The 43,402-nt window shown below is 32.5% G+C and carries 41 protein-coding genes (1 of these 41 running past the window's edge); 1 reads left to right on the top strand and 40 read right to left on the bottom strand.

Going from position 1 to position 43,402, the window contains the following annotated elements; translation table 11 throughout:
* The 40 genes from HNR33_RS16880 to purR form a co-directional block, all read right to left on the bottom strand.
* A partial coding sequence (locus tag HNR33_RS16880) for an FAD binding domain-containing protein (protein WP_429085456.1) occupies positions 1-206 on the bottom strand: 206 nt, incomplete at its 3' end.
* A gap of 302 nt (positions 207-508) precedes the next feature.
* Positions 509-2,149: a methyl-accepting chemotaxis protein gene (locus tag HNR33_RS16875; protein WP_429085454.1), complete on the bottom strand. Its 1,641-nt coding sequence runs from the start codon at positions 2,147-2,149 to the stop codon at positions 509-511.
* Positions 2,150-2,429: 280 nt separating this feature from the next.
* Positions 2,430-3,368, bottom strand: a complete 939-nt coding sequence (gene arcC, locus HNR33_RS16870; protein ID WP_429085452.1) for a carbamate kinase — start codon at positions 3,366-3,368, stop codon at positions 2,430-2,432.
* Positions 3,369-3,419: 51 nt separating this feature from the next.
* The gene (locus HNR33_RS16865) at positions 3,420-4,607 is read right to left on the bottom strand and encodes a CaiB/BaiF CoA transferase family protein (RefSeq protein ID WP_429085450.1); all 1,188 of its coding nucleotides are present in this window, start codon (positions 4,605-4,607) and stop codon (positions 3,420-3,422) included.
* A 65-nt stretch (positions 4,608-4,672) separates the two neighbouring features.
* Positions 4,673-5,473, bottom strand: coding sequence for a cyclase family protein (locus HNR33_RS16860; RefSeq protein WP_429085448.1), 801 nt, complete (start codon positions 5,471-5,473; stop codon positions 4,673-4,675).
* 38 nt (positions 5,474-5,511) lie between these two features.
* Entirely contained in the window at positions 5,512-6,774 is a 1,263-nt protein-coding gene (locus tag HNR33_RS16855; RefSeq protein WP_429085447.1) for a YlbE family protein, read from the bottom strand.
* A 58-nt stretch (positions 6,775-6,832) separates the two neighbouring features.
* Positions 6,833-7,003 (bottom strand): hypothetical protein, encoded by a 171-nt coding sequence (locus tag HNR33_RS16850; protein ID WP_429085445.1) that lies wholly within the window; start codon positions 7,001-7,003, stop codon positions 6,833-6,835.
* 17 nt (positions 7,004-7,020) lie between these two features.
* Positions 7,021-8,580: an acyl-CoA synthetase FdrA gene (fdrA, locus tag HNR33_RS16845; protein ID WP_429085443.1), complete on the bottom strand. Its 1,560-nt coding sequence runs from the start codon at positions 8,578-8,580 to the stop codon at positions 7,021-7,023.
* A gap of 7 nt (positions 8,581-8,587) precedes the next feature.
* A complete protein-coding gene (locus HNR33_RS16840) occupies positions 8,588-9,532 on the bottom strand; it encodes an oxamate carbamoyltransferase subunit AllH family protein (protein WP_429085441.1) in 945 nt (314 codons plus the stop codon).
* A gap of 189 nt (positions 9,533-9,721) precedes the next feature.
* A complete protein-coding gene (locus HNR33_RS16835; protein ID WP_429085439.1) occupies positions 9,722-11,416 on the bottom strand; it encodes a PucR family transcriptional regulator in 1,695 nt (564 codons plus the stop codon).
* 35 nt (positions 11,417-11,451) lie between these two features.
* On the bottom strand, positions 11,452-12,567 hold the full coding sequence (locus tag HNR33_RS16830) for a 4Fe-4S binding protein (RefSeq protein WP_429085437.1): 1,116 nt from the start codon (positions 12,565-12,567) through the stop codon (positions 11,452-11,454).
* Between the two features lie 11 nt (positions 12,568-12,578).
* Complete coding sequence (locus HNR33_RS16825) at positions 12,579-13,607, bottom strand: LacI family DNA-binding transcriptional regulator (protein WP_429085435.1); 1,029 nt, start codon at positions 13,605-13,607, stop codon at positions 12,579-12,581.
* Between the two features lie 188 nt (positions 13,608-13,795).
* Positions 13,796-15,067, bottom strand: a complete 1,272-nt coding sequence (gene codA, locus HNR33_RS16820; RefSeq protein ID WP_429085433.1) for a cytosine deaminase — start codon at positions 15,065-15,067, stop codon at positions 13,796-13,798.
* Positions 15,068-15,096: 29 nt separating this feature from the next.
* Entirely contained in the window at positions 15,097-16,362 is a 1,266-nt protein-coding gene (gene codB / locus HNR33_RS16815; RefSeq protein ID WP_429085431.1) for a cytosine permease, read from the bottom strand.
* Positions 16,363-16,658: 296 nt separating this feature from the next.
* Positions 16,659-16,757 carry a hypothetical protein gene (locus tag HNR33_RS16810; RefSeq protein WP_429085429.1) on the bottom strand — a complete coding sequence of 33 codons (99 nt, stop codon included), beginning with the start codon at positions 16,755-16,757 and terminating at the stop codon, positions 16,659-16,661.
* A 60-nt stretch (positions 16,758-16,817) separates the two neighbouring features.
* Complete coding sequence (locus HNR33_RS16805; protein WP_429085428.1) at positions 16,818-16,940, bottom strand: hypothetical protein; 123 nt, start codon at positions 16,938-16,940, stop codon at positions 16,818-16,820.
* 161 nt (positions 16,941-17,101) lie between these two features.
* Positions 17,102-17,332, bottom strand: coding sequence for a hypothetical protein (locus HNR33_RS16800; protein WP_429085426.1), 231 nt, complete (start codon positions 17,330-17,332; stop codon positions 17,102-17,104).
* Positions 17,332-18,474 carry an MFS transporter gene (locus tag HNR33_RS16795; protein ID WP_429085424.1) on the bottom strand — a complete coding sequence of 381 codons (1,143 nt, stop codon included), beginning with the start codon at positions 18,472-18,474 and terminating at the stop codon, positions 17,332-17,334. Before HNR33_RS16795 ends, HNR33_RS16800 begins: the two co-directional genes overlap by 1 nt.
* 213 nt (positions 18,475-18,687) lie before the next feature.
* Positions 18,688-20,499, bottom strand: coding sequence for an ATP-dependent zinc metalloprotease FtsH (ftsH, locus tag HNR33_RS16790; protein ID WP_429085422.1), 1,812 nt, complete (start codon positions 20,497-20,499; stop codon positions 18,688-18,690).
* Between the two features lie 99 nt (positions 20,500-20,598).
* On the bottom strand, positions 20,599-21,135 hold the full coding sequence (gene hpt, locus HNR33_RS16785; protein WP_429085421.1) for a hypoxanthine phosphoribosyltransferase: 537 nt from the start codon (positions 21,133-21,135) through the stop codon (positions 20,599-20,601).
* 44 nt (positions 21,136-21,179) lie between these two features.
* On the bottom strand, positions 21,180-22,571 hold the full coding sequence (tilS, locus tag HNR33_RS16780) for a tRNA lysidine(34) synthetase TilS (RefSeq protein WP_429085419.1): 1,392 nt from the start codon (positions 22,569-22,571) through the stop codon (positions 21,180-21,182).
* A 37-nt stretch (positions 22,572-22,608) separates the two neighbouring features.
* A complete protein-coding gene (locus HNR33_RS16775; protein ID WP_429085417.1) occupies positions 22,609-23,511 on the bottom strand; it encodes a protein kinase domain-containing protein in 903 nt (300 codons plus the stop codon).
* Between the two features lie 60 nt (positions 23,512-23,571).
* On the bottom strand, positions 23,572-24,303 hold the full coding sequence (locus HNR33_RS16770) for a vWA domain-containing protein (RefSeq protein ID WP_429085415.1): 732 nt from the start codon (positions 24,301-24,303) through the stop codon (positions 23,572-23,574).
* A 105-nt stretch (positions 24,304-24,408) separates the two neighbouring features.
* Positions 24,409-26,802: a stage II sporulation protein E gene (spoIIE, locus tag HNR33_RS16765; protein ID WP_429085413.1), complete on the bottom strand. Its 2,394-nt coding sequence runs from the start codon at positions 26,800-26,802 to the stop codon at positions 24,409-24,411.
* Positions 26,803-27,422: 620 nt separating this feature from the next.
* Positions 27,423-27,833 (bottom strand): S1 RNA-binding domain-containing protein, encoded by a 411-nt coding sequence (locus HNR33_RS16760; RefSeq protein WP_429085411.1) that lies wholly within the window; start codon positions 27,831-27,833, stop codon positions 27,423-27,425.
* An 87-nt stretch (positions 27,834-27,920) separates the two neighbouring features.
* Positions 27,921-28,238, bottom strand: a complete 318-nt coding sequence (locus HNR33_RS16755) for an FtsB family cell division protein (protein ID WP_429085409.1) — start codon at positions 28,236-28,238, stop codon at positions 27,921-27,923.
* A 100-nt stretch (positions 28,239-28,338) separates the two neighbouring features.
* Positions 28,339-28,848 (bottom strand): spore cortex biosynthesis protein YabQ, encoded by a 510-nt coding sequence (gene yabQ / locus HNR33_RS16750; protein ID WP_429085407.1) that lies wholly within the window; start codon positions 28,846-28,848, stop codon positions 28,339-28,341.
* A gap of 61 nt (positions 28,849-28,909) precedes the next feature.
* Complete coding sequence (gene yabP / locus HNR33_RS16745) at positions 28,910-29,197, bottom strand: sporulation protein YabP (RefSeq protein WP_429085405.1); 288 nt, start codon at positions 29,195-29,197, stop codon at positions 28,910-28,912.
* A gap of 146 nt (positions 29,198-29,343) precedes the next feature.
* Positions 29,344-29,583, bottom strand: coding sequence for an RNA-binding S4 domain-containing protein (locus HNR33_RS16740; RefSeq protein WP_429085403.1), 240 nt, complete (start codon positions 29,581-29,583; stop codon positions 29,344-29,346).
* Positions 29,584-29,671: 88 nt separating this feature from the next.
* The gene (locus HNR33_RS16735; RefSeq protein WP_074351213.1) at positions 29,672-29,950 is read right to left on the bottom strand and encodes an HU family DNA-binding protein; all 279 of its coding nucleotides are present in this window, start codon (positions 29,948-29,950) and stop codon (positions 29,672-29,674) included.
* A gap of 89 nt (positions 29,951-30,039) precedes the next feature.
* The gene (gene yabN, locus HNR33_RS16730) at positions 30,040-31,524 is read right to left on the bottom strand and encodes a bifunctional methyltransferase/pyrophosphohydrolase YabN (RefSeq protein WP_429085400.1); all 1,485 of its coding nucleotides are present in this window, start codon (positions 31,522-31,524) and stop codon (positions 30,040-30,042) included.
* Positions 31,525-31,586: 62 nt separating this feature from the next.
* Positions 31,587-33,197: a putative polysaccharide biosynthesis protein gene (locus tag HNR33_RS16725; RefSeq protein WP_429085398.1), complete on the bottom strand. Its 1,611-nt coding sequence runs from the start codon at positions 33,195-33,197 to the stop codon at positions 31,587-31,589.
* Positions 33,198-33,325: 128 nt separating this feature from the next.
* Complete coding sequence (spoVT, locus tag HNR33_RS16720; RefSeq protein WP_429085396.1) at positions 33,326-33,877, bottom strand: stage V sporulation protein T; 552 nt, start codon at positions 33,875-33,877, stop codon at positions 33,326-33,328.
* 160 nt (positions 33,878-34,037) lie between these two features.
* Positions 34,038-34,979 carry a peptidylprolyl isomerase gene (locus HNR33_RS16715; RefSeq protein ID WP_429085394.1) on the bottom strand — a complete coding sequence of 314 codons (942 nt, stop codon included), beginning with the start codon at positions 34,977-34,979 and terminating at the stop codon, positions 34,038-34,040.
* Between the two features lie 38 nt (positions 34,980-35,017).
* Entirely contained in the window at positions 35,018-38,554 is a 3,537-nt protein-coding gene (mfd, locus tag HNR33_RS16710) for a transcription-repair coupling factor (RefSeq protein WP_429085392.1), read from the bottom strand.
* A gap of 61 nt (positions 38,555-38,615) precedes the next feature.
* Positions 38,616-39,176 (bottom strand): aminoacyl-tRNA hydrolase, encoded by a 561-nt coding sequence (pth, locus tag HNR33_RS16705; protein ID WP_429085390.1) that lies wholly within the window; start codon positions 39,174-39,176, stop codon positions 38,616-38,618.
* 36 nt (positions 39,177-39,212) lie between these two features.
* On the bottom strand, positions 39,213-40,160 hold the full coding sequence (locus tag HNR33_RS16700) for a ribose-phosphate pyrophosphokinase (protein ID WP_429085388.1): 948 nt from the start codon (positions 40,158-40,160) through the stop codon (positions 39,213-39,215).
* Positions 40,161-40,182: 22 nt separating this feature from the next.
* Entirely contained in the window at positions 40,183-41,562 is a 1,380-nt protein-coding gene (gene glmU, locus HNR33_RS16695) for a bifunctional UDP-N-acetylglucosamine diphosphorylase/glucosamine-1-phosphate N-acetyltransferase GlmU (protein WP_429085386.1), read from the bottom strand.
* A gap of 224 nt (positions 41,563-41,786) precedes the next feature.
* Positions 41,787-42,047 carry a septation regulator SpoVG gene (gene spoVG, locus HNR33_RS16690; RefSeq protein WP_429085384.1) on the bottom strand — a complete coding sequence of 87 codons (261 nt, stop codon included), beginning with the start codon at positions 42,045-42,047 and terminating at the stop codon, positions 41,787-41,789.
* Between the two features lie 117 nt (positions 42,048-42,164).
* The gene (gene purR, locus HNR33_RS16685) at positions 42,165-42,986 is read right to left on the bottom strand and encodes a pur operon repressor (RefSeq protein ID WP_429085382.1); all 822 of its coding nucleotides are present in this window, start codon (positions 42,984-42,986) and stop codon (positions 42,165-42,167) included.
* 220 nt (positions 42,987-43,206) lie between these two features.
* Between purR and murC the strand changes: the two genes are divergently transcribed.
* On the top strand, positions 43,207-43,402 hold the beginning of the coding sequence (gene murC / locus HNR33_RS16680; protein WP_429085380.1) for a UDP-N-acetylmuramate--L-alanine ligase. The gene runs 1,202 nt beyond the window's last position; only the first 196 of its 1,398 coding nucleotides appear in the window; it begins with the start codon at positions 43,207-43,209; the stop codon falls past the right edge of the window.

Here is a 43,402-nt window from a genome sequence, read left to right as displayed (position 1 = left end):
AGCCCTTCTTTTTCATCATAGCTTAGTCTATGAAGCTCTTTTATTCCTTTTATATCTATTACTGCCTTTGGTGTTGTTAATTTTTCTCTCATCCTAACAATTAGGTCTGTACCACCGTTTAATATGTGAGCATTTTCACCATTTGATATTAAAAGCTCACTTGCTTCTTTTAATGACTCTGGTTTGTAGTAATCAAAATACTTCATTATTCCACCTCCAAATATCAATTCAATTATTTGTTTTTATTTATATAATCCGTCAATGTTTTAATATTTTTAATGTTTTGAATATTTTGGTGATTATTTTAGTAGCATCGATTTATGTTATCTGTCATATACGAGAAAACGTATTCCCGCACTTGTAAAAAAATATTACCTTCACACTAAATTATATCAAAAACCCTTTTGTCATAATTTTATAAATTTTACTACAATAAATATGATGTTTTAGTAACTATTAATAAAATCGTTATATGCTGTAAAAACTAACGCTTAAGACAATAATTTTATTATATATCCATAGCGTATTGTCCCCTAAATCCATGTAAATCTTCTAGATCTAACCCGGCTTGAATAATACCCTTCGAGCCTTTTTTAGAAACTGCAGCAAACTTGAAATACTTTCCATCAATATCTCTAACCTTCATTTCCTGACAGACTTTTTTGCTTGAATCTGTTAGTATTTCATAAAATTCATATGCTTGAGTGGTTTTATCATCAGTAAATTTAAAGCCTATACCCATTGGATTGTTTGAATATACAGTTTCTCCATCAGAATTAGCGATATAAAATTCTGAAATACCAGTCTTTTCAGATATTTCTTTTAAGAACTGATTATTTATAAGCCCTTTCTCATCATACTGTGCAAGCTTTTCACAAACTGCCAATAATTCTTTGTCTATTTCATCTTCAAAAGTCTTTGTAAATTCACTAAACCTCTTGGATATGTCAATAATATTGTCTGATACAATCATATTTGCCTTTTCTTTTTCCAGTTGTTCAAATATGTTTGCTTTAATCTCCTCTATCGTACCGTTTAGTTCTGATATAAAAGCAGACGTTCCCTCAATATTCTTTGCCAGAGACTCAGTAGCTCTGTTGTGTTCATTAATATTTTCAGCAAGTCCATCGATGAACACAGATATCTCTCTAATTCTTTCATTAATATCATGAAGATTTCTGATGGCTTCATTGCTTTTTTCTTTTATCGTAGTAGATTTATCTACTCCATGGTCTATTTCACTCACTACTTTATCTATACTTGAATCAATTTGAGAGATTCTTCCTTTAATCTCAATAGACGTTTCTCTACTTTCATCAGCAAGCTTTTTAATTTCACTTGCTACAACCGAAAAGCTTTTTCCAGCATCACCTGCTTTAGCTGCTTCAATAGCTGCATTTAAGGAGAGTAAATTTGTCTGTTCAGCAATCTCAGATATAACATCACTCATAGAGAAAATAGAGTTTAAATGTTCTTTTAGAAAATCAATTTCTTCAGCTATTTTCTTCATAATAACTTCTACTTCAGCTGCATCTTCTAAAGTTCTATCTATATCCTTACTGTCTTTATCTATTTTTTTCACAGACTCTTGAGCGAAGCTTCTAAAATTCATAGCATTTTCTGCAATTTCAGTATTAGAACTTAAAAGCTCTTCTGCTATAGCTGCATTTTCTGAAGTAAACTCTGCAGCTTTTGAAGAGTTTTCGTCGATATCATCTATAGCCTGTGAAATTGTATCAATATTAAGCAGTGAAGCCTTAATGTTATCATGAAGTAAATTTGTATATTCATCAATTTTAAGCTTAGAATATAATAAATTGTAAAGCCATTCTTGCATCTGTTTCTTTAAGCTTTTTAATATTGTGTTTAATCGTGAGTTGTTTTCAAGAGTCTTTCCTGCATTCATATCAGCCAGAAAATTTCCTAATGAATATTGATGGAGTACACCTTCAACGTTCTTTAATAATAGAGCCATTTTTCTTTTGTTAATTATTACATATATACCCAGTACTAGAAAAACTATCGTGATAATTAACATTATTTTGTTTAATGTGAACATATTACCAGAGCCAGCTCCAAAATCTATCTTTGGATTCACATAATAGCTAAACACTTTAGACTCAGTAAGTCGTTGAAAAAACAATGCCACAAATATCACTCCTTATTTATTATAGATGCAACTACTTAAGTTATAATCTGCTTTGTTACCAGCTTATAACATGAAGTTAACGTACAGTATTCTATATCAATTTTGATAATACCTTTGTGCTAATCATATAAAAGAAATTTATTTTTTTCATAGTTTAATGTGATAAGTTAACAAATGCAAAAAAGAGCCACTCATTTTGCATTAATATTTTGATATAATGACACTTTGAGTGACTCTCGGTATTTAGCTATGCAACTATAGCAATAATCATATATTAGTACTATAACTGAACAATAGTGCCGCTTTCTCTTCTTAACGCTTCTTTAGCTTTATCAAGGGACGCAATTACTGCTTTTCTGCCTGGTTTTGACTCAGCAAATTTAATTGCAGCCATTACTTTAGGGAACATGCTGCCTGGTGCAAAATGTCCTTCGTCAGCATAATTCTTCATTTCGTCCACAGTTACTATATCTAGATTTTTTTGATCTGGTTTTCCAAAATTTATTGCAACTCTTTCCACAGCGGTCAATATAACTAACGTATCTGCATCTATATCCTCAGCTAGTTTTTCTGAAGCTAAATCTTTATCAATAACTGCAGCTGTACCATGAAGTTTGCCGTTTTTTTCAATTACAGGGATTCCTCCGCCTCCTACAGTTATTACTATGTTATCGTTTTCTATAAGTGTTTTTACTGTTTCAATCTCTACTATTTTTTTAGGTTGTGGTGATGCTACAACTCTTCTATATCCTCTTCCTGAATCTTCTACAATATCATAACCTTTTTCATCTCTTAACTTTTCTGCTTCTTCTTTTGTGTAGAAAGGTCCAATAGGTTTAGTAGGATTTTCAAACGCACCGTCTTCTTTGTCAACTACTACTTGAGTAACAATTGATACGACTGGTTTTTGTATATTTCTACTTCTTAATTCATCACCTAATGCTTGCTGCATATGATATCCAATCATACCTTGGCTCATTGCTCCACAAACATCTAGAGGCATAGCAGGAGTAACAGCTCTTGCAGTTTCATTTTGAATTACTATTCTTCCTACTTGTGGTCCATTACCATGAGCAATAATAACATTGTATCCGTCTTGAATGATATCTGCTAGGTATTCGGTTGTCTTCTTCACAACCTGTAATTGTGCTTCTGCCGTAGCAGCACTACCTGAATCTTGAAGGGCATTTCCCCCTAAGGCAACAACAACTTTCTCCATATATAATCCTCCCGAAAATAGAATGGTCTTTTTTTATATTAATTGCATGTACTATAAAACTCCCTCTTCAGTTAACTTCTGAACTGCTTCTTTATCATATTCTAAGAACTCTTTTAGTATTTCTTCTGTATGCTGTCCTAGAGTTGGAGCTGGAGTTCTTACACTACCTGGAGTATCACTTAGCTTTATAGGTACTCCTGGAACTTTTAGCTTCCCTGCAACTGGATGCTCTATTTCTACTATCATTTCTCTTGCTAATACTTGTGGGTCTTCAAGTACTTTATCTACAGTGTTTATTGGTCCATTTGGCACCCCTGCTTTATCTAATATGTCTTGCCATTCTTTTGTAGTGTTCTTTACGAATGCCTCAGCTAACAATGGTCTTAGTTCTTCATAGTTTTCGTTTCTTAGTGGGTTTTCATTGAATCTTTCATCATTTGTTAGCTCTGGTTTTTCGATAGCTTCACATAGCTTTGCCCATAGAGAGTTATTTCCTGCTGCTACCATTATTTCTCCATCTTCTGTCTCAAAGGTTTCAAATGGTACTATTGATGGATGTCTGTTTCCTCCTGGTTTTGGCGCTTCTCCTGTGACTACGTAACGTGCTATTGCATTTTCTAACATTGCTACTTGACAGTCTAGCATTGCTACATCTACTTTTTGTCCTTTGCCTGTTGTATCTCTATTTACTAATGCTGCTAATATACCAGTTGCTGTAAACATACCTGCTGCTATATCTCCTATAGATGTTCCTACTCTTGTTGGTTTGCCGTCTTTTTGTCCTGTTATACTCATTATTCCGCCCATAGCTTGCACTACTGCATCATATGCTGCTCTTTTGCTATAAGGCCCTGAATGTCCAAATCCTGATGATGCCGCATATATGAGCTTTGGATTAATTGTTGATAAATAGTCATAGCCTAGTCCTAGCTTTTCCATTGTACCTGGTCTAAAGTTTTCTACTACTACATCTACTTTCTTAATCATTTCTAAAAATATCTCTTTACCTTTTTCTGACTTCAAGTTCAATGTCATACTTCTTTTGTTTCTATTAAGACTCATGAAATATGCACTTTCATCATTAACATAAGGTCCAAAATGTCTAGAATCATCTCCTGTTTTTGGCATCTCAATTTTTACTACTTCTGCTCCTAAATCTGCTAATATCATTGTCGCATATGGTCCAGCTAATACTCTAGTTAAATCAAGGACTTTTATATTGTCTAAGGCTTGTCTCATCGATATCCTCCTGATTACATATCTACCCGCCTAAAAGGCGGGCAGGTATATGTTTTTATATTCTATTATTCAGCTTCGAAAGCTACTATACGACAGATTGAAGACTCTCCACCTTCAAATCTCCATGGGAAACAACCAATGATCATACGTTTGTTAAGTATTTGATCGATATCTCCTCCAAGATTCTCAGCATGGATAATTTCATGTGGTCTTGGGAATACTTGAATATGCATTGCTTGATATACATCTGGCCATGGATAAATGTCATTTAATCCTTTTCCATATTTTCCTTGTAAGTATCTATCAGCTGCTTCAGCTTCTCTTGGCTCCCAGTCACGAATCTTAGTGTTCATTGGATGGTCTGCAGAACCGCAGTCAACACCAATCCACTTAATTTCCATTTCTTTTACCCAATCAACGAAATCCATTGATGGTCCAGGATGTCTTAACATATATCTTCTTTCATCTGCTTCTGGTTGGTCCCAACCATATTTATGGTATCCAGTGTTTATTATAAGGATATCTCCTTTTTTAACTTCTACTCTGTCCATGATATCTTGTGGAGTGTAAATACCATAGTCTTCAGCCACATCTGACAAGTCAACTATTACTCCAGGTCCTACTAATTTGTCTAATGGTAATGATGCTATGTCTCTTCCTGATGTATCAAAGTGCATAGGACCGTCTAAGTGTGTTCCTACGTGGTTTGAAGTTGTTATTAGCTGTCCATTGGCGCCGTTTGGTGACAATCTTTTGAAAAACTTGATTTGTAATGGCTCATAAGTAGGCCATGGTGGTGTTAAGTGACTTAATTTTTGAGTTAAATCATACATTTTAACATTGTTCCAGTTGTTTAATAAATTCATGAGTATTCCTCCCTTTTTTTATTAAATATTTGAAATTATTATAATTCACCTTGACTCTCAAGCATTTCTACAAAAGCTTCTAGAGCATCTTCAAAACATTTCATTGGTGGTCTTACAAGTCCCGCACCTACTTGACCTACTCCTGGGTCCTTATGTGCAATACCTGTGTTGATTATTGGACGAATTCCAGTTTCAACAACCTTTTGTATATCTATACCTGTTGCACTTCCTCTGAAATCAAGAACTGGTATTTTATATGCATTATTTTCTGCTTCTGTTATTTCATACATTGATTTAGAGTAATTTATAGCATCTTGTGGAACTCCACCAACAAATTGAACTATTGGTATAGCAGAAGCCATAGCAAATCCTCCAATACCTGTTGTCTCAGTTATACAGCTGTCACCTATATCTGGGTTAGCATCTTCCTTTGTAAATCCTGGGAAGTATAATCCATCTATTATTTCAGCTGGAGCTGTAAACCATCTGTTACCTATACCTGCAACTCTAATACCAAATTCAGTACCATTTCTAGCCATTGTATAAACTATCGTACTGTACTTAGTTCCTTCAGCCGGCTCCATAGTACATTTACAAGCTGGCATAGTTAAGTTAAGGAAGAAGTGGTCATTGCTATTCATAAACTTGAGTACGTCTACTTTGTCCTTTTCAGGGAACTTAGTCATTACAATATATGGAGCTAATTCTCTTATTAGTAGTGAAGTGCCTGCTTTATTTCTATTATGACCTTCATCACCCATTTGAAGAACTTGAGCTATCAAAGTTTTAAGATCTATTTCCCCCGAAAGTGCTAACGCTTCTTTTAGTACAGGAGCTAATGTGTTTTCCATCCATTTAAGTCTTTCAATAACTTCTTCTCCAAATGATCCAAAACGTAAAACTTTTCCTAATCCTTCATTTAGTGTACAGTAAGCATAATTTCCAAAAGTTTTATTTTGAACTATCCAAACTGGCATTGAATAAGTTACTACACCTGCCATTGGACCTACTGCACTATGATGATGACATGAATCAAATGTTATTTCTCCTGATGCAGCTAATGCTTTTGCTTCTTCTTCATTAGCAGCAAGTCCTTCATAGATTAGTCCTCCAATAATAGCACCTCTAAGTGGTCCACTCATTCTATCCCAAGTGATAGGTGGTCCTGCATGAAGAATAGTTTTTTTAGTCATGCCTGGGATATCATCTCCCGCTTTTCCTATACCAACAATCGCAGGCTGTGCACTCAATATTTTATCAAGAGCTTCTTTGTTGGCTTGAGCAATTTTTTCTGCTATCATTTATCTCACTCCTTATAAGATTATTAAGTTTTTAAATATTTATAACAGTACAAAACAATTACTTAAGTCTTGATAAAAGGGAAGAAAGTTTTTTATTCCCTCCAGCAGCAGGTCTCCAATCAACATGTGTCACCACGACCTTTTGTCCTTTCAGGTCTTTATAGAATGATTCAAGTCCTACATTAATAACCTTAAGCTCTTTGTTGAAAAGCTCGTTAACTTTTGACATCTGAAAAACCTCCAAACTTATCTAATTTTATTAAGGATTAATCCTGTAAGTCTTACAGCTTGAGCATTTGAAGGCATAACTATGACTCCAGCCTCTTCTAATCTCTTTTGAGATTCTTTTAGGTTTTGTGGATCATTTTCAGTACCACATATTGAGCCAACCATACAAAGATGTTTTCCTCTACTAGCCATTTTCGCCTTAGCTTCTTTAATAGCTGGAAGCATTTCTCCTACAGGGTCTTCATGAGAGCCATATCCTAATACAAAGTCCATTAACACTACGGCTATCTCATCGTCGTCTCCTTCTTTAATAAGTCTTTCAACTCTAGATATTGGATCTATCATTGGATGTGGTCTACCTACTGTGAATTCATCATCACCAAAATCTATACAAGTGTTTCCTTTGCTCAGTTTTATGTCTTGCATCTTATATTCAGGGGATAGAGGTATGTTAGAATATATTTCTTTAATGTCCTTACCTAAAAGCTTCATAGCCTCATCTGCAAGTGTTCCACCTGTATAAAATCCTCTAAAATATTTCTGTTCTGAAGAAAGCTTACTTACTTCTTCATCTACTATTTTGCTTATTTCATTTTCTGATAAGCTAAATCCTTCAAAATCTTTTACTTCTTCATTTCTTAATAGTGCAACAGCTTTCCTAGCAGCATCTTCTAATGAACAGCATGCATGTGCGCCATATTTTTCGATAAGCGCTTTATCTCCACCAATAAAATCTACTACTACTGGTTTTGGAGAATCTTTTATTGCTTTAAGTACTTTTTCTGCAACTTCTTCTGCAGGTGGTTTAGAAACTAGTACTATTACTTTAGTCTGAGGATCATTCATGAGGGCATCAATTCCTAAAAGCATCATGATACCACCTATTTCTTTCTTAAGATCTCTTCCACCAGTTCCTATTACTTGAGAAACTCCTTCACCTAGCTTATCTATTAAAACTGTTACTTCTTGAGTTCCTGTTCCTGAAGCACCTACAACACCAATGTGTCCTTTTCTAATAACATTAGCAAAAGCTAACGGAACATTGTTAATTATAGCTGTACCACAGTCTGGACCCATCATTAAAAGTTCTTTTCCACTAGCTAACTCTTTTAATTCCTTCTCTTCTTCTATGGTTACGTTATCACTAAATAGCATAACATTTAAGCCATTGTTCAATGCTTTTTTTGCTTCATCAGCTGCATATTTTCCTGGAACTGATATAACTACCATATTAGATTCAGGTTCATGCTTAATTGCTGAATCTAAAGTTGGCGGCATATAGTCAGCATCACTTCCCTTTTTCTTTTGGCTAAGAAGTTTATCAACTTCACCGACTATCGTCTCAATCTGAACTTGATCCTCTGCAAGAACACTAACAAAGAAGTCATTTGGAGTCAGCTCTTCTATTTCAGGGCTAGTTATAGCTAGATTCCTAGTAAGTTCCTTGTTTAAGTCAGTTCCCATTCCCACTAATGCTTCTTTTACACCTTCGATTTTCTTAATTTCTTTTGATATAAGCATTAATGTAACAGAATCATAATAAGTATTTTTTCTAATCTCAAACTTTACACTACTCATTTATAATCTACCTCCTAGAGTATTGATTAAACAATATTTTGCTTCCAATATATATTCCAGAAATAATATCTGTACCTGAAGTTTCACCAAATTTAGCCACTGTCTTTAAACTATTGATGAACTCATCAAATGCTGTATCTGATATAAGAGTTAACATTAGATTTCGTATATTTTCATTTACTTCTCCTTTAGACGAAAACTTTAACATCTCTTCACTTACTGTTGTTGTTTTTCCATCTATTTTCATGATCAATTGCTCATTAAACTTTAAAGCATTTTTTACATCCTTACTCATATAATCAAATAAATATATTCTAGAAATCATCAATCCTGAAATAAAATCATCTGTAGATGGAGTAAGACCTGCTCCAAAACCAACTATATTTTTTGTAGTATCTGCAATAAGTTCAATAGACTCATTTATATATGACTCTATGAAATTTAAGAACCTCTTTTTTATAAACTGTTCCTTTTTATCTATGTCCTGACCATCAGCTAAAATCAGTTCAAATCCTCTATATTTTTCGTTTAATGTCGTTAGTAATGATAAGATACCTTCTGTTTTTCCTTCATTTATTAAGAATTCTTTTATAATGTTTATTTTTTTAAAAACGTTTTCCTTTTTGTCTTTAGAATAAATAAAATTTGGACTTTTATTCCATCTTGAAGCCATGTCATATATAATAGTCATATTAATACTTTCTATCCATGCATATTCATCATGAAAGTACACCTTCATTCCAGGCTCAATTCCTAGCTCTAGCAAAGAAACACTTTCAGATAGTTTTATAGCATTTGGAGACATAGGCTTATTAAATGCCAAAATCGCAATAAATTGATTATCAGAAGTAATCACATTAAATGCACTATCAAATACAGAGTGAACTATTCCTATTAAATTTTTCTGTTGTATATTTTCCTGTAATTGTTTGCATATGCTCACTGCATTCATAGGATCAAATCCCTTGATTTACAATTTGAAATATCTTGTTACTGTCTTTACTAATATAATACCTTATTTAAGAGCCTATTTCTTTATGTAATATTCCAAAAAATGTACTTACTCTTTGTTAGTAGTTAATAAAGCATTCTATAATTAATAAAAAAATGGCATCCCTTGGCTTTAAGGGACGCCATTTTTTTAATCTTTTCCGCTTTCCATCATTTCATGAATCTTTAATGATATTTGAAGGTTTAGCCTCTCATTGTAATCTTCAAGATCTATACCTGTAATTTCTTTTATTCTCTGTATTCTATAGATAACAGTATTATAATGTGTGTACATTTCTTCAGATACTTTCTTTAGATTTCCTGCATATTTAAAATATTTATTTAAGGTTTCAATAAAATCAGTACCCTTTTCTCTATCGTATTTCACTAAGGTTTCTAGCAGCTCTGTATAAAACTGCTGAAGTTCTGGCTGGAGTTCTTCATAAGATAGTATTCTATAGATACCTAACTCATCATAATGCACTATCTTTTTGCTATTAAATTTGTTTAGGTACTCTATTACCCTATTAGCTTCTCTATAGCTTTTCCATAAATCTTGAGTCTCTTTATAATTTCTTCCTATGCCAATACAAATATCATCACTAATAGATTCATAATCTGCATACCTTATTATTTCATTGCAGAATAAGTTTATATCCTGCTTTACCTTTTTTATCTTTTCAATATTTTCAGTTCCAAATAGGATTATTATTTTATTGCTTTTATTTCCATACACTATTCTTTCATATCTGTTCTTAGTGATTCTCTTTATTATGCTAAACATCTTCATATTAATTTGGTGAAGATAGTCAGTTGTTGTAGGATCGTATTTATTGTATTTTTTACTATCATTAATAGCTATTACTACAACAGAATAGCTAAGTGCAGGATCAAAATCAAAGTAAGGTGCTATTTCTAATGCTTTTTTATGCCTACTTTCTTCATTCGATAGAAGGTCTTCAAAAAATTCAATTTTATGCTTACTTTGAATTTCAAAAATTGAAATCTTTTTATATAAATCTAATGCAACTATTGGAGTCGATGCTTCAATAACTGTCAATTCAACCGGTGTAATAGGTTTCTTATCCTCCCATATATATATGCAGCCATAGTCTTTATCGCTTGTATATATAGGAATTATTATCCTATTCACCTTCTCTTCGCCGAAAACATCAATTGCTCTTTTACTTAGTGAAGGCTCTATGGCTTTATCTTTATCCTTCCTTCTCCTATTGGTCTCTTCATCAAGAATTCTTTCAATGTATTCCTTTTTACAATCCTCACACATTATAACATTAGTCTCAAATAAATAATCTCTTATTGCCATTGAATTTTTATCTATACTATCATATAAAGCTTCGGCTATTTCCTTTAAACCCCCATTATTAAGCATAACATTCAAAAGTTTATTATGGATATTATCAATTTTATAAAGAATATTTGTTTGATTATTAATAATTTCAGTAAGAGCATGTGCAATCAAAGTTGAATATGAAATTTCATATGGTATTTCAATTAACGGAAACCCTAATTCATTTGCAATTTCCAAAACATTTTCTGGTATATCTTTAATGTATCTCTTAGTCTTTATACCAAGTCCAGCTAATCCTTTTTCATTCAACTTTACTATTAGTTCACTAAGTTCCTTTAGATTATCCTTCATAGAATATGCAGTAGTAAGTAAAAATTCTCCTGCTTCAACCCAATTCACGATATCAGGTACTTCCATTACATTCATTTTCGTTATTTTATTTTCTATCCCATCTTTGCCTGCTAATACCTTAGCTTCTTTCATTACATCTAGTTCTAAAAGTTCTCTTACAGTAATACCTGAAGATTTATACACGTAATCACCTCTCACTTCATTGTGTAATTCAATTGCTACCAATCTAGATATATATTTAATTTTTTACAAACGCTAACGCACAATCCACAACCAGTACACTTTTCATGGTTTATAATGATACCATCATGATGATTAATACTGATAGCATCATATATACATGACTTAATACAACTTTTACACTTCTCCCCATTACAAATTCCATTAATTTTAGCTATAAAAGGCTCAGCTGGTATTTCTTCAAAGGATTTAAGTGATTTTAATGCACTTCCTCTAAAGTCTTCTATACATGAGTAACGCTTACTTGACATCCAATTCTCCACATCATTAAGTATTTCATCTATTTTTCCATATCCATTTAGCATGAGAGCAGTGCATAGCTGTACAGTACTAGCACCTAACATGATATACTCTAATACATTTACATAATTACTTATTCCACCTATGCCCGAAACAGGTATATTGACGGCTTGACTAATACTTGCTACAGCCGCCAAACCTATTGGTCTAATACCTTCGCCTGAATAGCCTCCATAGGTTGGAAGAAGTGCTCTTCCTTTTTCTATATCTACACCCATTATTGATCTGACAGTATCTATAGCACTTATTGCGCTTGCACCAGCCAGCTTTACAATCTTAGCTAATAGAGCCATATTATTTACATTGGCAGAAAATTTCACCATAACAGGTATTTTTACTGAGTCTACTGCACTTTTTGTTAAAGAATAAAGTCTTTTGGGGTCAGTAATGAGAACTTCTATTCCTTCTCCATGAGGTATTGATATCCCAAGTTCAATGGCGTCAACTCCAAATTTTTCAACTTTTTTTGCTAAATAAGCCATTTCCGAAGGGGTATGAGCTAGAATATTTGCTATTATTACACCTTTTTTCTCTTTTGCATAGTATATTTCTCTTTCCCATTCTTCAAGAGTATAATCACTATAAAGCTCAATGTTTTGCATACCTAGACTATTTGCAACTATCCTAGGTCTAACATTAGATCTTACTTCGTTAGCAATAGTCTTAGTAACAACAGCCCCTGCCCCTGCTTCTATGGCTTTTCTCATCATATCACCACTTCCCGCAAGAGGACCTGCTGCAACAATGATAGGGTTATTGAGCTTTATTCCCATAAAGTTGACTGACAAACCCATATAATCACCCTTTAACTAAATATTTCTTTAATCCTGTTTTCATGCCCACAAGATTTTCTGATTTTAAGCGTAGGCTGGATAAAAATCTTCTGCTTAAAATTTTCTTCACAACTACTTTCTATCTCATCTATAAGTAGCCTTGCTGCTGTTAATCCCATTCTATACACCGGATGGGTAACAGTTGTAAGCTTAGGTTCAATAAGCGATGACATACTTATATCATCAAATCCTACTACTGCAAAGTTATCAGGAACACTATATCCCAAATCCTTTATAGCATCTATTACACCAAATGCCATTAGGTCATTAGCTGTGAATATAGCTTCAGGTTTAATATCTAATCTCAGTAGCTTTTTAAAGGCTAAATATCCTGACTCTATGTCGCATTTTGCTTCTAAAATATATTCTGACTTGAGTTCAATACCTGATTCATTCATGGCCTTTTTATATCCTTTAAGCTTTTCTATATTTTCTCTTTTATTCATGGTCCCACCTATATACGCTATCTTTCTATATCCTGTGTTTATTAGGTGATTTATTGCAAGGTATGCTCCTAACAAATAATCGGTATAAACTATATTCAAGCCATTATCCTCAATAAGTCCTCCGAGAAAAACTATGGGTGTGTCTTGCTTTTTAATCTTATCTATATCTTCTTGTTCCAGTAAACTAGAACAAATAATAAGCCCGTCCACTTTTTTTCCTAAAAGCATCTCAATTGATTCTTTTTCTCGTGAAATATCATACTCTGTATTACTAAGCAGAATATTATATCCTTTTTTATAAACTACATCTTCTACTCCCTTTGCAATCTTTGGGTACAATGGATTCAGAATATTCGGAATAACGAGTCCAATTGTACTTGTCTTATTCATCGCTAAGCTTCTTGCAACACTGTTCGGTACAAAGTCTAATTCTCTCATAGCTTCTAGTACCTTTTTCCTCGTGTCCTCTGAAACTAGTTCTGGGTGGTTTAGAACCCTTGAAACTGTAGCAACAGAAACTCCTACCTTTTGAGATACTTTTCTGATATTTGACATAATTTCACTCCAAAACTCTACTTTTATTATATCTTTATTATATCACTTTTGAGCTTTTAGACAATTAAAACAAAAAAGTTAGGAGTACTAGCTATTAAAATGTCTAGTACCTCTAACTTTTTTGTTTTAGAACTATACCTCATGTGTATTATATTATTATCATTTAATTTTACTGACAATAATCTATATTAAAGCTTAAAATCTATATTTCTTACTGCTCCATCTAGTGTTAGCTCTCTTATTGAAGGAGTGGTACTGCATACAATTTTTCCTTTTCTAATTACATATAAACACTCGCTCATAATTCTTATAGCATCCATTTCAGTTTTTGCATCCAATACAATTAAATCTGCATTCTTCCCTACCTCTATACCATAACTATCACTTATATTAAGAGTTTTAGCGGAGTTTAAAGTTACCATGTCAAATAGCTGAGGTATTTGGTCGTATCCACTCATATGCGCTGTGTGCATTAACAGATTAGCAGCTTGAAGCATGCTTCCCTTGCCCATTGGATACCAAGGATCCATGATTGAATCATGTCCTATACTTACATTTACACCTCTTTCTGTTAGTTCATCTACTCTCGTATGACCTCTTCTCCTAGGATATCCATCTGTTCTATTCTGAAGAACAGAGTTATCAAATGGGTTGGTTATCATATTCATTTCTGCTCTTTTTAAAATTCCAATTAATTTAAATGCATAATCGTTGTTATAGTTATGCATCGCTGTAGTGTGGCTAGCAGATACTAATCCCTGCATTCCATTTAAAATTGTGTATTTTGCCATAACTTCAACAAATCTTGATTGATCATCCCCAGTTTCATCAACGTGTAAATCAATTAATGCATTATATTTTTTTGCAAGCTCGAAAGCAAATTCTACATCCCTAACTCCATCCTCTCTTGTGAGCTCGTTGTGAGGAATACCACCTACAACGTCTGCTCCCATTTCCATAGCTTTTTCCATCAGTCTATCTCCATTAGGTACAGCGAAGATTCCATCCTGAGGAAATGCAACAATTTGAATATCAACATAATCCTTCATTTCTTCCTTAACTTCTACTAATGCCTCTACAGTTGTTAGCTTAGGATCAGTTGTATCTGCATGCGTTCTTATTCTTAATGTTCCATTTGCAATTTCCCATTTAATTGCTTCGATAGCATTCTTTTTTATAACTTCTTTTGTTAGCGTTTTCTTGCGCTCACCCCAAATTTCTATTCCTTCTAGTAAAGTTCCTGACATATTATAGCTTGGATCTCCAACACTTAAAACAGCATCTAGATGAAGATGTGGATCAATAAAAGGTGGAGAAACTAAGTTACCCTTAGCATCTATTTCCTGTTTTCCTTTGACTTCTATTTTATTTTCTATTGCTTTAAATACACCATTTTCAATACCAATATCAAAAAATTCTTTTTTTCCTCTTAATTTCGCATTTCTAATAATAAGTTCCATTGTTATCCTCCTTTTAAGTCTTTATATGTCTACTTAGTTGCTTTCTTCTTATGCATAGCCTTGTCAATGACTGCATATCCTACAGCTGCCGCTATTATAGAGTTTAATGGAGCAATACTTAGTACACCACTCTTCGGTGATATAACAGATACTGCTATAGCTATAACCCAAGCAATTATAGCAGACCAATTAATATCTTTAAATTCATGATCTTTAGGCTGTTTATATTCTGTTTTATGTCTTAAGAAGAAATCTCCTATTATAATACCTCCTATTGGTGGTAGAGAAACACTCAAGAATGTTAGCCAATTCACAAAATTATTGTAAAGAAATACAGAGAATATGGTTCCAATTGTTCCTGCAAAAATTGTTAAGTGCTTTCTTTTTAATCCAGTTATATTAGCAAGACCTAATCCTGATGCGTATAAAGCATTATCATTTGTAGTCCAAACATTTAATGCTAGTAATGCAATGCCTGCACCTAAAAGTCCTTGAGCAGCAAGAACATCTGAAATATCAGCAAACCCTGTAGCTATAGCACCTATAGCACCAAATAATATCATAAGACTATTCCCAAAACTAAATCCGATCACTGTAGCACTTACGCCAGTCTTTTTATCCTTTGAAAATCTTACAAAGTCTGGAGTCAATGTTCCAGCACTTATGAAAGAACCAACTACTAAAGCTACCCCTACAGCTACCGTCAAAGGATTAGATGGGGCTATATCCGCTAATTGATTAAAACCTCCAGTATCAATAACTGCTTTTCCAACGGACATTGTTCCTAATATAATTATTGCTGGAACAGCAATAGTACTTATCCACTCTATTGCCTTCATACCTATTACAACTGTTGCTGTCATAAAAATTCCACCTATTATTATCAGTGGTAAAATAGGTATGCCAGTAAAACGATTGATTGGATATGCAAACATTGCTAATCCTACACCAAACCAACCAATTTGCGTGAAAGCGAGCATAAAAGATGGAAGTTTAGAGCCTTTAACCCCAAAAGCATATCTTGCAAGAATATGTGTTGAAAGGTTTGTTTTTGACGCTGCGTAACCAAGAAAAGCTCCATAAATTCCGAGTATTAAATTACCAAAGATAACTACAAAGAATAAATCGGGCCAAAGCTTAAACCCTTGTCCTAGGGTTCCTCCAGTCCACATACTTGCGGCAAAGAAAGTTAGCCCTAGCATTACCATTGACATAGAGAACAAACCTCTTCGGTCTTTCTCTGGCACTGGCTCCAGTGCATAATCATCATGTTTTACATTTTGGTTCTCTGACATTGAATTCCCTCCTTTGAAATGTAACCAGTTACATTACATCATCATTGTAAATCCAAATGTTGTAGAGTTTGCACGATATTTTAGCACGTATCAATTTGACTATATAATGAAAACGGTTTCATTAATAATTCTATATTTTATGTCTATATCCTTTACTTTTTTTAAATATTTTGAATTTTGTTAATGTTTTACATGCTTTTCTAGTAAAATCATTATTTGTTTATAATATTTTTACAAAAACAAAATATAAAACTGTCAGAAAGTTTTCTGACAGTTTTATATCCTACTTACTATTTTTATCTTTTCTTTATCTTCTGCTGAGCGATTTTTAAAGAATCTATAATTTCTTCATATCCTGTACATCTACATAAGTTGCTTCGAAGCCATTCCCCCATTACTTCATCATCGACTTCAGTATGTTTTTCTAATATAAATCCTAATGTACAATAGTCGCGTTAAAAGCCACATTTTTGATAAAAAGCTTCTTGAATTTCAATATCATTGGGATCTTCTATTACTGCTATGCTACTATCTCCAACCTTAGCAACAACATCATACACGATTAACAGGCTTTTCATCTAGAAGAACTGTACACGCTCCCAGTCTCCATTTTCACACCCAGGTTTCCCTCCAGTAAGTCTAAAACTTTCTCTAAGCACTCTCAATAGAGTATCGGAAGGTTTTTATAATTATCTTTCTTTTTTCATTATTTACATTAAGAACAATAGCCGCGTAGTCTCTATATTTTATCATACTGCGCTAGCATCCCTTTCAGCTTTTCAAGAGAGTTTACTATAGATTTCTTTTTTAAAAATTTTCTAAACTCTCTTAACTCTAAAACACCATTTCTTGAACTACTAGGTAGATTATTAATTATTTGATTTACTCTTTCTCCAAAGTCAATATTCTTATTACTTAATATTTCTTCTAACTCGTATAAACTAAAGGTAAAAGCACAAATCTCTATCACTATATCTCCTCTTTACACAGAAAGTAGCTTAAAAAAGGAGATATTATATTATGTACCAACAAAATCCTAAAAATAAATGAACTATTGTCAACATAGAAGAAATATATTAATAAATAAAATATAGTTCTACTTACAGTGAGCAAAAATGTTCTAAATACTAAGTTACCTAACAATTCATCATCTGTTCTACCGTATTTACCAGAAACATATATCTGAATCCCTGTTAATGGCTTATTAAAGAATGCATCTCCTATACTAATACTTAAGCTAAAAACAACAAAGGTTGTAAAACTAGGTCTAAACAGTAATGACATAGATAGCCCAAGTGCAATGGCACCAATGAACATTAGTTTGTTTCGCGAAACTTTTTTTTGAACCTTAATGTAAGTGTAATATAAAATTATTCCTGATATAGCGAAAAGAGAATTTAGTAGCCCCATTAAAGATTCACTTTTTGCAAAGGAAAACAAAAAAACACTATTGGCCATTATTATAAATTGCCCATAAGGAGTATGCACTAAATGAGTAAGTATTACTCTTCTATAGCTTTTTATGCTAAACATATGTTTGAAGTTTGGTTTAGCTACATATTCAATCTTTCTATTAGGCAAGGTAATTGCATTTGCAATCTGAATAATTAATAAAATTATTATAACATATGCCATTTTAGCAAAACCAAATTTTTCAATTGTAATACCTGAAATTATCGGAGTAACAACTGAAGATATTTTAGTTACAATTCCTATAATACTCATAAAACTATCAGCTTGATCTCTGTTCAAATCGCTTGCTTGAAACACATTTAAATTGAAATAGAACAGTCCGTCTCCAAATCCTCCTAGAATTCCTATTAAGATTGCATAATTTGAGATGTTATCTCCCATTATTGATGTAACAACAAAAAGTAAAATAAAACAAAGTGATGACATTAGATAATTAAGTTTAGTATTCTTAAGCGCTACCCTATTTCCTAAGTAAAAAGATACAAAGGCAGCAATATAGTTAAAAATATTAAATACTGCCACTGCCTTGATATTTTTCCCTGTTTTCCACAAATAGATATTTACAAATATCAGCACAAAGCTTTTAAATATGGAAAATACTAATTGCATTATAACCATTTTTTTCGAATTTTTGTCCATTATAATCACCCCAAAGAAGTCTACTGCTAATTAGTATAACATATTATAGTGTTGTGTCAAACTAACCATCACCTCTAAAAACCCTCTATTCAATTTGACAAAAGGAATCATTACCCGGGAAATTTTTATCCAACTTATTATATTTCTCTCTTTATTGACAAAATCAAGTATAGAAAAGGATAAAAAAAGAAAGCTGACATAATCAGCTTTCTTCTATGCACCTACAAACAGTTCTTCAAATTCTTTAGCACCTAGAGTTTCTTTTTCTAGCAATGCTTCTGCAACTCTATGAAGTTTATCAATATTCTCTTTTAGTAATGTTTCAGCTTTACTATACGCTTTGTCAATAATATTTCTCATTTCCTTATCTATAGCAGCAGCAACTTCTTCACTGTAGTTTCTGCTTCTTGCTAAATCTCTGCCTATGAATACTTCATTATCATCATCACCATAAGTCATAGGTCCTAGAGCATCACTCATACCATAGTGGGTAACCATGTTTCGTGCTATCTTTGTTGCTCTATCTAAGTCGTTTTGTGCACCTGTACTTATATCTCCTAGAACAAGCTTTTCAGCTAATCGTCCTCCTAGCATATGCACAAGCTGTATTTCCATATCTGTCTTAGTCATATAACTTCTATCTTCTTCCGGAAGATACATTGTGAATCCACCAGCTCTACCCCTTGGTATAATAGTAACCATGTGAACCGGATCAGAGCCTGGAAGTAATCTAGCTGTTAATGCATGGCCTGCTTCATGATATGCTGTAAGTTTCTTTTCTTTTTCACTTATTACTCTACTCTTCTTTTCTGGTCCAGCAATTACCTTAGTTGATGCTTCTTCTATAAGTGACATAGGTATTTTATTAAGATTATTTCTAGCTGTCAGTAAGGCAGCCTCGTTAACCAAATTCTCTAAATCAGCTGGAGTAAATCCAGGAGTTCTTCTTGCAACCACCTTTAAATCTACATCTTCTTCAAGCGGTTTTCCTTTAGTGTGAATGCCTAGTATAGCTTCTCTACCTTTTATGTCAGGTACTCCTACGTACACTTGCCTATCAAATCTACCAGGTCTTAAAAGTGCAGGGTCTAAGATGTCTGGTCTATTTGTCGCTGCTATAATTATTATACCCTCATTCTCACCAAATCCATCCATCTCAACTAGTAACTGGTTTAATGTTTGTTCTCTTTCATCATGACCGCCACCTAAACCAGCGCCTCTTCTTCTTCCTACTGCATCTATTTCATCTATAAATACTATACATGGTGAATTTTTCTTTGCCTGTTCAAATAGGTCTCTTACACGTGAAGCTCCAACTCCAACAAACATCTCAACAAAGTCTGAACCACTTATGCTGAAAAATGGTACTCCTGCTTCACCTGCTACTGCTTTAGTCAAATAAGTTTTACCTGTACCAGGAGGTCCTACCATAAGTACACCTTTTGGTATTCTCGCCCCTAACTCTATATATTTTCTTGGACTTTTAAGAAAATCAACTATTTCTCTAAGCTCTTCCTTTTCTTCATCAAGCCCTGCTACATCAGCAAAGGTAATTTTTTTACTATCATCCTTAAGCATTTTGGCTCTGCTTTTCCCAAAAGACATAACTCGGTTTCCACCACCTTGAGATTGCTGCATAAACACAAACCAAAATACTACAAATACAAGTATTAAAAATATGGTCGGTAAAGCTTGTAAAAACCATGGAGTTTCAGGCTCCTGTTCACCAACTACATTTTTAATTTTTCCTTCATTAATTGGAGTTTTTAGATAATCTTCATAAAATTTATCTGAACTAGTAGGTAAGGTCAAAGTAAACGACGTATCATCTTTAAGCTTACCTTTAACGGTATCATCTTTGACAATGGTAATACTCTTTACGTTATTGGCATTTATCTCTTCTATCAATTGAGTATAGTCAATGATTTTCGTTTCTTCTACATTTTTTGATAAAAGCTGAACAACAAGCACTATGACTATGAATATAAGCAAATAAAAGCTTATACCCCTGAAAAACTTCCTCAACTATAGTCCTCCTTTCAAACTAAGCAGATTATTGTATCATTTTATTCTACCATAATAGTTATCAAAAAACAACAATATCTGCTTTTATCTGTCTTTCAATTACTTATAGGCACTTTCCTTTAACACACATACATCTGGAAGATTTCTATATCCTTCAGCAAAATCTATCCCATAACCTACTACAAATTCATCTGGTATGTCAAAGCCCTTGTATTCAAGTTCTACATCAACAAGTCTTCTTTCAGGCTTGTCAAGTAATGTACATATCTTAACACTGCTTGCTCCTCTTGATTTTAGATTGCTTACTAAGTAACTTAGAGTAAGTCCAGTGTCAATTATATCTTCAACTATCAGTATATCCTTACCTTCAATACTAGCTTCTAAATCTTTCAAAATTCTTACTACTCCAGATGATTCTGTAGAGTTTCCATAACTTGAAACTGCCATAAAGTCTATAGTTAGTGGTATATCGATGTTTTTAGCTAAATCAGACATAAACATAAATGCACCTTTTAAAACTCCTACTAGCATTAAATCCTTATCTTTATAGTCCTCTGAAATCTTCTTTCCTATTTCGCTTACTCTCTGCTGTAACTGCTCTTTAGATACAAGTACTTCTTTTATGTATTCTCTCATCATAATTCCTCCTTAAAATTTTGTTGTAATGTTAGTTATAATATTTAATGGTCAATAGAATATTCTAATACTAGGACATTCTTTGTACTCGGAGTTATTTTATATTCCTCATTTATTCTATAACCTATAACCCAAATTATACTTCCTTTATGTTCTACAAGAGGTATTCTATCCCTTTCATGTCTTGGTATTTTTTCATCAATGAAAAAATCCTTTAGCTTTTTACTGCCTTTCATTCCTAATGGTGTAAACCTATCACCACTCTTCCTGTTTCTAACAAACATTCTATCACTTATTTTATCATAATCAAAAAACTTTATATATTTGCTTTTATATTTTGTATCTATATCAGATATACAGTGAATGCCTGATATTAAAGTACTTTTAAGCTCCTCTATTCTAGTTATCTTGCCAATATTTATTTCGTACGTAAAATCAGTAAACTTGTCTTTACTACCTCTTTCGATAATTAAGTTGCCATAGCTTAATCTGGCAACAATATTGTTTGATATTGTAATATACTTGCCTGTCTGACTTTCATATGCTAGGTCAATTATGTCGATAATATGCTTTTCCTCTATCCCTTTTAGGCTGCCGTTTATTTTTTCTATACTCAACCTCAACACTCTTGTCATTATTGCATGATGTTCTTTTATAAGCTTTTCTATACTTAATACTATACTATTTATCGTTTCTTCTACAACTATATTTTTAAATTTTTTTTCTGCACATCTCACTAAGAACTCACTATCTGCCTGCATTAATCTAGATGTCCTTGCTAATGTATCTATTATACCATGATTAAAGTTTTCCTCTACATAAGGTATTAACTCAAGTCTTATCTTATTTCTCCCATATATAGGTTCTAAATTAGTTCTGTCTATTCTAGCATCTAAACAATTCTCGTCGCAATATTTTTCGATTTCACTTCTTTCAATATCAAGTAAAGGTCTAATTATATTTCCATTTTTATATTCCATTCCCTTAAGACCATCTATTCCAGTACCTCTTAAGATTCTCATCAGCAATGTTTCAGCCTGATCATTTTTATTATGCGCTACTGCTATCTTTCCATTTTGAAGCTTAGATATTATTTCATTAAAAAATGCATATCTAATCTCTCTTCCTGCCTCTTCAGAAGTTAATTTTCTTTCCTTTGCATATGCATTCATATCTATTTTCTTAGAGTAAAAAGGCAAATTCATTCGGGTACAAAAACTTCTGACATATTCCTGATCTTTATCTGCTTCAATTCCTCTTACGCAATGATTTACATGAGCTACGTATATTTTAAAGCCTATTTCTATTGAAACGTTATTTAAGATGCTAAGCAAAGCCATAGAGTCTGGCCCACCAGACACGCCTATAACAACGTTATCTCCACTATTGATTAAGCCATGATACTTTATTGTTTGTATTACTTTGTCTTTTATCATAAAATCACCTAACATTTTTTATTTACATCTAAATCAACTACAGCAAGTATACACCAGTAATAATAGCAGTTATGAATAGTATTATTCCTATTGCAAAAACAACGTTTGCAATTATATTATACTTACTAATCACTTTATTGCTGTAACAAAAATCACAACTATTATTACATAGTTTCATAGAAGCTCTTAATTGTTCTATGTATATGTCAATATTATTATAACCTCCATTTAGGGCTTTTCGTAATACTTTTTTTAGTTGTGCGTGTATTTTAAGCAAGTAAAGTTTGTCTATAACTTGCTTAATACTATTCAATATTGGGTTAAATTCGTCTTTGGTCATCATATTTATCATTATCATGGTAACACTAAAAATTATGTTTTCAGGATATTTTTTATCTAAGCATACTCCCCAGGAAAGCATATTATACGTTGGAGTATATTCTCTAACACCATATTGTTCTTCCACAGCACCACCAAAGTCAATAATTGTTATATTTTTTCTATTTTTATCTAGCATAATATTTTCTAGTTTTATATCAGAATATATATACCCCATTTTATATATTTTTTCTAATATGTTCAATAGAATGATTCCAATCTTTATTATTTCTTTTAATTTTATATTAGTTTTACCAAGAAACTGTTTTAAATTGTATCCGTCAACGAAATCCATAACAAAAAAATAGTACACTTCTCCATTTCTTTGATAATCATCTATCTCATATACCTTTGGGACACATTCAAGCTGCTCAAGCGCTTTCAAAACATTGTATTCTCTTGTTATTGATGTAACTTCTTTGCTGAGCTTTAATGCCCTATACTTTCCTACATTGTCCCTAACCTTGTATACAGACCCTATTCCACCTTCTCCAAGTTTATATAGTATTTCATATCTATTTCCATTCCATTTTCCAGTTAAAAACCGTCCTATATTCACCATATATACCCTCTTTTCATAAAATAAGCCTACAAAATCAATTTTGATTTGTAGGCTTATAGATTATACTATGTTGCTCCTTAACAATGTATCCTCTTCATCTACATATAAACCGGTAATTTCTCCATTTAACATTTTTATCGCTGCATCAAGGGCTGGTCCTGTTGGAGTAGTTCCACCTGTCTGTATTTTTATTAAGGCTTCTTCTAGTTCGGATATATCTTCAGTAAAATCACAAAGTATATCATACAGTCGATTATCTACTCCAGGATAGCCTATAACTGATATAGAGGTTTTGCCTTTCCTGCTGCTTAATACTCTGAGTAAATTGATTATACTATGCTTTGATATATTAATTTTATTAACCATGCTTCCACTACAATCAATAACAACGCAGCATTTAATATTAATTTCATCCCCCAACTTGTCTATAATATCGGTAACTTTTTTTCTAGAGCTAGGATGCATATCTTTAAACTCTGTTCCAACAATCTGTTTTAGTTCTTTATTTACAGCCTGCTCTATAGTCATATGGACTGACTTCATTGTTACCATGCTCATAGCAGATGTCAGGCTATTAATATCAGACATCTCCCATATCCCACCTCCAGCCAAAGCTATATTCTGTATTTCTGTCATTGGAGTTTCTTTATTAAGACTATCAACAATCCCAATAGTACTTATTGTTACTCCGCTTTTATGACCTTCTTCAGCTATAATAACTGGATTACTGCCAACATTTGATCCCCCGTCAGTAGCTAGTATTATCTGTTTAAACTCTATATTCTTTTCCATAGTAACCCCCCTCAGGTTGTTTTTTATGATTATTTCCATACTTGTAGTTTATATACACTAATATATATGCTAGTCCAAATATATATATGAGGGGATATGAAAAAACTATCTTCTTCTCCAAACCTTTGTAACAAGAACTGTCATATCATCTTTACTTTTATAATCACATGATTCTAGTGCCGTATCTACAATTTTATTAGCTATTTTCTGAGGATTTACACTATTGATGCTTTGAATCACATCTGACATCCACTTTTCCTTATCGTCTGCTTTTATGTTGGCATCTAATATACCATCTGACATTGTTATAATAAAGTCTCCATCATCAATTTTTTCTTCATAGACTTGAAAGTCTACGTCCTTTAAAATTCCCACTGGCAATGAATGAGCATTTATTATCTGAACTTTATTTCTTCTTTTTATAAATGTCGGTGCTGACCCAATCTTTACAAATTGACTTTTCCCTGAATACAAGTCAATTATTGACATGTCTATGGTTGCAAGCATTTCATCAGTTGACTTTAGTACTAGTATAGAGTTAATAGTTTTTAAAGCTAACTCTTTGTCAAAACCTGCTTCCAGAAATTTTTCAAGTAAAGAAATAGTTATATCGCTTTCTTGATTTGCTTTATGACCTACTCCCATTCCATCGCTCAATGCTACAAAGTAATTATTTTTCCGTTCACCAAATGTATAGCTATCACCAGAAATATAATTGAACCCATCATCAGCTTTCGCTATCTTAGTTATAGCTCTAAAGCGATTAGATTTTATGAGTTTAAATTTCAATGTGCTTTCATTAGTATGTGTTGCAGATTTAAATTTATCATGTGTAAGCTGAACTCCAATAATATCTGATACCATAGACACAATGTCATCAATTTGCATATTTCCAGTGCATGTTCTCATTTCTATGAATATCTCAAAATCATCTCCTTCTACTTCTGTTACGGTTACATTGATAATATCTAGTCCAATATTTCTAAGCTCAGCAAATATTGTTTTTTCTACATCTTGCTTGAATCTGACATCGCTATATATTTGTTCTGCCAGATCCTTTATAATCTTGGACACCCCATCCAATTGTTGTGAAACTAATTGTCTACTTTCAATAATCTTACTCTCCCATTTATAATCAACCTTATACATATCGAACAAATAATTACATTTGCTTGCTATAAGACCAGTCTTAATGCACCTTTTTATAAAGTTTTCAGGTAATGTATCTGGTGTAATTTCTCCTCTGAGTTCTATTAAGCTCATAATATCAAACATAGAATGATATGTAGTATAAAAGTCACTTTCCCAACAAAACTTACACATTGCGCAGTTCTTACAAACATCATTAACTACTGTATCAACAAGTCTAGATATATCGTTTTGTTCTACTATCCTCTGCTTATCTGATACTCTTTGGAAAGTTGCACCTAACTCCTCGAACACCTGTGCAATTTCTGTAAGTCTATTATGGGTTACATCTTTAAGCCTACTAGTATATGCTTCTTCTACATGGTTTGATTTTGATACACCAATCATAATCTTACTCTTTAGCCCTTTTGGTATGTTTGAAACAAGTATAAAAAGGATTATAGCTAGTACTATTTCTTTAAGCTTTAGCATAGTTTGTATAGATCCTTCTATGTAAAATGACATTATCATGCTTCCTATTACAAAACCAACGCAACATCCTACCTTTCCAATATCTTTAAATAATCCAGCTAGAAGTCCAGAAAATCCATACACTGATATCACTAGAGGTAGATTTGTTTGTGACATAGAGGTTACTAGTCCTATTGTGATTCCTGCTACAGTTCCTACCGAAGCACCTTTGTTATAAGCAAATAGAATAACAAGAAATACACCTACAATATTCTTTATCGAAACTCCAAGTATAGATAGGCTTCCTAATCCTGATATTGCAAGGGCCAGCATAATAGCGCTGCATATCAATTCTTCACTAGTAAAGACCCGGCTGTATTTGTCTTTAACAGTAGGTATACTGTAGGTAAATATATATGTAAGTGTGAAAACTATAATTCCTTCGAATATAGTCATTAAAATATCATAAAGATAATAGTCATTTACTAAAATATACATAGATTTTAATAATATAAATGATATACAAGTAAAAATTGACATTTTTAAAGTACTCTTATCTAGCTTGCTTTGCATAGCCTTGTAACTGAAAAATATAAACCATACTGGAATGATATATTGAACGCAATTAGCACCATGGATATTTAATATGCCAAATGATATAAAAATAGGCATAGATAAGGAGCTGCCATATTTAACCAAATAAGCCGACAAAAAAGCTACTCCAAACGGTGTCAGGTCGTCCATGATTGTTGCTCTTGCAATAAAGAATGAAAGCAAACTAATTAATAATATTTCGGCATAAATTTTATCAAGTATTTCTTTTATATTTCTTAATACTTGTGCCCTTTTCAGTTCATCATTACTATTTTTTGAAGGGAGCATTTCCATTTTATTTATCACTAATTCCACCACCCAATCTATAATTGAGGTTATTGTAACAAATGTCTACCAAAATATTTGTCAACAGAGGTTGTATATAAAAAAAACTTTTTGACAATAAAAATGTTTGTTTTATCAATTAAATTCATTTTTTTATCTTCAAGTTATATTAAGTTAATTAAATATATACAACAACAACACCTATAACAGACTTCTTGTTATAGGTATTCTCAGCAATCGACATTATTTTATTTGATATTGTTTTATATATTATCAATTCAGATTTAATGTATAATTTTGTTATATTATCGTTATCCCACCTATTTACTAACTTGTTGATGAAAGTTTGTTTATAATAGTACTCTTTTGAAAAGAAATGAGCTTAATATAGTTTTATATCAGTTATTTATATTAATTATAGCCATTAGTTCTATTTTCACTTTTATTCTCAGCAAAATACTATTCTTAAAGGTTGACCTTAATATAAGGTTCAAGTGTATACCTAAAATTAATACAGGTTAATGTACTGTTCATTAAAACTAGGTATGATTTTGTCGGCAAAAAAATAATAAAGCCTTCTATAAATTTATAGAAGACTTTATTATCTCGCTAAAAAACCGGGTATTTACCCGGTCAATTCTCTATATTTTACGGTTTTTAGCACCAAAACCTCTTTTAGAATCTTTCTTTTTGAGCTGGTCTTGCTTTTCCGTACTATCTTTTAAAAATTTCGCCATCTTATCTTCAAAAGACATATATCTTTGCTTATCGTCTGTTTTACCCCAATCTACTTCAGCTGGCCTCGTAGAAACTTTTTTTGGCTGTGCTTGTCTTATTGATAGGCTTATTTTCCCTTCTTCACTAATAGATAATACCTTTACCTTGACTTTTTGGTCTTTCTTTAAATAGTCATTTACATTATTTACATAGTCATGTGATATCTCAGAAATATGAACCAATCCAGTTTTTCCTTCTGGAAGCTGAATAAATGCACCAAAATTCGTTATTCCTGTTACTGTACCTTCAACTACGTTACCTACTAAAACGGGCATAAATTAAAGACTCCTCCTTTAAAAATTTTATCTATTACAACCTACTTAAGTATATATTATAACAGTAGATATGTCAATCTGAAAAAGTTAGTCACCTATGCCCTTTATAAACTTATCCTTATTCTTATCCTTATCTATATATATAATCTCATCTGGCTTTATCATTTTCAGCTCTTCTCTAGCGATCTTCTCAATATACTCTAATGAATCTGTATATTTAATTTTTCCTTCCAGACTCTTTATATCGTTTTTTAAGCTAGTAATCTCTTGTTGCTTTTGCTCTTTTTCACCGCTTAGTTTGTTTATTATGCTTTGCTGCTTTATAAATGTTGAACCAATATATATTATAACAACTAAAGCTATTATATGTCTTATTCTAATTTTCTTCTGCTTTTTTGAAGCCATATAATTCACCCTTTTTCTAATTCTTATTATGAATATTTCTTCCACTTATTTATTTCTATATTCTATTATAAAATCCTCTTAAACGGGTAACTATATTTTGCTATTTTTTCTTTAACATTGTCATAGCATATTTTTTTATGTCAGTAATAACTAAAAATGGTAATTTAAATAGTTTTTTTACTTTCCTACGACTCCTGCTAGCTTTTGAAGCTACTTTCGTATAAGGTACATATAAATGTTTCACTATAACTCTGAAAGGAAAAAATAAAATACTAAATATATATTTTATTACTTTTACTATAAAGTTAACAACATGTACCAAGATAGTAATGATTGGTTTACTTAAAATTCTATAATAGAGAAAGGCACCGCTAATAAACCCTAAAAAAACATATCCTCTTATTTCACCCCAATTACTAAATATCAATATAAAAAGTGAAATAACTGATACAATTAACCAAAAAACCAAGTCCTCAATAAATGTGGCTACTTTCTTAGGTTTCGCATAGTACCTAAAAATCCTATATATGTCATATAAAAAGCCAATTATTATTCCCCCATACAAAGTGGCAAAAAAAATATAGGCTTGACTTTGGATAGAATTATCCATCATATCACCTCGTATAAAACACTGTCTACCATAAATAATACAATATATGAAAACCTTTATATTATTTGAACATCTTTCCTAGTAGCCCATTTCCCTTTGTACCTGATAAGTCTTTGTTATTGTATACTACACTATTAATGTTGCCTTCAATTATTACATTTCCATCTTCAAGATTTAGCTTGCTTATGTTCAGTGAAGCACCTTTTACTATCATACCTCCTCTTAATGTTGCAAGAACTATTGTATTATCATTGAAACTGTCTACATGCTCTACTCCAGATATGCTAAGTTTTTCTCTATTTTCCAATATGATATTTTGACTTTTTCCTATCCCTTTATTATCATTCATTAATAATCCTCCTTTCTATATGTTCATGTTAAAGAATATGTTGCTATACTTATATTTATACCAAGTTTTAAAAACGAAAATCGGGTGTTAATCACATGTACACTATGTTTTTGTGCACATATAAATTAACACCCGACATTAACATTTTATAAAGTTTTATATAGGCTTTCTGCTTTATCCTTTGGAACATGCTCTAGCAGTTCTAAGACCTCTACTTTAACCGTATTTGTCCCAAAATTAATCTCTATAACATCTCCAATTTTTAGTTCAGTGCCTGGCTTTGCCTCCTTGCCATTAACCATAACTCTACCTTGTTCACAAGCTTCCTTGGCAATTGTTCTTCTTTTAATAATCCTTGCATTTTTTAAAAATTTATCAATCCTCATATACTCCACCTCGCTGCATATAAATAATATGCTGGAAAACTGTAAATTCATAGTGCTATAAAAAAATCAGGTCACTGACCTGATTCTCTTATTTGTTAACTGCTTCTTTTAAAGTTTTGCCAGCCTTGAATACTGGAGCTGAAGATGCTGGTATTTTGATAACTTCTTCTGGATTTCTTGGGTTTCTACCTTCTCTAGCTTTTCTTTCTCTTACTTCGAAAGTACCAAATCCAACTAATTGCACCTTTTCCCCACCTGCTAATGCTTCCTCAACGCTTTTCATAAATGCATTTAAAGCGCTCTCTGCATCTTTCTTAGTTAAATTGCTTTTTTCTGCCATGCTAGCTACTAATTCAGCTTTGTTCACAATAAAACCTCCTTATTTTCAATGTAAATTTGAAATTGAATACGTATAAGCATATTCTATGTTTTTAAGCAAAATCCTTCTTTTCAGTACTATTTTTTATCATTTTTTTTATTTTTATGTATTTTTGCTATTTCCCAAAGCTCATCCATCTCTTTTAATGTCATGTTTTTTAAGTCTTTTCCTTGCTTGATGCTTTCTTTTTCGATAAATTCAAACCTATCGATAAATTTGTTAATAGTCTTATTTATGGCATTTTCGGGATTAATGTCTAAAAATCTACATACATTTACTATAGCAAAAAACAAATCACCTAGTTCTTCTTCTAGCTTTTCTTTATCATTTGCATTAAACTCCTTTATTACTTCCCCATATTCTTCTTCAAGCTTATCCATTGCGCCTGTGATATCATCCCAGTCAAAACCAACATCAGCTGCTCTTTTTTGGACCTTATAGCTTTTTAAAAGTGAAGGGAAACCTTTAGGAATACTCTTTAATCTTTCTGTATAACTAGTGATATTTTTTTCCTTGTCCTTCATGCTGTTCCAGCTCTCAATAGCCTCATCTGAATTATCTGCCTTTACATCTTTAAACACATGAGGATGCCTATAAATAAGCTTTTGACATATTCCTGATATAACATCTAAAATATTGAAGTACCCCTCTTCCCTAGCAATCTGACTGTGGAATACAACCTGTAAAAGCAAATCTCCCAGTTCTTCTGACAGTCCATCTATATCATCATTGTCTATGGCATCTACAACCTCATAAGCTTCCTCTAAGACATATTCTCTAAGAGAAAGGTGTGTTTGCTTAGCATCCCAGGGACATCCTTTATTACTTCTTAATATTTCCATAATTCTAATCAAATTATTCATGTCATATCTATTTTTGCTTATTTTATCTGCTTTTGGTATATAAATGGTTGTAAGATAATCTATCCATTCTAGTCTATCAAGCATATATAAAGGAATTTTTTCTATCTTTTCCTCTTCTTTAATTCCCGCAGACTTAATTACATAGATATCATACTCATCATCATATATATCCATTAAAGAGAGCTTTATCTCTGATGCTCGTATTCTATTATACACTTGCGTAATTAGGTTGTCAGTATTTATATCGACAGTTTGTTCATCAATGTTTAGCCCATCTATTATTTTAAGACCATTAACTGGATCATGTCCAATAGACAAAATAACAGGCTCTATAAAGCTAAGTCCAGGAATAATTTCTAGACTAACTTCATTATGTTTTTCTTTGTCTATCAATAAAGATACTGTTTTTTCTGCAACTAACGGATGACCAGGTACGCAATAATTAATGATACCATATTCTTTTGACTTTTTCACTAGGTCTTCAGCAATAAAATTATAAACTTGATCAAAATCTTGTTTTTCATCATATACGTAATCGTATGATTCATAATATATGCTCTTGTTTTTCAAGTAACTAACTGTAGGATGCTTTTCTGTTCTAAGAAAAACTTTATTACTATCTGACATCCTTTCTACAGCTCCTATAGTTAAAGAATTTATGTCTCCAGGACCTAATCCTATCACTACTATCTTACCCATGTTAAAATCCTCCATATTTAGTCTTATCATTGACAAAATAAGCTGGGGTTATACCTAGCTTATTAGTTTCTTAGTAATCCAATAGATTTTAGCTTACTTGCTAGCTTATTTCCTTTAGGAAGAAGTTCAAAGTCCTCTGATGTAATAGCTCCCGTTAATAGTAACGCTAATCCATATACTATAGCACCTATACAGATAGCAACAACTGTAGCAAGTTTACTTCCAAGGACAGAAGCTGTATAAGTATAACCTAACCAAACAGCAATTGTCATCAATGCTACTGACAGTAATGGCTTAATAAACACATCCATTATCTTAAAATCTGCCTTAGTATATTTTTTTACTTCTATAAAGTTTAGCATAGCTGCTATAAAATATGCTACTACTGTACTAATTGCTGCGCCCTTTACATTAACAGCTGGTATACCCGTCAGAATATAAGTTAAGATTGTCTTTATTATAGCACCTATTGCAAGGTTTTTCACTGGAACCATTGGTTTTCCTAATCCTTGCAGTATGGCTGTAAATGATTGTACTAATGTTAAAAATATCAAGCTTATTGATAAAATCTTAAGTATTGCACCTGTACTCAGCTGAGTAGCTAAATCATATTTAAAATACAATAACTGAATTATCGGTGTAGATAAAATAAATAACCCTAATGCTGCTGGAAGTCCTATAAGTAGGGTAACTCTTACACCAGAAGTAGTTATGTTCTTTACATCATTATAACTTCTCTTAGCAAATGCATCTGATATGGCAGGTACGAGACTCATTGCAATAGCGACCGATAGTACTTGTGGAAGGTTGATGAGTGTCTGTGCATTACCTGAGAGCTGTCCGAAAAGCCCTGAGGCTTGAGCCTCCGTATATCCTATAGCTTGAAGTCTTCTCATTATTAACATAGTATCTATGGTAGTCATAATTGGAACTATAGAAGCACCGATTGTTATTGGTATTGCAATTGCTAATATATTCTTTATAATAGTACCAGTACTTTCCTGCTTGTAAGATGCACTTCGGTTTAACTCTTCACCAATTTTTTTTCTTTCTCTAGCATATAAACTTATTATAATAATAGTCCCTGCTATGGCACCTGCTGAGGCTCCAAATGAAGCACCTCCTGCAGCTTGAGGAAGCCCCTTGTCTAAAAGCTGATAAGCTAAGAATAGTCCAATTGCAACTCTAAATAGCTGTTCAATAAACTGTGATATTGCAGTCGGTGTCATTACCTGTCTACCCTGAAAATATCCTCTAAACGCAGACATTATAGGTACAAATAATAGAGCTGGAGTCATTGCAAGCAATGAGTAATATGCATTGGTATTTCCAATAACTTTAACTATATAACCTGCTCCAAAGAAAACAAATGCTGATGTTAATATTCCTGCCAATAAAAAACCCAAGAAGGAGACCTTAAATACCTTATGAGCTCCTACATAATCATGAAGAGCTCTTTTCTCTGATACAATTTTAGCAATAGCTGTTGGGAATCCTGATGTGGATACTGCTACTAATAATACATATAGTGGATATGCTGTCTGATAATACCCCATACCTTGGTCCGAAATCATATTTGATAGAGGTATCCTATAAAATGCACCTAATATCTTAACAAGTATGCCTGCTACACCCAGTATAGCGGCCCCCTTTAGAAAATTCTCCTTAGTCATAAATTGCCTCCTAGCTCCTATTTTTCATATTCTTAATAACAGATATTATTATATCAGAATTAGAGTGCATATTAAATAAAATAATACAAAAATATAAGCCTACCATAAGGTAGGCTATGTGGAAAATATCAATGTTCCATTTGTTTTGCTAGAAATCCTGCTGCTGTTTGTGCAAGCTTTATTTCTATTTCTCCCATTTTTGTATTAGGCTCTTTGCTAGTAATAACAACTGCTCCTATCGGGTCACCTTGTGTCACAATCGGTACAATAATTTGACTCGTAAATTTCTCTGGATTTAGTTCATCAGAAGCTAATCTGATTGGTTTATTATTGCCTGTAGCCTCATATAGCTCCTTACTTTCCATTATCCTTTCAAGCTCAGGACTTACTCTTTTATCCATGTATTCCTTTTTTGATCCTCCAGCAATAGCGACTATAGTATCTCTATCACAAATAACCGCCATATGTCCTAGATTCTCATATAGTGATTCTGAATATTCAGTAGCAAATTCATTTAATTCACCAATAGGCGAATACTTTTTCAAAATTACCTCGCCTTCTCTGTCGGTGAATATCTCTAAAGGATCTCCTTCTCTTATTCTAAGAGTACGTCTAATTTCTTTAGGGATAACTACTCTGCCTAAATCATCTATTCTTCTTACAATTCCTGTAGCTTTCATTTTGTTCCCTCCTCACTATATAGTCAATATATAACAAATCCTTGTGACATTATTATTTTACTATTGAGATTATTTTATACATACATGGAAATTTATTATAAAGATCCGGAATTATCTGTTATTCACCACATAAAAAAACCGCTAATAATAGCGGTTTTTATTATTTAGTCTCACTCATTAAGATTTCTATTTTGGAATCATCATGCAGCTTGTTAAGTTTTTCATCATATTTTTTATTCTGAAGCTGCTGAACAACTTGATCCTTAAGCTGTTGTAAAGTATCCTGCTTATCCATCACTTTAATAATATGATATCCATAGTCTGACTTTATCACATCACTTATCTCACCTGGCTTCAATTCAAACGCTACTTTTTCAAACTCTGGCACCATTTCCCCTTTAGAGAAATATCCCAAGTCTCCGCCATTTTGTGCTGTTCCTGGATCAATAGAATTCTGTTTTGCTAACTCTGCAAAATCTTCGCCATTTTTAAGTTTATTAAGTATATCTTTTGCTTCACTTTCTTTCTCAACTAAAATATGACTAGCTCTTACTGATATATATGAATCTTTATTCTCGTTAAATTGTTTTTCTATGTCTTCATCTGAAAAATTAAGTGTCTTTATGAAGTTCTCCTTGAAGCCTTCCATGATCATTTCTCTTTTCATACCTTTTTTAAAGAAATCTTCTGTCATGTTATTCTTCTCTAAAAACTCTTGAAACCCTTCATCTCCACCTACTAAGTTTTTATAGTTATCTATTTCTTTTGTAACATCTTCATCTGTAACTTTAACTTTTGATTTTTCTGCATTTTGAAGTATTATCTCTTCTATGATAAGTTTTTCCAAAATCTTTTCTTTAAGTGTTTCTTCTATTGTCTTTCCATTTCCAGCGCTTTTAGACATTATATCAGAACCAAAGCTAGCTTCATAAGTCTTCTTTAGCATATCAAAGTTCTTATCGAAGTCAGCCTTTAATACATACTGTCCATTTACCTTTGCAACTGCATCTTCATTTGACTTGTTACAACCCGCTAATACCATTGAAGCAACAAGTACCAATATTGTTATGAGCATAACTCGTTTATTCCATTTTACTGCCAATTATATCCTCTCCCTTATAGTATACATATCTAGTTACATTATATCTCAATTGTCCCAACATGAAAACTGCTAATTTTTTCAACAACAGTTTCAAGTTCTGATAATACATCCTCCTGAGTATTTCCTATGAGCTTATATTTAAAATATGGAGTTTTAGATACATCAAATGTCATCCTCTTTCCGAAGTTTAATATCATCTCATTGATTAAATTAGGTGTTATATAAGATGAATTGATAAACTCCAATTTCACAAACTGGTTTACCTGTAGTATTGAAGTGATTTTTGCTTTATTGCACAAAGTTTTAATGTATGATATTTTAAGCAAGTTAGAAACTTCTCTAGGTAAATCTCCAAATCTATCTATGATTTCCTCGAGTATATCTGAGTAGTCTTCTTTATTATCAATAGCAGAAATCCTTTTATATACCTCAACTTTCTGCTCTTCATTTTTAATATATTTATCTGGTATATATCCATCAACATTTAATTCGATAGTTGTTTCAATTTCTTCTACGAACACTTCTCCACTAAGCTTCTTTATGGTGTCATCTAGATATTTAACATACAAATCGTATCCTATAGCTGCCATTTGTCCATGCTGCTCAGCCCCCAGCAAGTTACCAGTACCTCTAATCTCCAGATCTCTCATGGCTATCTTAAATCCTGATCCAAACTCTGTAAATTCTTTAATTGCCTTCAATCTCTTTTCTGCCACTTCTGACAATACCTTATTTCTCTCATATGTGAAGTATGCGAAAGCAACTCTATTCGATCTACCTACTCTTCCTCTAAGCTGATATAGCTGTGATAATCCCATTTTATCAGAATCATGAATAATTATTGTATTTACATTTGGTATATCTAATCCAGTTTCAATAATCGTTGTGCAAACTAACACATCGTAGTCACGATTCAAAAAATCTATCATTACTTTCTCTAACTCTCTCTCACTCATTTGACCATGTCCAATAGCTATTCTTGCATCAGGCACTAGCTTCTTTATTCTTGAAGCAAATTGCTGTATACTTTGTACTCTGTTGTATAAAAAATACACTTGCCCATTCCTATTCAATTCTTTTACTATTGCATCCCTGACTAACTGGTCACTATATTCTAAAACATATGTTTGAATTGGATATCTTTCCTCAGGCGGCTCTTCTAGGACACTCATATCTCTTATACCAATGAGAGACATATGCAGAGTCCTAGGTATAGGTGTAGCAGTTAAAGTCAATACATCAACTGACTGCTTTAATATCTTTATGGCTTCCTTATGCTTAACTCCAAATCTTTGCTCTTCATCAATTATTAATAAGCCTAAATCTTTGTACTTTACATCCTTTGAGAGTAATCTATGTGTTCCTACGACTATATCTAGATTACCACTTTTTAAATCATTAATTATTTTCTTCTGTTGCGTAGGAGTTCTAAATCGACTCAGCATTTCAATCTTTATAGGAAACTGCCCAAACCTTTCAACCAGGGTGTTATAATGTTGTTGTGCAAGTATAGTCGTAGGAACAAGAAATACTGCCTGTTTCCCGTCCATTACAGATTTAAAGGCAGCTCTCAAAGCAACCTCTGTCTTGCCATACCCAACATCTCCACATAGAAGTCTATCCATAGGCTTAGCTTTCTCCATATCCTTTTTAATTTCCTCTATACATCTTAGTTGATCATCTGTTTCTTCATATGGAAAAGAATCTTCAAACTGCTTCTGCCATGGCGTATCTTCTGAAAACCGATACCCTTTAATCGTCTGTCTAACTGCATAAAGCTTGATTAAGTCTTGTGCCATATCCTCAATAGCCTTTTTGACCTTAGTTTTTGTTTTTACCCAATCACTGCTTCCCAATTTATTAACCTTAGGCTGGACAGAATCAGCACCAATGTATTTCTGAATAAGATTCATCTGATCGACAGGTACGTACAGTCTATCTTCACCAGTATATTTAATTGCCATATAATCCTTTGTTACGCCTTGAACCTTTAGTTGTTCAATCCCTACATATTTTCCTATACCATGTGTTTCATGTACTACAAAATCCCCTAGCTTAAGATCGGTAAATGAGGTAATTTTTGCAGTATCTTTCCTAGATTTTGTACTCTTTCTCTTTTTATAAGTGCCAAAGACCTCTTTATCACTAATTAATGCAAATTTTAGAGCTGAATATTCAAAGCCTCTGCCTATGGTACCAGATGTTATAAAAACTTGACCTGATTTTATCTCCCTATATGGATCATCAACATAATTACATTCTACTCCACCATCAGTAAGGTTTTGAGCTAACCTCCTTCCTCTATCTTCAGTTCCTGACAGTATTATGGTCTTATATCCACGATATTTATAGTACTTCAACTCTTCTATGAGCATATCAATTTTATTGTGGAAAGATTGCATGCTTTTTACAGTAAAATTGACTATAGACCTAGGTTTAAATCTAGGATTATTTCTTAGCAGGTTAGTTGTGGTAATACAGATCTTTTCATTCATATGTTTTACTACATTGTCATATGAATGATATATATCCTGTTGCTTTGTTAATACCTCGCCTCTTTCAAATAGATCAGTATATTTGTTTATAAAATCTTCTCTTATATCCTTTATGCTTTCCTCAATTCTTTGAGGTTCATCCACTATAACTAAAGAGTCATTTTTAAGGTGATCTATAATATTCGAAAAATTATGCTTAATATATGGGATAATTAGATCAATATTCCCTATACTTAATCCATTGTTTATCCTACTGATATAATAACTAAATTTATCTGATAGTCTATCCAGTATTTCTGTTTCATTCTTCTTTTGAAGTTTCTTAATGGATGAATTTAAATCTGCTTCAATATTTTTTACTACATCATTCTTTTCATGTTCTTCTATCAGCAACTCATTTGCTAATGGTATATGGATACTTGTAACATTAGCAACGGACCTTTGGCTTTTCAAATCAAAAACTCTTATTGAATCAACCTCATCATCAAATAGCTCTATCCTATAAGGATTTTCTGAGTTTATAGGAAACAAGTCAATTATTCCACCACGTATACTGTATTGACCCTTTCCTTCTACCATATCCACCCTATCATATCCCTGTACAGTGAAAAGCCTTGAAAGTTCAGATAGATTTACAACTTGGCCGTATTCTAAATTTATGGTGTACTTACTAATTATTGGTGCATTCATTATTTTACTTAATACAGCTTGAATGGGTGCTACAACGATGATATTTTCACCCTTTGCAAGTCTATCAAGAACTTTTATTCTTTGATGTGATATTTCATGACTATACGCTTCTATATCATAAAAAACTACTTCTCTTGATGGAAATAGTTCACTTTTTTCACCGTTAAAAAGTTTCAAATCCTCTATCATCTTCTTGGCTTTTAGCTCATCATAAGTTATGATTAGTATCTGTTTATTTAGATGCTGATTTATTCCATAAGATATGTGTGCAATATTTTCTTCAGATAATCCGTGAAGAGAGATAGGAGAAGACTTCTTATCTATCTCATCCATTAGCTGAGTATATGAAGAAAGATTTTTTAAATTATCTATAAACATGTTACTAGTCATTAAATCAGCTCCTTAAATGAAAACACTTTAAGCCCAGGTAGTTTTTCCTGGGCTATTAGTTTTATCCGTTGTACTTATTCATAGCAGCATTTATGCCGTCTGTAATGATTTTTTCTACTGCTTTTGCTGCTTTTTCTATAGTTTCATCTATTATTGCTCTTTCCTCTTTATTAAATCCACCTAACACATAATCTGCAAGGTCTTGTCCTTCAAAAGGCTTTCCAACTCCAATTTTTACCCTTGGGAATGCATCGCTTTGAAGCTGATATATTATGGATTTCATCCCATTATGACTACCAGCACTTCCTTTTGCTCTTATCCTCAATGAACCGAAGTTTATATCAATATCATCTACTATTACAATAATTTTCTCCACCGGAAGCTTATAAAAGTTATATACTTCCATAACACTTTCTCCACTTCTGTTCATATACGTTTGAGGCTTTATCAGCAGTACCTTTTCATTACCTATTTGAGTTTCTCCATATATAGCTTTGAATTTTATCTTAGAAATTTTTGTATTATTTCTTTGTGCAAGGCAATCAATAGTATTAAATCCAACATTATGTCTTGTACCTCTATATTTACTACCTGGATTGCCTAGGCCTACTACAGCGTACAAATAACCAACTCCTCAGATTTAGTACAAAGTCATTTGTTAGTCAAATATTCTGCTTACCGACTCATTTTTATAAATACGTCTAATAGCTTCTGCAAAAATTGGTGCAACTGATACTACTTCGATTTGATTAATTTTCTTATCTTCTGTTAAAGGTATTGTATCTGTTACAACTAGTTTTTCAATAACTGAGTCTTGTATTCTTTCAATTGCAGGCCCTGATAATACTGCATGTGTACAGCAGGCAAATACTCGTTTAGCACCAAAATCTTTTAAGACTTTAGCAGCCTTAGTCATTGAACCCGCTGTATCTATAATATCATCAACAATAATCGCATCTTTTCCTTCTACATCTCCTATTATGTTCATAACTTCTGACACATTAGCTTTTGGTCTTCTTTTTTCAATTATAGCGATAGGTAAGTCTAATATACTTGCAAAGTTTCTTGCTCTTTGAACTCCACCAACATCTGGTGATACTATTACAGTATCTTTGTCAACGACGTTTTTAAAATGTTCTGCAAGTATTGGCCCTCCTAATAAATGATCAACAGGGATATCAAAGTATCCTTGAAGCTGTGCAGCATGTAGATCCATACTTAATACTCTATCAGCACCTGCTACCGTCAACACATTTGCAACAAGCTTTGAAGTAATTGGATCTCTTGCCTTTGCTTTTCTGTCCTGTCTTGCATATCCATAGTAAGGAACTACAGCATTTATTCTACCTGCTGATGCTCTTCTAAGTGCATCCATTAATATTATGAGCTCCATTAAATTATTGTTTACCGGAGGACAAGTAGGTTGAATAACAAATACATCTGAGCCTCTAACAGTCTCATTTATATTAACAGATATCTCTCCGTCGCTAAAGGTACCAACCTCACTATCACCTAAAGTTTCTCCTAGCTCATTACATATTTTTTCAGCTAACTCTCTATTTGCATTACCTGAAAATATTTTTATGTTTCTTCCGCTGATGTTCATTTAAATTCCTCCTATTGTTTATTTATTTTTTCATTAAGCCTTTTTTTTCTACCCAGTTTTCCTTATTTACTTGCTTAGCTCTAGCAATTGATAAGCTTTTCTCTTGAACATCTTGCGTAATAGTAGATCCTGCCGCAACATATCCATTCTCTTTCACTGTAACTGGAGCTACAAGGTTCGCGTTACATCCAATAAAAGCGTTATCTTTCACAGTAGTCTTGTGCTTATTTTTTCCGTCGTAATTAACAAATACAGCACCGCAGCCTATATTAACATTTTTTCCAACTTCTGCATCACCTATATAAGATAAGTGGGAAGCCTTGGAATTATCATCTATTTTAGAATTTTTAACCTCGACAAAGTCACCAATCTTCACGTTTTTTCCTATTTCACTCTTAGGCCTTAAAAACGCATATGGTCCTACTTTAGTAAAGTCATCAATTTTACTTTCTAATACAGTTGAGCTCTGAATTTCAACTTCATTGCCTATTTTACTATTTACAATCCTAGTACCATGTCCAATAATGCAGTCTTCTCCTATTTCAGTATCACCCTCTATTATTGCACCAGGATATATTATAGTGTCTCTTTCTATCTTTACGTCGCTATCTATATAAGTATTATCAGGATTAATAATTGTTACACCATTAACCATTAATTTTTCGTTTATTCTATATCTCATTATTTTCTCAGCTTCAGCAAGCTGTATTCTTGAATTGATGCCTGCTATTTCATCGCTATCTTCGATTTTATATCCGCCTACTTTATGTCCTAAATCATTCAATATCTTTATTGCATCTGTTATATAGTATTCATTCTGCACATTGTTGTTATCCAATCTGTCTAATGTTTCCTTTAAATGCTTTCCTGTAAAACAATATATTCCTGAGTTTATTTCTGGAATAGCTCTCTGTTCATCAGATGCATCCTTATGTTCTACTATTGCTTTTACATTTCCTTTACTATCTCTTATTATCCTACCATATCCTGTTGGATCAACAAAGTCTGCAGTAAGTACAGTAGCTTGATAATTTCCATCCTTAGTAAATGTTATTAGCTCACTAATTGTTTTACTTGTTATTAATGGAGTATCTCCATATAGAATTATAACATAACTTTCATCCTCTATATAGTCTTTAGCCTGCATTACTGCGAAACCAGTTCCATAAGGTACTCCTTCGCCAATTGGCTGAACAGCATACTCAACATTTTCATTTAAAGCTTTTTTTACTGCATCGCCGCCATGACCAACAACCACTACATTTTTATCTATGTTAGCACCTTTAGCAGCTTTAATTACGTGACTTACTAAAGGCTTACCACAAACTTTATGTAGCACCTTAGGCAGCTTTGACTTCATCCTTGTACCTTCTCCAGCAGCAAGTATGATTGAAAGTATCATTTGTCACACTCCTTATTCAAAACCATTATTATGTTATACTTTTATTTTATTTTTCTGAAAGGTAATCTATACTTCATTATGCCGTATAAAAAAGCAAGTTACTTCACCATTATTAATATAATTCAATGGGAATAAAAACTCAAGAAAAAATCGAATTTTTAATAATTTAATAATAATTAAAGATAATCACCAAAAAGTAAAAAGGGTCTTTCCGACCCTTATTTTTACTCATTCATCACTTTTTCATATTCTGCAAAAACAGCTTCCTGTATCTTATTTCTAGTTTCTGAATTAATTGGATGAGCTATATCTCTAAACTCACCATCTGTCATCTTTCTACTAGGCATAGCAATAAACAACCCATTTTGTCCTTCTATTATTTTTATATCATGTACTACAAATTCTTCATCGAATGTAACCGAAACTATGGCTTTCATCTTCCCCTCATTACTTACCTTCCTGACTCTAACATCTGTTACCTTCATGTACTCACCACCTTCCCGCGGAGTCTGTCATTCACTTGTATTTGTAATATTCTCTATTTTTTTGTAAATTCCTTCTAACTAAACAAAATTTGTTTGTTTTTTTGATTTTATGTATTCTCAGCATATTATTTCTAAATTAGGTTCTATTTGCACTATTTTATTACCTTCATCAACATTTTTAAGTATTAGCAATGGAATATAATCATCAACAAGCTTTTCTTTTGGCTCGTCAGTAGATATTAATACACCTATTCCCATTACCTCTGCTTTGAATTCCGTCATCATATCCTTGATACCCTTAGCTGTTCCTCCAGCTTTCATAAAATCATCTATTACAAGTACTTTTGACTCCTCTTTCATAGCCTTACGAGAAAGTGACATTGTTTGAATTTTTCTAGTTGATCCAGAGACATAGTTTATACTCACAGTAGGTCCCTCTGTAACCTTGGCATCCTTCCTAATTATAACTAGTGGCACATTTAGTATCTGTGCTGTCATTAATGCAATAGGAATTCCTTTAGTCTCAACTGTAACTACATAATTTATTTCTTTATTAATAAATTTAGTCGCGAAAATCTTTCCTATGTTCCCAGCTATATCTGGAGAATATAGCAAGTCAGTCATATATATAAACCCTCCAGGTATAAGTCTATTGCCTTTAGAAATTTTACTGCACATATCATGCAAAAAATCAACAATATGATTATTAGATACTTTGGGTAAAAATTTTACTCCTCCTGCTGCACCAGCTATGGTCTCAACAGATCCCAGTTCAAGCTTTTCTACTAACTCTTTAACAATTACAATATCTTCACTTATTGTTGATTTAGCAGCATTAAATATCTCTGTAAAATAGTTATATGTAAAAATATGATTAGGTCTGCCAGTTAAAATATGCATTAGAGCGCCTGTTCTTTCATTTCTTTTCAGTTTTTCCACATAAATCCTCCTAAACACGAATATTGTTTTCTTTTATAATTAATTTTATTCGCTATCCACAAAATATTCAATAGTGCATAAGATATTTTCTTTTTTTAAATGTTCTATTATGGTATAATCATCACAGTATCAACTTGATAATATTATGAATATGATAATAATAACATAATTATTGGAAATAATATGAATATCATGTTATTCCTATTTAGGAGGTATTTTTATGTTTTCATTTAACATACATAGCCACAACTTCTCTCATGTACATTTCATTGGTATCGGGGGAATAAGTATGAGTGGTTTAGCCGAAATCCTTTTAGAAAACGGATATAAAGTATCTGGGTCAGATATGAAGTTTTCTCCTATACTTAAAAAGTTAGAGTCTAAAGGTGCTAAAGTTTATTTAGAGCACAATAAGG

Origin of the sequence: Brassicibacter mesophilus (assembly GCF_050433385.1) — a bacterium.
Classification (GTDB): Bacteria; Bacillota; Clostridia; order Tissierellales; family Proteiniboraceae; genus Brassicibacter; species Brassicibacter mesophilus.
This window is presented reverse-complemented; position numbering and strand designations above follow the sequence as displayed.

What these genes read in the sequence shown, in the direction of transcription:
- HNR33_RS16725 (WP_429085398.1), bottom strand. Translation starts at nt 33,197, where the DNA reads ATGACTAAGGAGAATTTTCTAAAGGGGGCCGCTATACTGGGTGTAGCA.
- yabQ (WP_429085407.1), bottom strand. Translation starts at nt 28,848, where the DNA reads ATGGATAATTCTATCCAAAGTCAAGCCTATATTTTTTTTGCCACTTTG.
- HNR33_RS16760 (WP_429085411.1), bottom strand. Translation starts at nt 27,833, where the DNA reads ATGCCCGTTTTAGTAGGTAACGTAGTTGAAGGTACAGTAACAGGAATA.
- HNR33_RS16795 (WP_429085424.1), bottom strand. Translation starts at nt 18,474, where the DNA reads ATGGACAAAAATTCGAAAAAAATGGTTATAATGCAATTAGTATTTTCC.
- HNR33_RS16860 (WP_429085448.1), bottom strand. Translation starts at nt 5,473, where the DNA reads ATGAATTTATTAAACAACTGGAACAATGTTAAAATGTATGATTTAACT.
- HNR33_RS16855 (WP_429085447.1), bottom strand. Translation starts at nt 6,774, where the DNA reads ATGATAGCAGAAAAAATTGCTCAAGCCAACAAAGAAGCTCTTGATAAA.
- HNR33_RS16810 (WP_429085429.1), bottom strand. Translation starts at nt 16,757, where the DNA reads ATGGGGGAATGGCTTCGAAGCAACTTATGTAGATGTACAGGATATGAA.
- HNR33_RS16830 (WP_429085437.1), bottom strand. Translation starts at nt 12,567, where the DNA reads ATGGGTTTGTCAGTCAACTTTATGGGAATAAAGCTCAATAACCCTATC.
- HNR33_RS16770 (WP_429085415.1), bottom strand. Translation starts at nt 24,303, where the DNA reads ATGGAAAAGAATATAGAGTTTAAACAGATAATACTAGCTACTGACGGG.
- HNR33_RS16700 (WP_429085388.1), bottom strand. Translation starts at nt 40,160, where the DNA reads ATGAACATCAGCGGAAGAAACATAAAAATATTTTCAGGTAATGCAAAT.
- hpt (WP_429085421.1), bottom strand. Translation starts at nt 21,135, where the DNA reads ATGAGAGAATACATAAAAGAAGTACTTGTATCTAAAGAGCAGTTACAG.
- mfd (WP_429085392.1), bottom strand. Translation starts at nt 38,554, where the DNA reads ATGACTAGTAACATGTTTATAGATAATTTAAAAAATCTTTCTTCATAT.
- spoVG (WP_429085384.1), bottom strand. Translation starts at nt 42,047, where the DNA reads ATGAAGGTAACAGATGTTAGAGTCAGGAAGGTAAGTAATGAGGGGAAG.
- HNR33_RS16865 (WP_429085450.1), bottom strand. Translation starts at nt 4,607, where the DNA reads ATGAGACAAGCCTTAGACAATATAAAAGTCCTTGATTTAACTAGAGTA.
- fdrA (WP_429085443.1), bottom strand. Translation starts at nt 8,580, where the DNA reads ATGAGTAGTGTAAAGTTTGAGATTAGAAAAAATACTTATTATGATTCT.
- codB (WP_429085431.1), bottom strand. Translation starts at nt 16,362, where the DNA reads ATGTCAGAGAACCAAAATGTAAAACATGATGATTATGCACTGGAGCCA.
- yabP (WP_429085405.1), bottom strand. Translation starts at nt 29,197, where the DNA reads ATGAATGATAATAAAGGGATAGGAAAAAGTCAAAATATCATATTGGAA.
- HNR33_RS16840 (WP_429085441.1), bottom strand. Translation starts at nt 9,532, where the DNA reads ATGAATGCAGTGAGCATATGCAAACAATTACAGGAAAATATACAACAG.
- arcC (WP_429085452.1), bottom strand. Translation starts at nt 3,368, where the DNA reads ATGGAGAAAGTTGTTGTTGCCTTAGGGGGAAATGCCCTTCAAGATTCA.
- HNR33_RS16850 (WP_429085445.1), bottom strand. Translation starts at nt 7,003, where the DNA reads ATGTCAAAAGTTAACGAGCTTTTCAACAAAGAGCTTAAGGTTATTAAT.
- HNR33_RS16775 (WP_429085417.1), bottom strand. Translation starts at nt 23,511, where the DNA reads ATGGTGAATATAGGACGGTTTTTAACTGGAAAATGGAATGGAAATAGA.
- HNR33_RS16825 (WP_429085435.1), bottom strand. Translation starts at nt 13,607, where the DNA reads ATGTCAAATATCAGAAAAGTATCTCAAAAGGTAGGAGTTTCTGTTGCT.
- HNR33_RS16740 (WP_429085403.1), bottom strand. Translation starts at nt 29,583, where the DNA reads ATGAGGATTGATAAATTTTTAAAAAATGCAAGGATTATTAAAAGAAGA.
- codA (WP_429085433.1), bottom strand. Translation starts at nt 15,067, where the DNA reads ATGGAACTTATTATTAGAAATGCGAAATTAAGAGGAAAAAAAGAATTT.
- tilS (WP_429085419.1), bottom strand. Translation starts at nt 22,571, where the DNA reads ATGATAAAAGACAAAGTAATACAAACAATAAAGTATCATGGCTTAATC.
- yabN (WP_429085400.1), bottom strand. Translation starts at nt 31,524, where the DNA reads ATGGGTAAGATAGTAGTGATAGGATTAGGTCCTGGAGACATAAATTCT.
- spoVT (WP_429085396.1), bottom strand. Translation starts at nt 33,877, where the DNA reads ATGAAAGCTACAGGAATTGTAAGAAGAATAGATGATTTAGGCAGAGTA.
- glmU (WP_429085386.1), bottom strand. Translation starts at nt 41,562, where the DNA reads ATGATACTTTCAATCATACTTGCTGCTGGAGAAGGTACAAGGATGAAG.
- HNR33_RS16755 (WP_429085409.1), bottom strand. Translation starts at nt 28,238, where the DNA reads ATGGCTTCAAAAAAGCAGAAGAAAATTAGAATAAGACATATAATAGCT.
- HNR33_RS16805 (WP_429085428.1), bottom strand. Translation starts at nt 16,940, where the DNA reads ATGAAAAGCCTGTTAATCGTGTATGATGTTGTTGCTAAGGTTGGAGAT.